This window comes from Thermocrispum municipale DSM 44069 (assembly GCF_000427825.1).
Classification (GTDB): Bacteria; Actinomycetota; Actinomycetes; order Mycobacteriales; family Pseudonocardiaceae; genus Thermocrispum; species Thermocrispum municipale.
Genome location: NZ_ATYT01000016.1, coordinates 57,672 through 101,650, shown reverse-complemented (window position 1 = coordinate 101,650; position 43,979 = coordinate 57,672). Strand labels below are relative to the sequence as shown.

Here is a 43,979-nt window from a genome sequence, read left to right as displayed (position 1 = left end):
CATGGACGCCAGGCCGTCGAGGTCGCCGTCCTTCATGTAGTCCAACGCTGTGTTGGCTGCCGACTCGGGGTCGCTGGTGCCGCCACCGCCGAGCAGGACGATCAGCAGGATGACGCCGCCGATGACGACGAGGGCGCCGACACCGCCGAAGATCCACGGCAACGGGCTCTTCTTCGGCTGCTCACCGCCGGGGAAACCGCCAGTGGGCGGAAAGCCGGGCGGCGGGCCCTGCGGTGGGCCGTAACCGCCCGGCTGGCCCTGCGGCGGGCCGTAACCGCCCGGCTGGCCCTGCGGCGGGCCGAAGCCCGGCTGCTGCTGCGGGAAACCGCCGCTGGGCGGCTGGCCCTGACCGGGGTAACCGCCCCCAGGCTGTTGCGGATACGGGCCTGGGCCGGGGGGTTGCGACATGCATTACTCCTTGCGTGAAGTCTGGGAGGCGCTGCGCTGGCCAACACCTGCGGCACGGCGAGTGCCAGGAACGCGCCAGAGTCAATTGCGTGGGCGAGTCTAGGCCATCCGGATGATCGCCAACGGCCGGATCGACAAAAGTGTGTCGACCATTCCGGCGGGGTGGGCGACCGAAAGGTGCAGATCGGACAGCTCGGGCATCAAATTCCGTCACGGAGAGTCGTGCTCGCTTCGGGGCGACATGAGCGCGAGACCGCAGCCGGAGCCGGCGGACTTTCCCGCACGGTGACTGTCGCAGGTCCGTCGGTATCGCGCGTCGCCGGCGACTCGGCGAACCGAATTTGTCGGTGGCGGCTGCCATACTCCGCGCCATGGTCTCCTGGACAGAGTTCGAACAGGAAGAACCGACGTTCGCCGCGGAGGTCCACGAGCGTTTCACGGCGACCAAGCATCACGTCCTGGCGACGCTGCGCGCGGACGGGTCGCCGCGGGTCAGTGGCACCGAGGTCGATTTCAGTCACGGGCACCTGCAGTTCGGATCGATGCTCAAGGCGCGGAAAGCCGCGGATCTGCAGCGCGACGGCCGCTGCGCGCTGCACGCCAATCCCGGCGACGGGTCGATGACCAAGCCGGACGCGAAGGTCAGCGGAGTGGCGGCCGAAGTGGACGATCCCGAGGTGAAGGGCTTGCTGGAGCCGGGGGAGGCACCGCCGGATTATCACCTTTTCCGGCTCGATCTGACCGAAGCGGTGCTGACCAAGCCGGAGGGCGATGTGCTGGTGATTCGTCGCTGGACACCTGGTGCAGGAGTGCAGCGGTTCGCGCGGCAGTGACCCGCATGATCACGTGCGGCGGGCCCTAGGCGGATCGTGGCAGGCTGGTGGCCGTGTCCAGCCAGACGTGGTTCGAGTTCCCGGAGGGGAGTCGGTTCGGGGTGGCGACGCTGCCGTACGGCGTCTTCACCCGCATCGATCGGCGGGGTCCGGCAGGCAGACGGCGGATCGGCGTCGCGGTAGGGGAGAGCGTGCTCGACATCGGTGCGGTGGCGAGCGTGCTGGGCGAGGAGTTCGCGCCGCTGCTGGATGCCGAGGTGCTGAACCCGTTCATGGCGGCCGGACGGTCGGTGTGGGACCAGGTCCGCGAGCGGATCACGGCATGGCTGACCGATCCCGAGTACCGGCCCGCGGTGCTGGCCCATCTGGCGCCGATGGACGCGGTCGAGCTGCACGCGCCGTTCGAGGTCGCCGATTTCGTCGACTTCTCCGGCTCGGAGGAACATGCGCGCACCGCGGGCCGCATTTTGCGCCCGAACCAGCCGCCGTTGCCCGCCAACTGGAGACATCAGCCGATCGCCTACCACGGCCGGGCGGGCAGCGTGCGATTGTCCGGCACCCCGGTGGTGAGGCCGGCGGGCCTGTTCCTGGCCCCGGACGGCGAGACACCGATCTTCGCGCCGAGCCGCAAGCTGGATTTCGAGGCAGAGGTCGGCTTCGTCGTCGGGACCCCGAGCGAGCACGGCCGACCGGTGTCCGCGGCCGACTTCGCCGACCACGTTTTCGGCGTGTGCCTGGTCAACGACTGGTCGGCCCGCGACCTCCAACGCTATGAGTCCACGTCCCTCGACCCCGCGCCGGCCACCTCGTTCGCCACCTCGATCTCCCCGTGGATCGTCCCGCTCCAGGCGCTGGAGCACGCCAAGGTCCCGGCGCCCGACCAAGATCCCGAACCCGCGTCCTATCTGCGTGGCGGCCGCGACTGGGCGTTGGACATCCTGCTGGAAGTGCGGATCAACGGGCACGTCGTCGCCAATCCGCCGTTCGCCGCCATGTACTGGACGCCCCCGCAGCTGCTCGCCCACGTGACCGTCAACGGCGCCGCCCTCCGCACCGGTGACCTGTTCGCGTCCGGCACGGTGTCCGGGCCCGAGCCGAACCAGCGCGGGTGCTTGCTCGAACTGACCTGGGACGGTACGGACCCCGTGCTGCTCGGTGACGGCACCGAGCGTTCGTACCTCCTGGACGAGGACCTCGTCACGATCACGGCGACCGCGCCGGGCCCGGGCGGGGAGCGGATCCACCTCGGCGAGGTCACCGGCCGCATCTCGCCCGCGGCCGAGTGAGGAGGACGTCGAGCCGGGTGTCACGCCGCTCGATCAGCAAGAATCAGGAGGAATACGCCTCGAGCAGTTCGTCCACCTCGTCGTCGGTGACCTGAGTGAAGTCGTGATACCACTCGCCGACGGCACGGAAGTGCGGCGGCCGCCGAAGGCAGTACACGGCGTCCGCGGCCGCCTCCAGGCGGCGGATGGCCGCCGACGAGCCGACCGGGACGGCGAGACTGACCGAAAGCGGCCGTTGGTGAAGCACCGCGTGCACGGCGGCCAGCGCGGTCAGACCAGTGGCCAGACCGTCGTCCACGATCAGCACGTCGCGGCCGCGCACCGGAACGCGCGCCGAGGATCGGTACCGCTCCTGCTTGCGTCGCGCCTCGGCGATGGTCGCCTCCGTACGGCGCGCCAGATCCCGACGGGAGAGGCCGAGCGCTGCCAGTGTTCTGTCGTCGTAGAACACCGCGCCGTCAGCGGTGACCGCCCCGACGGCGAGCTCTGGTTGCGCGGGTGCGCCGATCTTGCGAGCCACCACGACGTCCAACGGGGCCTGCAGCTCAGCGGCCACGCCCGCGGCTACCGGCACCCCGCCTCGAGGCAGCGCCAGCACCACGGGAGCGGTCCAGCCGTACTTGGTCAGTTCCATACCCAACTGCCTGCCTGCGGACACCCGATCCCGGAAGCGCATACCCACCTCTCCATCGTCCTCGCCCCGGTGAGCGTTCGCGAGCCGCTCCACTGGTGTTGTGCCCGGGATTGGCGCACACTTGCATGCGAGGTGGCGTATGACACAGACACAACCTGCCCGTCCTGGTCTCGAGCGGCCGCCTGAACCGGTCCCGCCGGTAGGTGCTCCTGCTCGTCCGCCCCGCGGTAGCGCGTTCGTGCGCGTCCTGCGCACCACCGATCACAAGACCATCGGCGTGCTCTATCTGGTCACCTCGATGGGCTTCTTCATGATCGGTGGGCTGATGGCCCTGCTGATGCGCGGGGAGCTGGCCGTCCCGGGCCTGCAATTCCTCTCGTCCGAGCAGTACAACCAGCTGTTCACCATGCACGGCACGATCATGTTGCTGCTGTATGCGACACCGATCGTGTTCGCGTTCGCCAACCTGGTACTGCCGCTGCAGATCGGCTCGCCGGACGTCGCGTTCCCGCGGTTGAACGCCTTTTCCTACTGGCTGTTCCTGTTCGGCGGACTGATCGTGCTGTCCGGTTTCGTGACTCCCGGCGGAGCCCCGGACTTCGGCTGGACCGCCTATCCACCGCTGTCGGACGTGGCGCACGCGCCCGGCGTCGGCGGGGACCTGTGGATCTTCGGGCTGATCGTCTCGGGTCTCGGCACCATCCTCGGTTCGGTCAACATGATCACCACGGTGGTCTGCCTGCGCGCGCCGGGCATGACCATGTGGCGAGTGCCGATCTTCACCTGGAACATCCTGTTCACCGCCGTGTTGGTGCTCGGGGTGTTCCCGGTCCTGACCGCCGCGCTGTTCGGGCTCGCGGCGGATCGCCACCTCGGCACGCACGTGTTCGACCCGGCCAACGGCGGGGTGATCCTCTACCAGCACCTGTTCTGGTTCTTCGGCCATCCCGAGGTGTACATCGTCGCGTTGCCGTTCTTCGGCATCATCACCGAGGTCATCCCGGTGTTCAGCCGCAAGCCGCTGTTCGGCTACAAGCTGATGGTGTTCGCGACGATGGGCATCACCGGTCTGTCGTTCACCGTGTGGGCGCACCACATGTTCGCCACCGGCGCGGTGCTGTTGCCGTTCTTCAGCTTCATGACGTTCTTGATCGCGGTGCCGACCGGGATCAAGTTCTTCAACTGGATCGGCACCATGTGGCGGGGCAAGATCACGTTCGAGACGCCGATGCTGTGGGCGGTGGGCTTCCTCGCCACGTTCCTGCTCGGCGGCCTGACCGGGATCATCCTGGCCGCGCCGGTGCTGGACTTCCACGTGCACGACTCGTACTTCGTGGTCGCGCACTTCCACTACGTGCTGTTCGGCACGATCGTGTTCGCCACGTTCGCCGGCATCTACTTCTGGTTCCCGAAGTTCACCGGCCGGATGCTGGACGAGCCGTTGGGCAAATGGCACTTCTGGCTGACGTTCTTCGGTTTCCACACCACGTTCCTGGTGCAGCACTGGCTGGGCGCCGAGGGCATGCCCCGGCGGTATGCCGACTACTTGCAGTCGGACGGGTTCACCACGCTGAACATCATCTCGACCATCGGTTCGTTCATCCTCGGGGTGTCGATGCTGGTGTTCGTCTACAACGTGGTGCGCAGCTACCGATTCGGCGAGCGGGTCACCGTGGACGACCCGTGGGGTTACGGCAACTCGCTGGAGTGGGCCACCACGTGCCCGCCGCCGCGGCACAACTTCACCGAGCTGCCCAGGATCCGCTCCGAGCGGCCCGCGTTCGAGCTGCACTACCCGCACATGACCGAGCGAATGCACATCGAGGGCCACGTCGGATTGACCGGCAAGCCGCGCGGCGAACGGTCGATCGGCGAGGTGGGCGCCAGTGCGGTGGCCGACGGCGAAGGCGAGGGAGTCCCGGGCCCGAGCGACCCGAAGTGATCACCGGCCGAACTTACCGTCGGTCAGTTACGCTCCCGGCATGAAGTCCTTCGCCGGTAAGGTCGCCGTGATCACCGGGGCGGCATCAGGAATCGGGCGCGCCCTCGCCGAGGAGCTGGCCGCGCACCGCGCGATCCTCGCGTTGTCCGACATCGACACCGAGGGGCTTGCCGAAACGGTCAGGCGTTGTGAGCGCGCGGGTGCGCAGGTCCTCCGGACAGAGCTCGACGTGTCGGACAGGGCAGCGGTGTATCGGCATGCCGAGCAGGTCGAGGCCGAACTCGGCGGCGCCAACCTCGTGGTGAACAACGCGGGCGTCGCGTTGTCCGCGTCCGTGGCGGAGATGAGCTGGGACGACCTGGAGTGGATCGTCGGGATCAACTTCTGGGGCGTGGTGCACGGGACGAAGGCGTTCCTGCCGCAGCTGATCGCGTCCGGCGACGGTCACGTGGTGAATCTGTCGAGCGTGTTCGGCCTGATCGGGGTGCCGAACCAGAGCGCGTACAACGCCACCAAGTTCGCGGTGCGCGGGTTCACCGAGGCGTTGCGGCAGGAGATGAAACTGGCCGGACACCCGGTCGGCGTGAGCTGTGTGCACCCGGGCGGGATCAAGACCAACATCGCGCGCAACGCCCGCGCCGCGGCAGGCCTCGACCAGAAGGCGCTGGCCGAGGGGTTCGACAAGATCGCCATGACGACTCCGCGCGCTGCCGCCCGGCGCATCGTGCGGGGCATCCGCCGCAACGAGGCTCGTATCCTCATCGGGCCGGACGCCTACGGCATCGATCTGCTGCCGCGGGTGCTGGGATCCGGCTACCAGCCGGTGGTCTCGCGCGCGGTCGGTCAGCGCAGCCCGGCGGCTCGGGCCAGCTCCAGCGCCAGGTCGTCGGTGCGGAATCGACGGTCGACGTAGATCAGTGCGGTCACCGCGGCGAAGAACGGCGCGGTCAGCGACCCGGCAAGGATCGAGCCCAGCATGGGCAAGCTGAACACCCCGTGCGCCGGGGTGAGCGGCCCGGTGAGCCACGCGGCGAACGCGTTCACCCCGAGGATGATCACGAACGCCACGGCGAGGATGCCGAACACCGGCAGCCAGCTGCCGAACACCAGCTGGCGGGAACGCCGCAGTGCCGTGGTGATCGTCGTGCGTTCCAGCACCAGGGCAGGCGCAGCCAGGCTGAACACCACGGCGAGCCAGACCCCGGGCACGATGAACGCCAGCAGACCGACCGCGACCAGGACGCTGACCAGCACGGTCAGTCCGAGCAGGGGCAACGCCAACGGTTTGATCTCCCGGGCCGCCTCGCCGAGCGTGATCGGCTTGCCCAGGACAGCCCTGCCCACCGCGACCGTGGCGACGCCGGTGACCAGCACCAGCGCCACCGTGCTCAGCAGCGTGTCGATGCCGCTGATCGGCAGCAGCTGCATGATGTAGTCGTTGAACTGGGCCTGCGTCGGGCGCATCGGCAACCGGGGCAGGTCGGCCAGCATCGGCGCGGTCAGCAGGTGCACGACGGCGCGGGTCAGCGCCAGAGCGACCAATGACGTGCCGAACAGGAGCCCGGCGTGCTTGCGCAGGACGTCCATGGCGGCGACGAAGATCTCGGACATGGTCAGCGGGCCGAGCGGGATCACGCCCGGCTGCAGCGACCGCAGTTCTGGCCATGGTGGCTGGTTCGACGGACGGTTCATCACGATCGAGCCTAGCTGGCCCGGCTACGTGCGCGACGTCCACCTGCACACCTACGGTGGAAAAGTCTGTTTCCGATCGCTGACCCGCGCTGGGGGTGGCAAGAGGGGAGTGCCATGCGAGTGAGGTTGCCGTCCGTACGGTCGATGGGCGCGTTGCCCGACCCGGTCGAGATGGCGCGCCGGGCGAAGACCTCGGTCTACCGTGACGGCGCGTTCCACAACCCCGGGCGGACCCAGGTCGTTCCGCCGTCGCAGGACATGCGATCCACCGCGCGGGAGTTCTGGCGCCATCGCAAGCTGCGCAAACCTGCCGTGCCGATCCCGCTGACGGCTGCGCAGCCGCCGGCCCCCGACGGACTGCACATCACGTGGTTCGGTCACGCGTCGTCGCTGGTGGAGCTGTCCGGCACGAGGCTGCTGCTCGACCCGGTGTGGAGCCTGCGCGCATCCCCGGTGCCGGTCGGACCGCGGCGACTGCATCCGGCTCCCGTCCGGCTCGCCGAACTCGGTCGGCTGGACGCCGTGGTGCTCTCGCACGATCACTACGACCACCTGGACACCCCGACCATCGACTGGCTGCGCGACAACAGCGACGCGTGTTTCGTCGTCCCCCTGGGCGTGGCGGCTCACCTGCGGTTCTGGAACGTGCCGGAGGAGCGCATCGTCGAGCTGGACTGGGCCGAGTCGACCGAGGTGGCCGGGGTGCGGTTGACCGCGGCTCCTGCCTGGCACTTCTCCGGTCGCGGACTGCGCCGCAACCCCACACTGTGGGCGTCGTGGGTCATCGCGGGGCAACGCGGGAAGGTCTTCTACAGCGGGGACTCCGGTTACTTCGACGGCTACCGGGAGATCGGCGCGGCGCACGGGCCGTTCGACGCGAGTCTGATCCAGGTCGGCGCCTACGACGCGAGCTGGCCGGACATTCACATGACACCGGAGGAGGGTGTGCGCGCGCAGCAGGACCTGCGGGGCGGGCTGCTGATCCCGGTGCACTGGGGCACGTTCACACTGGCGCCGCATCCGTGGGCGGAACCGGCGGATCGGGTCGTCGCGGCGGCGGAGGACGCCGGTGTGCCGATCGTGGTGCCGAACCCGGGGCAGCGGATCGACGTCTCAGACCCGCCCGCGCAGACAGCGTGGTGGAAAGCTCACGTCGCGTCGGTGTAGTCGGCCAGCCTGCCTGGCGCGGGCGGTCGTGGCTCCGGCGACGGGTTCGCGCAGGCCTGGCATGGGCCGCCGAGGTACCGGCGGCGGGCTCGCGCCTGCCTGGCACGGGCGGTCGTGGCTCCGGCGACGGGTTCGCGCCTGCCTGGCACGGGGCGGCCGTAGCTCCGGCGACGGGTTCGCGCTGCCGAAGGGTCATTTGGCGTCGGCGTAGCAGTCGACGACCGCCCCGGTGAGCGGGAACCGGACCGGGCATCGCCGGCCGAACACCAGCCTGCCCGCGTCGGCCGCGCACTCGTCCAGCACCCGGCATGCCTCGGCCGCCTGCTGCTCGGGACAGTGCACGATCACCTCGTCGTGCTGGAAGAACACCAGCTGAGCGTCCGGTGCACGGTCGCGTAGTTTGCTGCGGGCCGACGCGAGCAGCACGGCGGTCCAGTCGGCGGCACTGGCCTGCACCACGAAGTTGCGGGTGAACCGCCCCCAGTCCTTGGCCGCGCGACGGGCCGCGGCCTCGTGCGAGTCGTCAGCGGAGCCGGTGAGCGATCGCCAGGACGACGACGGCGGGGGAGAGGTGCGGCCCAACCGCGACCGCACCAGTTCACCCCGCTCGCCGGCCACGGCAGCCTGCTCCACGTAGCCGACCGCGACCGGAAAACGGTGCCGCAGGACCGCCAGCAGCGCCCCGGCTTCGCCTGCGGTGCCGCCGTACATCGCGGACAACAGGGCGATCTTGGCTCGTCCGCGGTCACCGCCGAAGGCGTCGGCGGCCAGGCTCGAGTAGAGGTCTTCCGACGTCGAGACCGCCGCCAGCCGCTGGTCACCGGAGATCGCCGCGAGCACGCGCGGCTCGAGCTGCGCGGCGTCGGCCACCACCAGCTTCCAGCCTGGATCGGCTCGCACACACCGACGCAGGGTCTTCGGGATCTGCAGCGCCCCGCCGCCGCGGCTCGCCCAGCGGCCGGACACCACGCCACCGACGACGAACTGTGGACGGAAGCGGCCGTCGTGCACCCATTCGGTCAGCCAGTTCCAGCCGTGGGCGGAATGCAGCCGGGCCAACTCCTTGTATTTCAGCAACGGTTCCACCGCGGGGTGATCGACTCCGGCCAGCGCGGCCGCCCGGCTCGACGGCACCTCGATGCCTGCCCGGGCGAACGCCCGCACCACGCTGGGTGGGTGGTCCGGGTTGACCGGATGGCCGAATGCATCCGCGATGCGCTCGGCCAGCTCGGCGAGCTTGGTCGGCCTGCCACCCGCCACGCGGGCACCGAGCACGTCGGCGAGCAGCTGCCGGTGCACGTCGGCGTCCCACGGCAGGCCGTCCGCGGTCATCTCCGCCGCGACCAGCGTGGACGCGGACTCCGCCGCGACGAGCAACCGCAGCCGTTCCGCGTGGGGCAAGCGGTCCAGCCAGCGTTCCTGCTCCGCGAGCACCACTGCCGCGGCCTCGGTCGGCTCGACGCCGTCGGGAAGGGCAGGACCCGTTGGCTCGAACAACACACCTTGCGCGGACGATTCGTGGGGGTCCTCGTCGTCCGGGGGAGGCGGCGCACCACGAGCCCTCGCGTACGCGGCGGCCAGGCCCCGAGGTTCGCCATGCCGTCCTTCGTGGGCGAGCAGCAGGCCCTCGGTCACGCGGAGGTCATGACATCGCCGCACCCGGACACCAGCGGACAACAGCGTCGGGTACAGGCGATCGGTCGAGGGAAAGACCCACGTCGGCGGGGAAGCTTCGCTCGTCTCGATGGTCCGCACCAGCGCGACGAGTTCCTCGGCGGTCAGGCCTCGCTCGGCCGGGGCGGCATCGTCCAGCCTTCGGATGCCGTACCGGCGGCCGACTCCGGCGTCCGACTCCTCCGCGACGACGATCCGCACGGGATCATTCTCGCCGCCGGGACCGACAGACACGACGAAGGCCGCCCGCGCATGGCGACCCGGGCGGCCTTCGTTGAAGCGAACGTCAGCTGGGCAGCCGGTTACCGGTGACCGTGGAGAACGCGTGCGCCTCCTCCGGGCGGATACGCAGGTGCAGCGTCTCGCCCTTCTGCGGAGGAGTCCGCGCGTCGACGCGCGCGATGACGTCCACACCACCGGCGCCCCCGGCGGCGTCGTGGCCGGGCAGGGTGGTGTAGCAGAACGCGTCCGAACCGAGCTCCTCGACGACCTGCACGGTGGCCGGGAACCCGCCCGGCTGGGTGTCGGCGGAGACGACCTCCAGCGACTCGGGCCGGAATCCCAGCACGATGCTGTCCGAGCCCTCGCTCACCGCGGCATCGATGGTCGCGCGCGGCACCGGCACGGTGACCCCGGCGATCTGCACACCACCGTCGGTGATCTTGGCGGTGTGCAGGTTCATCGCGGGCGAGCCGATGAATCCGGCCACGAACGTGTTCGCGGGCTTCTCGTACAGCGCCCGCGGGGTGTCGCACTGCTGCAGCACGCCGTCCTGCAGCAGGGCCACCCGGTCACCCATCGTCATGGCCTCGACCTGGTCGTGCGTGACGTACACGGTCGTGGTGCCCAGCCTGCGCTGCAGCGCAGCGATCTGGGTACGCGTGGACACGCGCAGCTTCGCGTCCAGGTTCGACAGTGGCTCGTCCATCAGGAAGACCTGCGGCTCCCGCACGATCGCCCGGCCCATCGCCACGCGCTGCCGCTGACCACCGGAGAGCGCCTTGGGTTTGCGGTCCAGGAACTGCTCCAGGTCCAGCAGCTTGGCCGCCTCGGCGACCCGCTGCTTGATCTCCGACTTCGGCTTACCGGCGATCTTGAGCGCGAAGCCCATGTTCTCGGCCACGGTCATGTGCGGGTACAGCGCGTAGTTCTGGAACACCATCGCGATGTCCCGCTGCTTGGGGGCCAGGTTGGTCACGTCCCGGTCGCCGATGCGGATCGCGCCGTCGTCCAGCGGTTCCAGCCCAGCGAGCATGCGCAGAGACGTCGATTTGCCGCAGCCGGACGGCCCGATGAGCACGAGGAACTCGCCGTCTTCGATCTCCAAGTCGAGAGCGTCGACTGCGGCTCGCTCCGAGCCCGGGTAGCGACGGGTCGCCGCCTCGTACTGCACAGCTGCCATGTTGTGTCTCTCCCCTAACCTTTGATGCTGCCCGCGGTCAGCCCGCTGACCAGGTAGCGCTCGATGAATGCGAACAGTACGACCACCGGGACGACCGCGACAAGGGAGGCCGCGAACAGGTACTGCCACTGCACCTGGTACTCCCCGATGAAACTGGTGATGCCGACGGTCAGCGGTTGCGTGTCCGCGTCGGTCGTCAACGTCAAGGCAACGATGAACTCGTTCCACGCCGCGATGAACGTGAAGATCACCGCGGTGATCACGCCCGGCACCGCCAACGGCAGCGTGACCTTGGCCAACGCGGCGAAGCGGCCGCAGCCGTCCAGCAGTGCCGCCTCCTCCAGCTCGACCGGGATCGAGGAGAAGTAGGCGTGCAGGATCCAGATGGAGAACGCCAGGTTGAAGCCGGCGTTGGTGAGGATCAGCGCCAGGTAGGTGTCGGTCAGCCCGAGCACCTTCATTTCCCGGAAGATCCCGATCACCAGGGCCGTTGGGGCAAACATCTGCGTGACGAGCACGAGCAGCAAGAACGCCCGCCTGCCCCGGAACTTGCGTCGCGCCGTGTAGTAGGCGGCGGGCAGTGCCACCGCGACGGCCAGCAGCGTGGACAACCCGGCGATCACGAGGGTGTTGCGGAGGTAGTCGGCGAGCGGGATCCGCTCCCACACCTCGATGAAGTTGTCCCACTTCCACGTCTCGGGCAGGTAGCCCTGCTTGCCTGCGAACACCTCCGACCGCGGCTTGAGCGCGGTGACGAGCATGTACAGGTACGGCGCGAGCACGAAGAAGGCGACCAGCCAGGCCAGCGCCCCGACCAGCGCGGTCCGGATCGGGTGAGCCCGCATCAGTCGACCTCCTTCCACTTCACGGCCCGCAGGTAGAACAGCACCATCACCACGATCATCAGGAAGTTCAGCACGGCCATCGCCGCGGACGGCCCGACCTCCTTGTCCAGCCGCAACAGCTTGAACATGAACGTGGTGGTGGTGTCGGTGTCATGCCCCGGCCCGCCGCGCGTCATCGCCCAGATGATCGGGAACGAGTTGAACACGTTGATCACGTTGATCACCGTGGCGACCAGCACGGCAGGCTTGAGCAGGGGCAACGTGATGTCGCGGTACGCCCGCCACCGCGAGGCGCCGTCCACCTGCGCGGCTTCGTACACCTCGCCGGGGATGGTTTGCAGTCCGGCGAGCAGCACGTAGGTGGTGAACGGCAACGAGACGAACACCGCCACCCACATCAGCCACAGCCAGGCAAGACCCGGCTCGCCCAGCCAGTCGCGCGGTGCGTCGATCAGGCCGAGGTCCAGCATGATCGTGTTGGCCATGCCGTGGAAGAAGTCGAGGATCCAGCGCCACACGATGGCCGTCATGACCACCGATGCCGCCCACGGCACGATCAACGCCCAGCGGACCAGGCGCCTGCCGGGGAACCGGGCGTTGAGCAGCTGTGCCAACCCGAACGACAGCAACAGCGTGATCGCGACGACGCCGACCACCCAGATCACGGTGCGGATCAGGACCGGGACCAGGTCCGGTTCGTCGAACAGCTTCTCGTAATTCTCCAGCCCGGCCCAGCCGCGGATGACCCCGGAGCGAGAGACCTCCCGCACCGAGGTCAGGGCCATCTCCACCACGGGCCAGAACACGACGCCGGCGATCAGCAGCAGCGCGGGTCCGATCCACAGCAGTGGCGTGAGCGGATGCTCGGCGCCCGGCCGCTTGCCGCGGCCGGGGGCGGGGCGGCCCGCGCCCGGTTTCCCGGTGGGCGGGCCGCCTGCCTTGCCCCGCGACGCGGTCGCCGGAGCCGTACTCGATGTCGCCGTGTCGGTCACGACCGGTCTGCCCCTCAGCCTTCCGCGGTCTTCTGCAGCTGCTCAAGCACCTTCTTCGGGTCGGTGCCCCGCAAGGCCTGGCCGATGTCCTGCTTGACCGCACTGTCGACCGCGGTCCACTGCGGATCGGTCACCGGGTAGAACTTGGCCTTCGGCAGCGCCTCGATGAACGGCTCGAGCTTTTCGTCGTCGGACAGCTTGTCGCTGGCCGACTGGGTGGTGGGCAAGAAGCCCTCGGTGGTGATGAACTTGCTGTAGTTCTCCTCCTGGTAGAAGAAGGTGAGGAACTTCTTCAGCGTCTCCTGGGCACCCGTGCCGTTGTCGAAGGCCATCAGGTAGTCCTGCACACCCAGCGTGGTGGGTTCCTGGCCGTCGTTGACCGGGTTCGGCGCGACGTCGTACTTGAACTTGTTGCCCTGGTCGGCGATGTTGTTGTGGGTCTGCGGCAGGCCGCGGATCATGCCGATCTTGCCGGCGGCGAACGCCTCGATCACGTCCGCGCGGTCGGTCTTGGCCGGGTTCGGCTGGGTCAGTCCCTCGTCGACCATGCTCTTGAGGAACTGCAGCGTCTCCAGGTTCTCCGGGCTGTCGATGGTCCAGTTGCCCTTGTCGTCGACCCAGTGCCCGCCGTTGCTGTTCATCCAGATCTGGAACTCGCCCTGCGCCTCCTCGGGGCCGAGCGGCAGACCGTAGCCGATGTAGTCACCGGGCAGGTCGGAGATCTTCTTGGCCGCTTCCTTCAGCTCGTCCCAGGTCTTCGGCGGCTCCTTGACGCCCGCCTTGTCGAACAGGTCCTTGTTGTAGAACAGCAGCCGTGCGCTGGCGATGAACGGCAAGCCGTACTGGTCGCCCTCGTACTTCGAGTTCTCCGCGAAGCTCGGGATGAAGTCGTCGATGACTTCCTTGGGCAGCACGTCGCTCGCCTTGAACAGCAGCTCGTCGGCGGCGAAGTCGGCGTACTTGTTCAAGTTGAGCAAGTCGGGTGCCTTGTCGTTGAGCACCATGTTCTGCACTTGCCCGTCGATCTCGTCCCAGTTGATGACCTGCAGATTCACCTTCAGGCCCGGGTTTTCCTTCTCGAACCGGGAGATCAGGTCCTTCCAGTAGGGCTCGGTCTTGTCGCTGTACTCGGCCGCGACGAACGTGATGGTCTTGCCGTCACCTTCCGCCTCGTCGGACCCGCAGGCAGTGGCCGCGGTGAGCGCCAACGCGGCGATCGCCCCGAGCGCGGCGATTCTCCTGCCCGCTCGGGATGCTCTGCGTGAAAACCTCATCCTGACGCGCCCCTTTCTGCTGTTCCTCGGGCCTAGCGCGTATCACGAATGCGTGAATTTGTGCAGTGTTACCTACGATCGAGCATAAATCAACAGGTCTAGACCATTTGTTTATGCACGAATGACCTTCAGTCCCGCGGCGCTGAACCGATCGAGCAAATCTTTCGGGGCCGATCGATCGGTCACCAGGACGTCGACGTCGTCAATCGGGCAGATCCGACTGAACGCGTGCCGCCCGAGCTTAGACGCATCCGCCACGATGACAACCTGCCGCGCCCGGGAAGCCATCAGCGTGTTGATGCTGGCCTCGCCCTCGTGGTGGGCGGATGCGCCGTGCGAGACGTCCAGTGCGTCCACCCCGAGGAAGACGATGTCCAGGCTGAGGTTGTTCAGGATGCCCTGGGCGAGTGGGCCGATGAGCTCGTAGGACTGGGTGCGGGCGACCCCGCCGGTGACCACCACCTTGATATGCGGCCGCACGGTGAGTTCGTTGGCGATGTTCAGCGCGTTGGTGACGAACGTGACCGATTGCGGGCCGTTGCCGTCGGTGGCGCCTTCTTGCAGGTCGGCGCGGGTGGCGATGGCCCTGGCGACCTCGGTCGTGGTGGTCCCGCCGTTGCTGCCGATGATCGCGCCCGGGCTGACCAGCGCCGCCGCCGCGCGGCCGATGCGTTGCTTCTCCTCGGCCTTGCGGACCGACTTGTAGCGCAGCGGCAGGTCGTAGGCCGTGGCGTTCGGCACCGCCCCGCCGTGCGTGCGCGTGAGTAGTTGCTGTTCGGCGAGCGTGTCCAGGTCACGCCGAATGGTGGCGGGCGATACCGCCAGCTCTGCTGCCGCGTCGTCGACGTTGAGCTCGCCGCGCTCGGCGAGCAGTTCGAGCAGCGCGTTCAGCCGGGCGTACTTGCTCATGGCCGAGCCTCCTCCGGTGCCTGGGCCGGCTGTTGCGTGATCATGCTCATTTCTGCGACTATCATGCAACATTGCGCAGCGTGGCTGCGAGAGTCCAGTCGACTATGCATCCGAGAGGGGTCCGGAGATGACCACAGCGAGGCGGTATGCCCAGGTGCAGGAACGGGGGCCGGCCCAGTGAGTCACGTCGAGGTGGAGATCGCCAGCCAGCCGGACTGCTGGCGTAAGGCCGCTGAACTCGCCGCCACGCACGCCGCGGTGCTGCCGCGTCCGGGGGAGCGGGTGGCGGTCACCGGCTGTGGCACGTCGCTGTTCATGTCGCAGGCCATCGCGGCGCTGCGCGAGCGGCACGGAGGCGAGCTGGGCGGAGAGACCGACGCGGTGGCCGCATCGGAGTTCCCGGACACCCGCCGCTACGACCGGGTGCTCGCGCTGACCAGGTCCGGCACCACCACCGAGGTCGTCGACCTGCTGAAACGGCTGCGCGGGACGGTGCCGACCACGGTGATCACGGCCGATGCTGAGACGCCCGTGGCGGACCTCGCCGACGAGTCGGTGGTGCTGGACTTCGCCGACGAGCAGTCAGTGGTGCAGACGCGATTCGCCACGTCGGCCCTCGCGGTGCTGCGGGCGCACCTCGGCCAGGACCTCGAGCCGCTGATCGCCGCCGCGGAGACCGTGGTGCACGAGCCGTTGCCCGAAGGTGCAGTGGAAGCGCGGCAATTCACCTTCCTCGGCCGGGGCTGGACCGTCGGTCTGGCCAACGAGGCCGGGCTCAAGCTGCGCGAGGCCTCGCTGTCCTGGGCCGAGTCGTACCCGGCGATGGAGTACCGGCACGGCCCGATCAGCGTGACCGACGAGCGCAGCGTGGTGTGGATGCTGGGCGAGGCGCCGGAGGGGCTAGCCGACGACGTGCGGCGTACGGGTGGTCGCTGGGTCTCCTCGGACCGGGACGCGATGGTCGAGCTGATCAGGGCGCAGCGACTGGCCGTGGCGCTGGCCGAGCGGTCCGGCATCAACCCGGACGAACCGCGCAACTTGGCGTACTCGGTCATCCTGAACACGTGAGCGATTGCGTCATCGCCATCGACGTCGGCGGTACCGCGATCAAGGCGGGCCTGGTCGACCACGATGGCACGTTGCATCTTCCGCGCAGCGTGCCGACGGACCGGGCCGCCGGCGCCGATGGTGTGGTCGGGCAGCTCGTCGCGAGCATCCAGGAGCTGGACATCGCCGCGCGACGGCAAGGACACACCCCGGTCGCGGTCGGGGTGGCTGTTCTCGGACTGACCGACGACGAAGCGGGCATCGCGGTGTTGTCGGCCAACATGGGATGGCGCGACGTGCCCCTTCGGGCACTACTGCAGGAGAAAACCTCGCTTCCGGTCGCGTTCGGCCACGACGTGCGCGCGGGTGGCCTGGCCGAGGCCGTGCTCGGCGCCGGACGCGGAGCCGGTGACCACTTGTTCCTGGCCATCGGAACCGGGGTCGCGGGCGCGATCATGGTCGGCGGCGAGCCCTACCGAGGGACGGGCTTCGCGGGCGAGATCGGTCATATCGAGGTGGACTCGCCGTCCGCGGGACCGTGTGGCTGTGGAGGTCGGAACTGCCTGGAGACCGTGGTCTCGGCACGGGCACTGGCCCAGCATTACGCGGAGCGCACCGGGGAGCAGGTCACCGCCGCCGAGGTGGCCGCACGGGTGGACTCCGGCGACGACCACGCGCGCGAGCTGTGGGCGGAAATGGTCGACGCATTGGCCGGTGCGCTGTGCCTGTACTGCTCGCTGCTGGCCCCCGAACTGATCGTGATCGGCGGGGGCCTGGCGGAAGCGGGCCCGCGGCTGTTGGAACCGCTGCGTGCGCGCTTGGTCGAGCGACTGAGTTTTCAGAAGAAGCCACGGCTGGTGCAGGCCGAGCTGGGGGAGCGGGCGGGCTGCCTCGGCGCGGGCCTGTTCGCCTGGCAACGTGTTGGCCGGCCGGTGCCGGTACGGGAGCGGAGCTGATGACCATCTACCTGGCCGAACGATTGGTGACCCCGCGCGAGGTGCTGACGCCCGGGTGGGCCCGGGTGGACGGCGACCGGATCACCGAGGTCGGCTCGGGAACACCCGCTGAGCCCGCGGAGCGCTGGGACGGCTGGATGCTGCCGGGTTTCGTCGACATGCACGTTCACGGCGGCGGGGGTGCGAGCTTCACGCACGGCGACCCGGACCAGGCGCGCGTGGTTGCCGAGTTCCATCGGCGGCACGGCACGACGACGATGCTGGCCAGCCTGGTGACCGCGCCGCCTGCGGAACTGACCGTCGCGTTGGAGCAGCTGGCGCCGTTGGTCGCCGACGGGACGCTCGCCGGTGTGCACCTCGAAGGGCCGTTCCTGGCCGAAGCACGTTGCGGGGCGCACGACCCGCAACTGCTGCTCGAGCCGGACGGCGCCGTGCTCGACGAGTTGCTGCGCGCCGGTCGCGGCACCGTCCGCATGGTCACCGTCGCGCCCGAGCGGCCGGGTGGGATGGACCTGATCAAGCGGTTGACCGCGGCCGACGTGGTCGCGGCGGTCGGGCACTCGGACGCCGACTTCGCGGTGGCGAGCCAGGCGTTCGACGCGGGCGCCACGGTGGCGACCCACCTGTTCAACGGCATGCCCCCGCTGCATCACCGCAAGCCAGGTGTGGTCGGAGCCGCGCTGAACCACTCCTCGGCGGTGGTGGAGCTGATCAACGACGGCATCCACCTGCATCCGGCCGTGGTGGCCGGCGTTTTCGCACAGGTCGGCAGCTCGCGGGTGGCGCTGGTCACCGACGCGATGTCGGCCGCCGGTGCGGGTGACGGGGAGTACGAGCTCGGTGGCCAGCGTGTTCGGGTCGAGGACGGGGTCGCGCGGATCGCTGCCACCGGATCCATCGCGGGCAGCACGCTGACCATGGATGCCGCCGTGCGCAATGCCGTGGCGGCCGGAGTGTCGATCGTGGACGCGTCGCGCTCGGCGTCGGCCACCCCCGCGCGGGCGGTCGGGATCGTCGATGTCGGCCAGATCGCCGCCGGACAGCGTGCCGATCTGGTGGTTCTCGACGAAGAGTTGCAGGTGCGCGCGGTCGCCCGCGGAGGTCGGTGGGAGTGATCCTGACGGTCACGCCCAACCCCGCGCTGGACGTCACGTACTGGGTCGACGACCTGGTCAAACACGACTCCACCCGGGTGCGTTCGGTGGCTACCCGCGCCGGCGGCAAGGGCGTGAACGTCGCCAGGGTCCTGCACGCCGCCGGGCACGAGGTCCTGGCGTGCGGGTTCGTCGGTGGCGCGGCCGGGGAACGGATTCGCGAAGAGCTCCGGTCGGTCGGTGTGCCCGAGGCGATGACGCCGATCGCGGGAGAGACCCGCAGGACCGTCGCTGTGGTCGACTCGGACGCCACGTTGCTGCTGGAACCAGGGCCGTCGGTGTCCGAGGCCGAGTGGCAGGCGTTGGTCGAGGAGTACCGGCAGCGGCTCGACGACGCCGACGTGGCGGTGCTCAGCGGGTCGTTGCCGCCGGGCGCCCCTGACGATGGTTACGCCGAACTGTGCCGGCTCGCCGGCGCAGCCGATGTGCCGGTCATCCTCGATACCTCGGGGGAGTCGTTGCGGCTCGGCCTGCGTGGGCGTCCGGCGATCGTCAAGCCGAACAATGCGGAGCTGGCGTCGGTGGCGCCCGGTGACACCGAGGCGGCGGCGGCTGAGGTGCGAGCGCGCGGAGCAGGGAACGTGGTCGTCTCGTTGGGCGAGCAGGGCCTGCTGGCGGTCACGACCGAGGGCACGTGGCGAGCTCGAGCCGAGCCGGTGGAGGGTAATCCGACGGGCGCAGGCGACGCCGTGGTCGCCGCGCTCGCCGCGGGCGTGGCGATCGGACAACCGTGGCCGGAGCGGCTGGCCGAAGCGGTCGCGCTCGGCGGCGCGGCCGTGGCGGCACCGCTGGCGGGCGATGTGGACAAGGACACCTACCACCGGCTGCGCACGGAGGTGCAGGTGCGAAAGGAAGACTCATGCCGTTGACACCCACCGCCGAAGTCGTCGCCGCCGAGTCAGCAGCGGGTGCGGCGACCGGAGCGTTCAACGTCATCCAGCTCGAGCACGCGCAGGCAATCGTCGCCGGCGCCGAGCAGGCGGGCCGGCCGGTGATTCTGCAGATCAGCGAGAACTGCGTGCGCTATCACGGCGGCCTGGAACCGATCTGTGCGGCGACGCTGGCCGTCGCGCGGGCGGCGACGGTTCCGGTCGCGGTGCACGCCGACCACGTGACCAGTGAAGAACTGGCCCGCGAGGCCGTGGAGCTGGGCGTCGGTTCGGTGATGTTCGATGCGTCCGCCCTGCCGTACGAGGAGAACGTGGCGACGACCGCCGAGATCACGCGCTGGTGTCATGAGCGTGGGGTGTGGGTCGAGGCCGAGCTGGGGGAGGTCGGCGGCAAGGACGGAGTGCACGCGCCAGGGGTGCGGACCGATCCGGCGGAGGCCGCTGAATTCGTGTCCGCCACCGGCGTCGACGCGCTGGCCGTCGCGGTTGGTTCCAGCCATGCGATGACCACCCGCGACGCGAAACTCGACTTCGATCTGATCACCCGGCTGCACGAGGCCGTGCCGGTGCCCCTGGTGCTGCACGGCTCGTCCGGCGTGCCCGATGCCGACCTGACCCGTGCCGTGCGCGCAGGCATGCGGAAGATCAATATCGCGACTCATCTCAACGCGGTGTTCACCGACATCGTCCGTGCGCGCCTTGCGGAGAACCCGAAGCTGGTCGACACCCGCAAGTACCTCGGTCCCGCTCGGGACGCGGTCGCCGCCGAGGTGGCGCGACTGCTCGGCGTCCTCTCCGGCTGACCTGGCGGCTGTCGTCGGGTCGTGCCGCTCGCCGACATATGCAACATGTTGCACTGCGTTGTGTTGCATATTAACGTGCTCGCATGGCGCTCGAGCATGCGATCTTGGTGTCGTTGCAGGAGAAGTCGGGTACCGGCTACGAACTGGCCCGCCGGTTCGACAAGTCGATCGGATACTTCTGGGCGGCCAGCCACCAGCAGATCTACCGCACGCTCAAGCGCATGGTCGACCTCGGCTGGGTCGACGTCCAGGCGGTGACGCAGCAGGGCAGGCCCGACAAGAAGGTGTACCGCGTCGGCGCGGCGGGCCGAGCGGAACTGCGTCGCTGGTTGGCCGAGGAGGACGAACCGGCCCCGCTGCGTAACGACCTGGCGGTCAAAGTGCGGGGCGCGTCGATGGGCGACGTCGACAAGGTCATGGAGCAAGTCGCCCGGCACCGCGACCGGCATGCCGAGCGGCTGGACGTCTACCTGGCCATCGAGAAGCGCGACTTTCCGGACCCGAGCAATCTGTCCGGCCAACGGCTCCACCAATACCTCGTGTTGCGCGCAGGCATCCGGTCCGAGCAAGGCTCCCTCGAGTGGTGTGACGAGGTGCTGGCGGCAATGCGCAAGGACTGCGAAAGGACACCCGGCGATGAGTGAGTACCCGAACCTGCTGCGGCCGCTCGACCTGGGCTTCACCACGTTGCCCAACCGCGTGGTGATGGGCTCGATGCACGTCGGACTCGAGGACCGGTTCAGCCGGTTCCCGGCGTGGGCGGAGTACTTCGCCGAGCGGGCCAGGGGCGGTGCCGCGCTCATCGTCACGGGCGGCTTCGCACCCAACAAGACGGGCTGGCTGTATCCGTTCGCGTCGAAGATGACCACGTACACCGAGGCCCGCAAGCACAAGATCGTCACCGACGCGGTGCACGACAACGGCGGCAAGATCGCTCTGCAGCTGCTGCACGCCGGGCGCTACGCCTACCACCCACTGTCGGTGTCGGCGTCGGCCGTCAAGGCCCCGATCAACCCGTTCGAGCCGCGCGCGATGAGCGACCGCACGATTCGCAAGACGATCGACGACTTCGCCCGGGCGGCGATGCTGGCGCGCGAGGCGGGCTACGACGGCGTCGAGATCATGGGCTCCGAGGGCTATCTCATCAACCAGTTCCTGGCGCCACGCACCAACAAGCGCACCGATCGCTGGGGCGGCTCCGCGGAGAACCGCAGGCGCTTCGCGGTGGAGATCGTGCGAGCCGTCCGGCAACGCGTCGGGCCGGACTTCATCATCGTCTACCGCTTGTCGATGCTGGACCTGGTGCCGGACGGCCAGACCTGGGACGAAGTCGTGGCGCTGGCCGAGGCCGTGGAACGAGCGGGCGCGACCTTGATCAACACCGGCATCGGCTGGCACGAGGCGCGGGTGCCGACCATCGTGACCTCGGTGCCGCGAGCGGCGTTCACGCAGGTCACCGCGAAGCTCAAGCCGCACGTCTCGATCCCGGTCATCACGTCGAACCGGATCAACATGCCGCAGGTCGCCGAGGAGGTGCTGGCCCGCGGTGACGCCGACCTGGTGTCGCTGGCCCGGCCGCTGCTGGCCGACCCGGACTGGGTGCGCAAGGCGCAGACCGGCCGCACCGACGAGATCAACACGTGCATCGCGTGCAACCAGGCATGCCTGGACCACACGTTCTCGATGAAGCCGGCTTCGTGTCTGGTCAATCCGCGCGCCGGCAACGAGACGACGCTGCGGCTGCTGCCCACGCGCCGGGCCAAGCGGATCGCCGTCGTCGGCGCCGGGCCCGCGGGTCTGGCCGCGGCGACCACGCTGGCCGAGCGCGGGCACGACGTCGACCTGTTCGAAGCGGCCGACGAGATCGGCGGCCAGTTCGACATCGCCAGTCGCATCCCGGGCAAGGAAGAGTTCGCCGAGACGATCCGGTACTTCAACCGGCGCATCGAGCTCACCGGCGTCAAGCTGCATCTCGGCGTCCGGGTCACGGCCGAACAACTGATGGCAGAACACTTCGACGAGGTCGTCGTGGCGACCGGGGTGGTCCCGCGGGTGCCTGACATCGAAGGCATCGACCACCCGTCGGTGTTGTCGTACGTCGACGTCGTGCGGCACGGCAAGCCGGTCGGCCGCAAAGTCGCCGTCATCGGCGCCGGCGGGATCGGTGTCGACGTGTCCGAGTTCCTCACCCATGACCGGTCACCGTCGCTGGACCTCGCGGCATGGCAACGCGAGTGGGGAGTGGCGGACCCGGCTCGGGTGCGCGGTGGGCTGACCGAGCCCGCGCCGGAGCCACCGAGCCGGAAGGTGTACCTGCTGCAGCGCAAGACGTCGAAGATCGGCAAGGGGCTCGGCAAGACGACCGGTTGGGTGCACCGCGCCGCGCTGAAGGCCAAGGGCGTCGAGGAGATCACCGGGGTGGCCTACCGGCGCATCGACGACGAGGGCCTGCACATCGCGTACGGCAAAGACCATCGCCTCACCCGGGTACTCGACGTGGACAACGTGGTGATTTGCGCGGGTCAGGAGTCGCAACGGGACGTGGCCGACGAGCTCATCGAGCGAGGCGTCGTCACGTATGTCATCGGTGGCGCGGACGTCGCCGCTGAGCTGGACGCGAAGCGGGCCATCGACCAGGGCACACGGCTGGCCGCAACGATCTGAAGGAGAAGCCCATGGACTCAGTGCAGCGCTTCCGGGACGCGATCGAATCCGGTGACTTCGAACGGGCGCTGCGGGAGTTCGCCCCCGACATCACGTTCCACAGCCCGGTGAAGTTCACCCCGTTCGAAGGCATCGAGCAGGTGTCGGCCCTGTTCCGGGTGCTGGCCAGGACCTTCGAGGACTTCCGCTACGTCGGCTCCTACTTGGGTACCGACCAGCTCGGCCTGGACGGGGAGCAGGCCGAGTCGCACATCCTGCGGTTCCGGACCACCGTCGACGGCAAGCTCGTCGACGGCATCGATCTGATCCAGCTGGACGACCAGGGGCGCATCGGGACGTTCACGGTGATGATCCGTCCGCTGTCGGCAGTACAAACCGTCGGGGCGGCGGTCATGCGGGGGCTGGTCGAGGACGGCGTCGTGCCCGCGCCTGCCTCGCCCTGACGGTTCCGGTTTGTCCAAGACACGGCTCGGCGACCGGCGCACGATGAGCCCATGAGCACTATCACCGCTGTCTATCCACGACTGGTCGTCGGCGACGCGAAGGCCGCGATCGAGCTGTACGGCAAGGCATTCGGCGCCGAGGAACTCGAGCGGCATACCGACACCGGTCGGCCGGACGGCAAGATCGTCCACGCCATGCTGCGCATCGGGGAGACCCTGGTCGCGGTCAAGGACGAGGACGACCACGACCCGTCGCCGGCAACGCTGGGCGGAAGCCCGGTGGTGATGGCCGTCGAAGTCACCGACGCCGACAGCGCCGGTGCGCGGCTGACCGAAGCAGGCGGCACGGTCGTTTTCCCGATCCAGGACTGGGACTACGGCCAGCGCGCCGGACGGTTCGCCGACCCATGGGGTCACTTGTGGATGGTCGCCCAGAACCTCTGAGGCGGGCGCGCAGCTAGCTGGTGAACGCTTGCAGGAGGGTGGCCGTTCGCTCCGGGGCTTCGATGATCGGCGAGTGTCCGACGCCCGGGAGCATCTCGATCACCGCGCCCGGCACGGCCCGGTAGTCCTCAGCCGATTCCGGGCGCCATCGCTGATCCTCCGCGCCGAAGATCACCAGCACCGGTGTCTGCAGCGAGGCCAGCCGGTCGGGAAGAGCGCGTTCGTCGAGATACGCCTGGATTGCGTGGGAGGTCGCGGCGAACACCTCGAAGTCGACGTTTCGTGCCTCGTCGATCACCGCTTGCGGGACGGCGAAACCCGGACCGAACGCCGAGCTGAGAAACAAGCGCAGCTGGTCGTCGCTGAGGCCTTCCGGAGTCACCGGCCCGATGTTGCTGTCGGGTCCGACGAACGCTCCCATGTGCGGTCCGGTGTTGATCAGAGCCACCGAGTGCACGAGGTCGCGGCGCTGTTCGAGCAGGGCAGTGGCCACCGCGCCGCCGCTGGAATGCCCGACGACCGTGGCGTTCGTGACGCCGATCTGATCCAGTGTCGCCGCCAGCCGGCGAGCTTGCTCAGCGAGTGCGTACGAGGTCGCGATTGATTTCGGTGACTGTCCGCAGCCGGGGAGATCGACGCGCACGACGTGGTGGGACGTCGACAGGTGGGGCACCAGCGCGTCCCACGTTCGCGACGACGCTGCTGTGCCGTGAATCAGCACCATCGTCGGGGCGCTGTCAGGGCCATCGTGGAGCACGTGGAGTCCGGGATGTTGAGCGGTCATGCCGCCCAGCGTGCCGGGTGCAGCGCGGAGTTGGCTTGGACAAATGTTCCGTAGCATGGGGCCTGTGTCCGGCCGCCAGTCATCCCTGCTGTGGGACGTGGCAGCGCCGACGCGTCCGAGCGAACTTCCCGGTGCGGCGATGGCCGGATTCACCGATACCGGCGTCGCGCGCTATGACCTGCGGTTGATCCCGCACCCCGCGGTGACGTTGATCGTGATCTTCGACGGTGACATCGCGGTGGACGACGCGGCCGGGCGATGTCATCGCGGCAGCTTCGTCACCGGCATGGGATTCGGCGAAGTGATGCGTGCGCGCCGCGCGATGGCGTTCCGGTGTTTGCAGGTTCGGTTGGTTCCGGTTGTCGCGCATGCGCTCCTCGGTCCGGCAGTTGCCGAACTGTCCGGGGTGGTCGACGCAGATGATGTGCTGGGTTCGGAAGCTGCGCTCGTCAGCGGCCGCCTGGCCGACCTGGACGACTGGCAGGACCGCTTCGCGTGGATGGAGCACTGGCTGGCGAGCAAGCTGACCGGCCGAGTCGACCCCGAGGTCGCCTGGGTGTGGCGGCGCATCCGCGCAAGCCGCGGCCGAACTCGCGTCGAGCCCCTGGCCGCCGAAGTGGGCTGGAGCCGCAAACGGTTGTGGGCGCGCTTCCAGTCCCAGCTCGGAATTCCGCCGAAGCGCGCGGCCACCCTCGTTCGGTTCGATCACGCCGTGCACCAGTTGGTGGCCGGCCGCTCGCCAGCCACGGTGGCGGCCGAGTGCGGTTACGTGGACCAGTCCCACCTGCACCGGGAGGTCGTTGCATTCACCGGACGCACACCCGCCGCGGTGGTGGACGAACCGTTCCTCGCGGTCGACGACATAGCGTGGGGCCGGCCGGGTTAGCAGCGGGTGGCCGGGTAGGCCACTCAGCAAGTGGCAGTCTCCGCGGCGTCGTGTCGCGTGGCCGGGGTTGCGATCCCAGCGGCTACCTGCTCACGAAGCGCGAAACCGCGCACCCCCCGGTACGGGAAGTGCGCGGTTTGTGCTGGTACGAGCCCAGGTCGGTCGTGATCGACAAGAGTGCCCCCGGTGAGACTCGAACTCACACTGGACGGGTTTTGAATCCGTTGCCTCTGCCAATTGGGCTACGGGGGCGGACACGCACGATCTTAAGGGATGGCCCGCCGTCGCGGTCGTGCGGCCCGGAATGCCTTCCTCGTGTGCCTGCGCGCGCGTTCGATCCACCCGGCTTGCGGCTCGCCGGTGCCCGATCGGGTCGGTTCCCGTGACGCTTGTCCCGGTTCGCGGGCATTTGCTGCGGCCCGGTCTCGCCCCTCGCTAGTCTGGTGCCGCTACCAGCGAGATCAAGCGAGCACCCAGGAGGTCTCGGTGACCGAGACGGCCACCGCCCAGGACAGGGCCGAGCAGAAGCGTCGCGTTCTCATCGCCGAGGACGAGGCGCTGATCAGGCTCGACCTGGCCGAGATGCTGCGCGAGGAAGGCTACGAGGTGGTGGGCGAGGCCGCGGACGGCGAGCAGGCCGTCGAGCTGGCCGCACAGCTGAAGCCGGACCTGGTCATCCTGGACGTGAAGATGCCCAAGATGGACGGCATCGAGGCCGCGTCGAAGATCACCGGCGAGCGCATCGCCCCGGTGGTCATCCTGACCGCGTTCAGCCAGCGGGAGCTGGTCGAGCGGGCCAGGGACGCGGGCACGATGGCCTACCTGGTGAAGCCGTTCGCCAAGCGGGACCTGGTGCCCGCCGTCGAACTCGCGGTCAGCCGGTTCGCCGAGCTCCAGGCGCTCGAGTCGGAGGTCGCCGACCTGACCGACCGGCTGGAGACCCGCAAGATCGTCGACCGCGCCAAAGGTCTGCTGATGACCACGCAGGGCCTGACCGAGCCGGAGGCGTTCCGCTGGATCCAGCGCACCGCGATGGACCGGCGGACCACGATGAAGTCGGTGGCGCAGGCTGTGGTGGACAGCATCAACGCGTAGCCAGCGCCTTTGTTCTTGTTACGGCGTTGGCAAATCTTGTTGCCAATGCGTGCCGTCACGCGCGACACCAACTAAGGTGCTGCCGCGATGGCCAATGTCGGCCGACGGTTGCACTAGAGATCAACAGCGGCCAAATGGGCTAGTGGAGCGCCCGAAGCGACCTTTTTGCGCAGATTGTCGTCGCTCTGAGTCATGGTTGTTGTTGAATGTTGGCCGCGCGGAGTACGAGTGGCTATAACGTTCTCTGCAAACCGTCACGATGTGGATACAGGCACGCTCCGTGCCTGGGCAAGCAGCGGGGACGGCAGTTAGGTTCACCCACCGGGTCCGATTCCCAGGGGGTGGGTCGCGCGTTGGCGACGACCCCATACGACATGGAGGAAGAAGTGGCAAGAGCACGGATTACCGCAGCTCTGGTGCTGGCGGCGGCCGCGTCACTGGCTCTCAGTGCTTGTGAGGCGCGAACCGACCAAGGTGGAAGCGCGGGGAACGAGCCACAAGCCGACGCGCCCGCCGAGCCGGCGAACGCTCACAAGCCTGAAGGAGACGGTAACGCCAAGTGCAGCAACGTCGCCATCGCTTACGCGGGCACCATCAACGGTGAGAACGCCGCGCTGGGTCAGAACATCCTGAACGGCGTCAAGCTGGCGGTGAAGAAGCACAACGACGCCAACAAGGACTGTCAGGTCGAGCTCAAGGAGTTCGAGACCGAGGGTGTTCCGGAGAAGGCGCCCGGCATCGTCACCCAGATGGTCAACACCAAGGAGATCGTGGGTGTCGTCGGCCTGCCGTTCTCCGGTGAGTCGAAGGCCGCGGGCAACATCTTCGACAAGGCGGGCCTGCCGCAGATCTCCCCGTCGGCGACCAACCCGGCGCTGGCCGAGAACGGCTGGAAGACGTTCTTCCGCGGCCTGGGCAACGACAACGCGCAGGGCCCGGCGGCGGCCAAGTTCCTGACCGAGAACCTCGGCGCGGAGAAGGTCTGCGTGGTTCAGGACGACTCCGAGTACGGCATCGGCCTGGCCGAGGCGGTCAAGGAGGCGCTGGGCGACAAGGTCGTCTGCAACGAGAAGGTCAAGACCAAGCAGAAGGAGTTCAGCGCGGTCGTGCAGAGCATCAAGGCTGCACAGCCGGACGCTGTCTACTACTCCGGTTACTACCAGGAGGGCGCTCCGTTCGCCCAGCAGCTGTTCGACGCCGGTGTCGAGGCTCAGCTGGTGGGTCCGGACGGTGTGAAGGACGTCGAGTACGTCAAGGGTGCGGGTGACGCCGCGGCCGAGACGTTCTTCACCTGCCCGTGCGTGCCTGGTGAGGGCTTCACCAAGTTCGCCGGTGAGTACCGCGACATGTTCGACAAGGACCCCGGCACCTACTCGGTCGAGGGTTACGACGCAGCCACCGTGCTGCTGTCCGGTATCGACGCGGGCAACACCGACCGCAAGAAGATGCTGGAGTGGATCAAGAACTACGACGCCCAGGGCCTGAGCAACAAGCTGGGTTGGGACGACAAGGGCGAGCTTGCCGAGACGCCCACCGTGTGGACCTACAAGGTGGAGAACGGCAAGATCGTCCGGAACGTCGAGATCAAGTAGGACGATGACGAGGGGGAGATGGAGCCGGTGAGCCTGTCTCCCCCTCGTTGCCTATCCACTCACTCTTTCTGGTAGGAAGTCCCCGGCAATGACCACACCCGGTCAGTAAGCCCGGCTCGAGAGAAAATGAGTACTTGAGTGCACCACGTAGTTAGTTCTGCGCACATCCTCGCGCAAGAGTCAGATTCGTGGATCAATACCGACACGTTCATCGACCTGTTCTGGGCGAACACGATCGGTGGCCTTGAGTACGGCAGCATCTACGCGCTCATCGCACTGGGCTACACCCTGGTGTACGGCGTGCTGAAGCTGCTGAACTTCGCGCACTCCGAGGTCTTCATCTACGGGGCATACGCCACCTGGTTCACGTTCTTCCTGCTGGGCTTTCGGCCCGGCCCGACGCCCGAACTGGCGACCGGCGAACTGATCGCCTTCCTGTTGCTCGCAGTGGTGGTGGCGATGCTGGTCTCCGGCACCACGGCACTGGTGCTGGAACGCGTCGCCTACCGGCCGCTGCGGAACCGGGGCGCCCCTCGACTGGCGTTTCTGATCACCGCCATCGGCGCCTCACTGGTGCTGCAGCAGATCCTGTTCCTCTGGCGGGGCGGCAATGCCGAACAGGCGATCCGGCTTCTTCGGCCGGAGACGCTGTTCACCGTCGGCAGCGCCTCGATTCAGAACCTGACCATCATCATCGTGGTCGCGTCGATCCTGATGTGGCTGGTCGCGGACACCTTCGTCAACCGGACCCGGTTCGGTCGCGGTATCCGCGCGGTCGCCCAGGATCCGGAGACGGCCACGCTGATGGGTGTCAACAAGGAGCGCATCATCATGCTGACGTTCGTGGTCGGCGGCCTGTTGGCCGGCGCGGCCGCGCTGTTCTACATGATGAAGATCCCGCAGGGGGCCCAGTACAACGGCGGATTCCTGCTCGGCATCAAGGCATTCGCCGCGGCCGTGCTCGGCGGCATCGGCAATCTGCGCGGTGCGCTGCTCGGTGGCTTGCTGCTCGGCGTCATCGAGAACCACGGCCAGGCGCTGTTCGGTGGGGAATGGCGCGACGTGGTGGCGTTCGTGCTGCTGGTGCTGGTGCTGATGTTCCGGCCGACAGGCATCCTCGGTGAATCGCTCGGGAAGGCACGGGTATGACCACGACCAAGACTCCGTCGACGGCCAAGCCCCCGACAGCACCCTGGCGGACGAGTATCTCCGAGCGCTGGAACAACCTGAGCCGTTTCCAGCAGTGGGTGATCTTGATCCCGGTTGTGGTGCTGATCTTCGCACTGCCGTGGCTGAACCCACCGATCCTGACCACCGAACCCGGTTACGACTTCTCCATCGCGATGTTCGACGTCGCGCGGTACTGCCTGATCGCGATCGGGTTGAACGTGGTGGTCGGCCAGGCCGGCCTGCTCGACCTCGGCTATGTCGGGTTCTTCGCCATCGGCGCGTATGTCGCGGCGCTGTTCACCAGTCCGGACTCCACGCTGTGGAAGATCCCGTACCTAGCGGCCGTTCCGCTGGCGATGGCGATCACCATGGTGTTCGGCATCATCCTCGGGTCTCCGACGCTACGGCTGCGCGGTGACTATCTGGCCATCGTGACGCTGGGCTTCGGCGAGATGGTGCGACTGTTTGCCGACAACGTGGACGCGCTGCGCGGCAACCGCGGGTTCTCCAACATCGGCGCCCCGCCCGGGACGCGGGAGAACGGTGAGCCGTTGTTCGTCAACTTCGACGGCAAGCCGTGGTACGTGCTGTGCGTCGCGGTGATCATCATCGTGTTGATCCTGGCAGGAAACCTGGAGCGGTCGCGGGTCGGTCGCGCTTGGGTGGCCATCCGCGACGACGAGGACGCCGCCGAGCTGATGGGCGTGCCCACGTTCAAGTTCAAGATCTGGGCGTTCGTCATCGGCGCGGCGATCGGTGGCCTCTCCGGTGCGCTGTACGCCGGTCAGCAGGGCTTCATGAACAACCAGAAGTTCGACGTGCTGACCTCGGTGCTGTTCCTGGCCGCGGTGATCCTCGGCGGCTCCGGCAACAAGGTCGGTGTGCTGCTCGGGGCGTTCGTGGTGGCCTACGTGCCGCTGCGCTTCCTGAGCATCGCCGAGTGGAAGTTCATGATCTTCGGGGTGGCGCTGACCATCCTGATGATCTTCCGTCCGCAGGGCCTGCTGGGTGCCCGCCAGCGCTTGCTGGCCTACGGCAGGCAGGCCTATCAGCGATTGGTCGGCCGCGGTGAGATGGTCAGCAGCGACACCGCGATGTCTGCCGAGAAGGGCGGCTTGATGAACGGCGGAAGCGGGGCACCGAAGTGACGGAGAAGAACAAGAACGAGCCGGCGCCCGGCGGCATCGTCGCCGAGGTCGCCCAGATGACCGAGGTGGAACTGCGCGAGCACGAAGCCGAGGTCGCCGACGTGGTGGCGACCGACCGCGAGTTCGCGGTCGGCCAGGGAGAGACCCTCCTGGAGATGGACAACGTCACCATGAGGTTCGGTGGCCTGGTCGCGCTCGACGGGGTCTCGTTCGACATCAAGCGCGGCGAGATCCTCGGCCTGATCGGGCCGAACGGTGCGGGCAAGACCACCTGCTTCAACGCGATGACCGGTGTGTACCGGCCGACGTCCGGTCAGGTGCTGCTGGAGGGCAAGCCGCTCGGGAAGACGACCAAGCACAAGATCACCCGCAAGGGCATCGCCAGGACGTTCCAGAACATCCGGCTGTTCGACGAGATGACCGCGCTGGAGAACGTGGTCGTCGGCACCGACGCCCGGCACAAGACGTCGGTGGTCGGCGCCCTGCTGCGGCTTCCCCGGCACTTCGCCGAGGAGAAGGCGGCGGTCGAGAAGGCCATGGCGTTGCTGGAGTTCGTCGGCATCGCCGACCGGGCGGGTGACAAGGCGAAGAACCTGCCGTACGGCTATCAGCGACGGCTGGAGATCGCGCGTGCGTTGGCCACCGAGCCGAAGCTGTTGTGCCTGGACGAGCCCGCCGCGGGCTTCAACCCGGCGGAGAAGGACGAGCTCATGGAGCTCATCCGCAAGATCAGGGACGACGGCTTCACGGTGCTGCTCATCGAGCACGACATGCGTCTGGTCATGGGTGTGACGGACCGGATCGTGGTGTTGGAGTTCGGCAAGAAGATCGCCGAGGGCACGCCCGAGGAGATCCGGAACGACAAGGCGGTCATCGCCGCGTACTTGGGGGTGCCTGACGATGACGTTGCTTGAGCTGGACTCCGTCTCCGTCCACTACGGCCGGATCCGCGCGGTGCACAACTTGTCCCTCACCGTCGGCGAAGGCGAGATCGTCGCGTTGATCGGCGCCAACGGTGCGGGCAAGACCACCACGATGCGGGCCATCTCGGGCATCCGCCCGGTGTCCGGCGGGAAGATCATCTTCAACGGCGAGGACATCACGCGCATGCGTGGTGAGAAGCGGGTCGAACGAGGCATCGCGCAGTCGCCGGAAGGTCGCCGGATCTTCCCGGGCATGACCGTGCTGGAGAACCTGGACATGGGCGCCTACGCGCGCAAGGACAAGGACGGGATCGCCGAGGACCTGGAACGGGTCTTCGAGCTGTTCCCGCGCCTGGCCGAGCGCAAGGACCAGGCGGGCGGCACCATGTCCGGCGGTGAGCAACAGATGCTGGCCATCGGACGCGCGCTGATGGCGCGGCCGAAGCTGCTGCTGCTCGACGAACCGTCGATGGGGCTTGCGCCGCAGTACATCCAGCAGATCTTCCGGATCATCACCGAGATCAACGAGCAGGGCACGACCGTGCTGCTGGTGGAGCAGAATGCGCAGCAGGCGCTGGCGCGGTCGCACCGTGCTTACGTGCTGGAGACCGGCGAGATCGTCAAGGCAGGCACCGGTAAGGAACTGCTGGCCGACCCGTCGGTCAAGGAGGCCTACCTCGGCGTCGGCTAGGTCCGACCCGACGGCCGAGTGAGCCGCCGGTTGCCTGCAGGCCCCCGGCGGCTCACTGCTTGCGCTGGGGGTTGTCCCGCAGCACGCAGGTCAGCCGCGCCGTACAGGTACGCCGCCCCTGTTCGTCGGTCAGCTCGATGGCCACGGTCACCGTGCTCCGACCGACGTGCACCGGGGTGGCGACACCGGTGACGACTCCCTCCCGGACCGCCCGGTGGTGGGTGCAGGACAACTCGAGCCCCAGCGAAACCCGCCCTTCCGTCGCGTTCAGCGCCGCACACATCGAGCCGAGCGACTCCGCCAGTGCCGCGTTCGCGCCGCCGTGCAGCAGGCCGTAGGGCTGCAGATTCCCCTTCACCGGCATGGTCGCGACCACGCGCTCCGGTGACACTTCGACGTAGCTGATGCCGAGCTTGTCGTCGAGCTGTTGCTCGGCGTACTCGGGCGCGATCGTGTCGCGGAAAAGGGCTGCAATCTTCGCTGGATCGTTCAACACCTGACTCCCACTCGGCTCGCCGAGACACTTCGGAACGTTGTCGGTACTGCACCCTAGACTCGCTGAGGTGAGTCCTCGCGCAGAAGCCACCGCAACCAGTGACACGTCCGTGCCCAAGTTACTGCTGATCGACGGCCATTCCATGGCCTATCGAGCGTTCTACGCGCTGCCGAAGGAGAATTTCGCCACACAGACCGGTCAGCACACCAACGCGGTGTTCGGGTTCACCTCGATGCTGATCAACCTGTTGCGCGACGAGCAGCCGACTCACCTCGCGGTGGCCTTCGACGTATCCCGCAAGACGTTCCGCAGCGAGCAGTACAGCGAGTACAAGGCCAACCGCAGCGCGTCCCCGGACGAGTTCAAGGGGCAGATCAGCCTGATCGAGGACGTGCTCACCGCGCTGTGCGTGCCGTTTCTGTCCAAGGAGGGCTACGAGGCCGACGACGTGATCGCCACGCTCACCACGCAGGCGGCCGGCGAGGGCTTCCAGGTGCTGATCTGTTCCGGTGACCGGGACACCATCCAGCTGGTCAACGACCAGGTCACGCTGCTCTACCCGAGCCGGGGCGTGTCGGAGATGTGGCGGCTGGACCCGGCGAAGGTGAAGGAGAAGTACGGCGTCACCCCGACGCAGTACCCGGACTTCGCGGCGTTGCGCGGCGACCCGTCGGACAACCTGCCGAAGATTCCCGGCGTGGGGGAGAAGACGATCTCCAAGTGGCTGCAGGAGTTCGGCTCGCTGTCCGAGCTGGTCGACCGGGTCGACGAGGTCAAGGGCAAGGCCGGGCAGGCGCTGCGTGACCACTTGTCGTCGGTGTTGTTGAACCGCCAGCTCACCGAGCTGGTGCGGGACGTGCCGCTCGAGGTCGGGCCGAAGGACCTCGCGGTGCGACCGTGGAACCGGGACGCGGTGCACCAGCTGTTCGACGAGCTCGAGTTCCGCGTGCTGCGGGACCGCTTGTTCGAGTCGCTCAGCTCGGCCGAGCCGGAGGCGGAGGCGGGTTTCGAGGTCAGCGGCAGCAAGGCCGAGCCCGGTTCGGTCGCCGGCTGGCTGGGCGCGCACGCCGGCAAGGGCCCGGTGGCGCTCGCGGTGCGCACGACGGGCTCGTCGATCAACGCGGACCTGGTGTCGCTGACGCTGGCCACCCCGGACGGCGAAGGGCTGTACATCGACCCGGCCGAGCTGACCGAGTCCGACGAGCAGGCGCTGGCGTCCTGGCTGGCCGACGGGGCGGTGACCAAGATCAGTCACGCGGCCAAGACGGCGTTGCACGCGATCCGGTCCCGGGGCTGGGTGTTGCGTGGCCTGGACATGGACACCGAGCTGGCGGCCTACCTGGTCCGGCCCGGCCAGCGGTCGTTCGCGCTGGACGATCTGGTGCTGCGCTATCTCAAGCGCGAGCTGCGCACCGAAACCGCCGAAGAGGGCCAGCTGTCCCTGCTGGACGGTGACGACGAAGGCCCCGGTGGCGATCACGAGCTGGTGCAGGCGGAGCTGGTGCGCGCGCGGGCCATCGGTGAGCTGGCGCAGGCGCTGGAGTCCGAGCTGGCCTCGCTCGGCGGCAGCAAACTGCTGCGGGACATCGAGATGCCGCTGTTCGAGGTCATCGACGAGCTGGAGCGCGCAGGCATCGCGGTCGACGTCGAACAGCTGACCGCGCTGGAGGCGCACTACGGCGAGCGGGTGAAGAACGCCGCCGAGGCCGCCTACCAGGTGATCGGCAAGCAGATCAACCTCGGCTCGCCGAAGCAGCTGCAGGTGGTGCTGTTCGACGAACTGGGCATGCCCAAGACCAAGCGCACCAAGACCGGCTACACCACGGACGCGGATTCGCTGCAGACGCTCTACGAGAAGACCGAGCACCCGTTCCTGCAACACCTGCTGGAGCACCGGGACGCCACCAGGCTGAAGGTCACCGTGGAGGGGCTGCTGCGGTCGGTCGCCGACGACGGCCGCATCCACACCACGCTGCAGCAGACCATCGCGGCGACCGGACGGCTGTCGTCCACCGAGCCGAACCTGCAGAACATCCCGGTCCGCACCGAGGAGGGCAGGCGCATCCGGGAGACGTTCATCGTCGGTGAGGGCTACGCCGAGCTGATGACCGCCGACTACAGCCAGATCGAGATGCGGATCATGGCGCACCTGTCCGGCGATGCGAAGCTGATCGAGGCGTTCCAGTCCGGCTTCGACTTTCACGCGGCGACCGCGGCGCGCGTGTTCGACGTGGCGCCGGAAGCGGTCACCCCCGAGCAGCGGGCCAAGATCAAGGCGATGAACTACGGCCTGGCGTACGGCCTGTCCGCGTACGGCTTGTCGCAGCAGCTGCGCATCTCCACCGAGGAGGCGCGGGGGCTGATGGACGAGTACTTCGAAAGCTTCGGCGGCGTGCGGGACTACCTGCAGTCGGTGGTGCAGGCGGCGAGCAAGGCCGGGTACACGGAGACGATCTTCGGTCGCCGCCGCTACTTGCCGGACCTGAACAGCGACAACCGGCAGCGCCGCGAAATGGCGCAGCGGATGGCGCTCAACGCGCCGATCCAGGGCAGCGCGGCCGACATCATCAAGGTGGCCATGCTGAACGTGCACCGCGGCCTCGCCGAGTCGGGACTGCGCAGCCGGATGCTGTTGCAGGTGCACGACGAGCTGGTGCTGGAAGTCGCGCCGGGCGAGCACGAGCAGGTCGAGGCGCTGGTGCGCGAGCAGATGGGTGCGGCCTACCAGCTGGCCGTGCCGCTCGAGGTGTCGGTCGGGTTCGGCCGGTCCTGGAACGACGCCGCGCACTGAGGACGGCGGACCGTGGCTCGCGCCGACCGCGACGCGAGCCACGGTGGTGCGCCGGTCAGCCGGCGAGGAAGTACGCCAGCGCGCTCGCGGCCAACGCCAGGTAGAGCAGCGGGAACGCGATGTTGTAGTAGACGGACGCCCGGACGTGGGCGTCGACCGCGCAGAGGTAGAACAACACCAGCCCCACCGCCGCGGCGACGCCCAGCGGTGTGATGCCTGCCAGCCCGATGGCCAAGCCCGCTATGCCGGCTGCTTTCAGCAAGCCCAGATACGGAATCAGCTCGGGCTTGACACCGACCTCGGCCGAGTTGGCCAGCACGAACTTGGCGCGGGCCAGGTCCGCCACCATGACGAACGCGTTGGCCACCATGCACACGATCGTCAGTGGGAGTAGCACCGCGGTCATCAGTGCCTCCCGACCTGCCGTGGGCCAACCCCGGGCCTGCTGATCTGTACGCTCAAGGAATCCTCCGTTCTGCCGAGACCGTCATTGCGTGTTGGTCGCCCGTCATGACGTCTGGCAGGACCGAAAGGTGACCGCTCCCGTGAACTTGACCGACACTTTCCAGGCGGAGCGCCCTCGGCTGCTGTCGCTGGCGCACCGGATACTCGGCTCGCTCGAGGACGCCGAGGACGCGGTACAGAACACCTGGCTGCGCGCGCACACCGTGCAGGACGAGATCGAGAACCCCGCAGGCTGGCTCACCACGGTGACCGCGCGACTCTGTCTCGACCTGCTGCGGGCCTCCCGACGGCGCGGCGAGCTGCCCCTGCTGGCTGACGCGCTCGCCGATCAGCAGCTCGCCGCGGACGAGGAGTTCCTGCGGCGTGAGCAGGTGTCGCGGGCCCTGATGGTGCTGCTCGACCAGCTGACTCCGACGCAGCGCGTCGCCTACGTCCTGCACGATCTGTTCCGGGTGCCGTTCGACGAAATCGCCGGCGTGCTGGACACGACACCGACGAACGCGAAGAAGCTGGCCAGTCGTGCCCGGCAGAGGATCGCCGGGGCATCGGTCGTCGAGACCGCACAAACATCGGACTGGCGCGTCGTGGAGGCCTTTCTCGCGGCCGCGCGCGACGGCGACATCGACGCGCTCGTCGGCGTGCTGGCTCCGGACGTGGTCCGGACGGCCGCGCCGGAGCTGTTGCCGGACGGCGAAGCCGTGACGGTTCACGGGCATCGCGCGGTGGCCGGCGAGGCGCGACTGTTCGCCGACCGCGTCGACGTCACCATCCCGATGGTGGTCAACGGCGTTCCGGCCGCCGTTCTCGCCCCGGGGGGCCGCCCGCTCGCCAGGATCATGTTCGACATCGTCGACGGACTCATCACCAGGTTGGACATCGCTCCGCTCGTGCCGACCGATCAGCTGGGCGCCCCTGCTCAGTGATCGGCCCGGCCGCCGGCCGGGCCGGGATCTCATCGACTGGACCGGCCGCCGGCCGGGCCGGGAGCTCATCGACCGACCGGCCGTCCGCCGGGCCGGGATCGTGCTGCGTACCACCGACCGGTTCCGCCGATCGGATGCCCGCCGACCCGACGGGTGGTGCGGATCTGCGTGGGTGATGGAACCATGGCGAGGGAAACGCGCAGATCGGACATATGGTCGGACGTCCGACGGGCACCGCCAGGTTTGGCGACCAGAGGGGCGGTAACTCTGCAAGCGACCTCGCGCTGCAACGCCCGGCGAGCGCCAGGCGGTGTCGCCGCAACGACCACGGAGGTGTTCGGATGAGCCTGCCCGCGCCCGCTGACGACATCGACGTCGTCGTGACCGGAGCTTCCAGCGGCATCGGTGCCGAGCTGGCCCGCCAACTGGCACAGCGAGGACACAACCTGGTGCTCGTGGCCCGCCGCGAGGAGCGCATGCGCAAGCTTGCCGACGAGCTCCACTCGGCGCACGGAGTCGACGTCGAGGTGATGGTGCACGACCTGGCCGTGCCCGAGGAGCGCACGAAATTGATCGACCGGATCCGCTCCCGGTCACGGGTCGTCGGCGGGGTGTGCAACTCCGCCGGGTTCGGCACGTCCGGTCAGTTCGCCCGGCTACCGCTGGAACGTGAGCGGGAAGAGGTCGACGTCAACGTGACGGCCTTGCTCGAACTGACCCACGCCTTCCTGCACGACATGGTGGCCAGGGGCAGCGGTGCGATCCTCAACCTGGCGTCGCTCGCCGCGTTCCAACCCATGCCGGGCATGGCCACGTACGCGGCGACCAAGGCGTTCGTGTTGACCCTGTCCGAAGCGATCCACGAGGAACTGCGGGGGAGTGGCGTCTCGTGCACGGCGGTGTGCCCGGGCCCGGTGGACACCGAATGGGCGCGGATCGCCGGGGCCGAAGCGGTCGCGATTCCAGGGGGAAAAGTCAGCGTGGAGCGGGTGGCCGAGGAATCGATCGCGGCGATGGAACAAGGCAAGCGGGTCGTGGTGCCCGGCATGGTGCCCAAGACGCTGGCGGGCGCCAGTCGCGTGACGCCCCATTCCGTTCTGCTGCCGATGATGTCGTTCGCGCGCCGGATGCGGGGGTAGGCCATGCCGAAACGTGCACTGGTGCTGGGTGGCACCGGGATGTTGGCGGGCGTGGCAGGCCACTTGGTGAACGAGGGCTGGCTGGTGGTGCTCCCGAGCAGGCGCTACAGCCCGCTGCCGGACTACGCCGAGCCCGGCCGAGGTCGGGCCCTGTGGGTACAGGCGCGCTGGGAACGACCGGAGCGCCTCGTACGGGATACCGCCGACGCGCTGGACGGCCCGGCGGACCTGCTGGTGGCGTGGGTGCACAACGAGTACCGGCGCTCGGTGCTCAACGCCGTCGAGCCGCTGCTGGTTCCGGACGCCCCCGTGGTGGAGGTGTTCGACGCACCACCGGACGACCGGTTCGGGGCGGGCCCGGAACCGACGCTGCCGGAGCATCCGACCCAGCAGGTTCTGCTGGGGTATGTGCGGGACGGTGACCGGATGCGCTGGCTGACGCACACCGAGATCGTCGACGGGGTGCTCGACGCGGTGAAGCGAGCGATCCGGGGTGCTCCGACCACCGAGCACTACGTGGGCCAGGCGCGGGCCTGGACGCACTGAAGGCGGGTCAACGCAGGTTCGCGGCCGGGCGGCAGATCCAGCGCGTCTGCACCGGCCGGTAACCGCGGCGCGGCCAGAACACGGACGAGAGCGGGTTGGCCACGTCGTAGAACAGGAACGTGCCCTGCTCCAGACCCGGCTCGAGCAGCCGAAGGGAGCCTTCGGCCAGCGCGGCCCCGACCCCCTGCCCACGGAGGTTCGGCTGCACCGCGACCTGGCCCAGATACCCCCACGTGCCCGCGGGCAGGAAGCGGCTCAGCGTCGGGCTGTCGGCCGGGTCGGTCACGCCGCACACCGCCACGCCCACCGCGACGCCGTCGAGCTCCGCCAGATACACCCGCCCGCCGAAGTACACCGCGCGCTCGGCGTTGATCCGGATCAACTCGTCGGCGTTGTCGCGTGGTGTCGCCCCCACGACCTGGGCGGAGAACCGCATCTCCTCCGCGGCCAGCTTGGCCACGTCGTCGAGGTCGCTCATGGTCGCTTTCCGCACCCGCACATCGGTGCTGCGATGCAGCGTCGACAGCCCGAGCGGGCGGGTCGCCAGCACCGTGGTGGGCACCAGCCCGTGCGCCAGCAAGACCGGGAAGACAGCGACGTCGTGGCTCGGCCAGGTGACCTGAACGGCCGTGTCGCCCGACAGCTCGGTGGTGGGGACCTCACGTCGGAGCCAGCCCGCGAGCGCGCTGAGCGCCGCGTCCATGCCCGCCGCGCCCGCGTCGCCGATCGCCGGGGCGAAGTCCCACACCACGCGAGCGTTCCACACGCTGAGCAGGTCCTGCGGTCCGTGCACCAGGCGATACACCCGCCCACCCACGACCCGTCCGTCGGCCAGCGTGGCCGTGATCTCCGCGCTGTGCGGACCGCTCATGTGGCCAGCTCGCAACGGAAGATCGCGGTGCCGGGGAACAACTCGCCACGCTCCGGGCCCCACTGGCCCCACACCAGCTCGTGACCCTCCGGCCATTCCGGTTCGACCAGATCGTCCAGGACGAACCCGGCACCGCGCAGTGCACGGATGTAGTCGCCGAGCGTGCGGTGATACTCCACGTACGTCGCCTGGCCCTGCGCGTCGATCTCCACATACGGGGTGCGGTCGAAATACGAATTGATGACGCGCAGACCAGCCGGGCCCGGGTCGTCCGGGAAGATCCAGCGCATCGGATGCGTCACCGCGAACACCCAGCGTCCCGCCGGTCGCAGCACGCGGGCCACCTCGGTGAAGACCGCGTCCAGGTCGGGGGTGAACGGCACCGCGCCGAAAGCGGAACAGGCGATGTCGAACGTGCCGGACGCGAACGGCAGACGTGCCGCGTCCGCCTGCACCAGCGGGGGCTTCAGGCCGGTCCGCCGGTTGGCTTCGTCGGCGTGCCGCAGCATGCCGCCCGACAGGTCCATCGCCACCGCGTCGGCGCCGACCGAGGTCAGCCACCGTGCACACATAGCGGCCCCGCAGCCGACCTCGAGTACCCGTTTCCCGGCGACATCGCCCAGCAGGTGTGCGTCCTGTTCGCGCAAGCCTTCCGGGCACCACACGAAATCGGCATCGCCGAGAAAGTCGCCGTGCTCGGCGAGGTAATCGTCGGCGTCGGCGTCCCACCACGCCCGGCTGGCCACCACCGCTTCGGCATGGCCGACGGGACGGCGCGCCACACCCGCCGTACCGAGGAGACGTTCGGCGCTCTCGTGGCCGCCGGCGGCCTGGTCGGGATCGCTCACGCGGTGATCGTATCCGTGACCCACCCTGTTTGTGCCGGGGTAGCGGGGACAAGTACGATGGGCCAGGCGCAGTGGGTTCGCGCTGCCTCGCCACCCGGTGTCCGCCGGGTTCCAGGTCCGCGTACCGAATTGCGGTGGTCCGTCGGCCGTCATTTGTGAGGGCGTTGGATATCTACCGCGTCGGCCGCTGCGCAGCAAGACTTGTCCAACAGAAACAACGACTACTCAATCCATACCGGAGCAACCCACCTAATGGCCACCGACACCACCGCCGCCCCGACTGACCAAGAGCAGACCTCCCAGGTCGCCGTGAACGATATCGGGTCGGAGGAAGACTTTCTCGCCGCTATCGACAAGACGATCAAGTACTTCAACGACGGCGACATCGTCGAAGGCACCATCGTCAAGGTCGACCGCGACGAGGTCCTACTCGACATCGGCTACAAGACCGAGGGCGTGATCCCCTCCCGCGAGCTGTCCATCAAGCACGATGTCGACCCGGCTGAAGTGGTCAAGGTCGGCGACCAGGTCGAGGCCCTCGTTCTCCAGAAGGAGGACAAGGAGGGTCGGCTGATCCTGTCCAAGAAGCGTGCTCAGTACGAGCGTGCCTGGGGCACCATCGAGGAGCTCAAGGAGCGCGACGAGGCCGTCTCCGGCACCGTCATCGAGGTCGTCAAGGGCGGCCTGATCCTGGACATCGGCCTGCGGGGCTTCCTGCCCGCGTCGCTGGTCGAGATGCGCCGGGTGCGCGACCTGCAGCCGTACGTCGGCCGCGAGCTCGAGGCGAAGATCATCGAGCTGGACAAGAACCGCAACAACGTGGTGCTGTCCCGCCGCGCCTACCTGGAGCAGACCCAGTCCGAGGTGCGCAGCGAGTTCCTCAACGCGCTGGCCAAGGGCCAGGTCCGCAAGGGCGTGGTGTCCTCCATCGTCAACTTCGGTGCGTTCGTCGACCTGGGCGGCGTGGACGGCCTGGTGCACGTCTCCGAGCTGTCCTGGAAGCACATCGACCACCCGAGCGAGGTCGTGCAGGTCGGTGACGAGGTCACCGTCGAGGTCCTGGACGTCGACATGGACCGCGAGCGGGTCTCGCTGTCGCTGAAGGCGACGCAGGAGGACCCGTGGCGCCAGTTCGCCCGTACCCACGCGATCGGCCAGATCGTGCCGGGCAAGGTCACCAAGCTGGTGCCGTTCGGCGCGTTCGTCCGCGTCGAGGACGGTATCGAGGGCCTGGTGCACATCTCCGAGCTGGCCGAGCGCCACGTCGAGCTGCCCGAGCAGGTCGTCCAGGTCAACAGCGAGGTCATGGTCAAGGTCATCGACATCGACCTGGAGCGTCGTCGCATCTCGCTGTCGCTGAAGCAGGCCAACGAGGGCTTCAGCCCGGACGCCGAGTTCGACCCGACGCAGTACGGCATGGTCGCCGAGTACGACGAGCACGGCAACTACATCTACCCCGAGGGTTTCGACCCGGACACCCAGGAGTGGCAGCCGGGTTACGAGGCCCAGCGCGAGGAGTGGGAGAAGCAGTACGCCGAGGCGCACGCTCGCTACGAGGCGCACATGCGGCAGGTCGCCGAGGCGGCCAGGGCCAACGCGGAGGCCGCGGCGGCCGGTGCAGGCGACGCGGAGGCCGGCGAGAGCAGCTACAGCAGCAGCTCCGACGAGGGCAGCGGCACCTTGGCGTCCGACGCCCAGCTGGCCGCGCTGCGGGAGAAGCTGTCCGGCGGCAACTGATCACGGCATGACGAAAGGGCCGGCCCGGTGTGGGCCGGCCCTTTCGTCTACCCCGCTCGTGCTTGATGGCTCGCCGTCGTTACGCGGCCTGGGCCTCTACGCTTTCGCGGCCACGGGTGCCAGCCGTCCGGCCTTGGCGCGGCGACGCAGTCCGGCCAGGCTGTGGCGGGCAGGAACCAACAGGGCGGCCAACCAGCCGCGCCGGTATTCCGCGAGAGCATCGGCCACAGATCGAATCTCGACGCAGTGCACCAACCCCGGCGTGCCCAGCCGGTGTTTCCCGACGTAGTGCGTGCGCATGGGTCCTCCATCTGGGCGACACTTCGTGCCGGACAGTACATACAGACGCCGGTATAAGCAGGTAAGCGCACGGCGTGTCACTCACTTCAGTCCCAATAGTCACAGCATCTTGATCTAATCCCGGCTGGAAAGGGTCCGAATCCGTCCGTTGCGGGTATTCGACGAACAAACGGTGCACGTGATTGGATGATCACCATGCTGCGAGTGGGCTTGACCGGAGGCATCGGTGCCGGCAAATCGACGGTGGCGGCCCGCCTGGCCGAGCACGGAGCGGTGTTGATCGACTCGGATCGCTTGGCGCGTGAGGTCGTCGAGCCGGGCACGCCCGGGCTCGCCGCGGTGGTCAAGGAGTTCGGGGACCAGGTGCTGGCCGACGACGGCTCGTTGGATCGTCCCGCGTTGGCGGCGGTCGCGTTCGCCGACCCGGACGCCCGCAACCGGCTCAACGGCATCCTGCACCCGCTGATCGGTCAGCGCACCACCGAGCTGATCAAGGCAGCGCCGCCGGAAGCGATCATCGTGCACGACGTGCCGCTGCTGGTGGAGAACTCGATGGCGCCGATGTACCACCTGGTCGTCGTGGTGCACGCGGACGTTCAGACGCGCGTCGAGCGCATCATGGCCAACCGGGGGATGACGGAAGAAGACGCCCGGGCGCGGATCGCGGCGCAGGCTACGGACGAAGAACGCCGCGAAGTGGCCGACGTCTGGCTGGACAACAGCGGGTCGGAGGACGAGGTGCTGGCCGCCGTGGACGCGTTGTGGGCGGACCGCCTGGTGCCGTACGAGGCCAACGTGCGGCTACGCAGGCCGGCAGACCCGCCGCCGGCACACAAGCCGAATCCGACGGTGCGGTACCAGATGCGCAGGCTCGTCGAACGGCTTCGCTTCGTCGCCGGCGATCGGGCGGAGCGGGTCGAGCCGGTGATGTCCGAGTCTCCCGAGGACCCGCAGCCCGCGGTGATCGACATGCGGCTGACGGTGCGAACGCCGGAGGATGTCGACGCGCTGATGGATCCGCTCGCCGAAGCGGGCTTCCCACGCGCCAACGACCACCACGCGAGCGCTGACCCCGGGCGGCCGGTCCGGGTGTGGTTGAAGTCCGCGGCCTGATCAGTCCGCCTGCAACAAGCCGCGTTGGAAGGCCACGGCCACGGCGGCCGCGCGGTCGTTGACGCCCAGCTTCGAGTACACGTGCAGCAGGTGCGTCTTCACGGTCGCCTCACTGATGAACAGCTTCGCCGCCGCCTGCTTGTTGGTGGCTCCGCGCGCGACCAGCCGCAACACCTCGATCTCCCGCTGCGACAGCGGCTCGGTCTCCGGCTGCCGCATCTGCCCGATGAGCCTGCTGGCCACCGCCGGGGAAAGCACGGTTTCCCCGCGCGCGGCCGCCCGCACGCCGCGGTACAGCTCCTCGCGTGGAGCGTCCTTGAGCAAGTAGCCGGTGGCGCCCGCTTCGATCGCCGGCAGCACGTCGGAGTCGGTGTCGTAGGTGGTCAGCACGAGGATGCGGGCGGGATTGCCGAGCCGGGCCAGCTCCTTGATCGCCCACACCCCGTCCGACGACGGCATGCGCAGGTCCATCAGCACCACATCCGGCCTCAGCCGCTCCGCAGCGGCCACCGCCTCTGCGCCGTTCGCGGCTTCGCCGACCACGTGGAAGCCTTCCTCCGGGGTGAACATCCCGCGCAATCCGTCTCGGACGATCGGGTGGTCATCGGCGATCAGCAGCGAGATGGTCACTCGGCCTTCTCCTTGGTCTCCGACGGAACGGCCAGCACCCCGTCCGGTGCGCGCAGCTCGCCCGATGGCGCGGTCAACTCCAGCGCGGGAAGGCTGGCCGAGATGGCGGTGCCCGCGCCGGGCTCGGACTCGATGCTCACCGTGCCGGCCAGCCGCTGCACGCGGCGCCGCATGCCTGCCAGTCCGAATCCGCCGTCGCTGTCCTTGTTGCCGACGGCGTCGGGGGAGAAGCCGATCCCGTCGTCCCGGACGTCGAGCGTGATCTGATCTTCCATGTACGACAACGTCACGCCGACCCGGCCCGCTTGCGCGTGCTTGTCCACATTGGACAGAGCCTCCTGGGTGATGCGGAGCAGGGTCGCTTCGATCTCC

43 protein-coding genes, 1 tRNA gene and 1 pseudogene (1 of these 45 only partly in view) are annotated in these 43,979 nt (G+C 68.4%); 27 read left to right on the top strand and 18 right to left on the bottom strand.

Annotated features, from left to right (window positions below; all coding sequences use genetic code 11):
• Nucleotides 1-408, bottom strand: a pseudogene (locus YWM_RS26640) (hypothetical protein); the annotation flags it as partial.
• Between the two features lie 371 nt (nucleotides 409-779).
• Here YWM_RS26640 and YWM_RS0114360 point away from each other — a divergent pair.
• Together YWM_RS0114360 and YWM_RS0114355 are read left to right on the top strand one after the other, a co-directional pair.
• Nucleotides 780-1,241, top strand: coding sequence for a pyridoxamine 5'-phosphate oxidase family protein (locus tag YWM_RS0114360; protein ID WP_028851313.1), 462 nt, complete (start codon nucleotides 780-782; stop codon nucleotides 1,239-1,241).
• 53 nt (nucleotides 1,242-1,294) lie between these two features.
• Nucleotides 1,295-2,527: a fumarylacetoacetate hydrolase family protein gene (locus YWM_RS0114355; protein WP_052344912.1), complete on the top strand. Its 1,233-nt coding sequence runs from the start codon at nucleotides 1,295-1,297 to the stop codon at nucleotides 2,525-2,527.
• Between the two features lie 43 nt (nucleotides 2,528-2,570).
• Here the strand turns inward: YWM_RS0114355 and YWM_RS0114350 are convergent, their stop codons facing one another.
• Nucleotides 2,571-3,203: a phosphoribosyltransferase gene (locus YWM_RS0114350; RefSeq protein ID WP_028851311.1), complete on the bottom strand. Its 633-nt coding sequence runs from the start codon at nucleotides 3,201-3,203 to the stop codon at nucleotides 2,571-2,573.
• 97 nt (nucleotides 3,204-3,300) lie between these two features.
• On the opposite strand from YWM_RS0114350, the gene ctaD reads away from it, so the two are divergent.
• Together ctaD and YWM_RS23745 are read left to right on the top strand one after the other, a co-directional pair.
• On the top strand, nucleotides 3,301-5,103 hold the full coding sequence (ctaD, locus tag YWM_RS0114345; protein ID WP_028851310.1) for an aa3-type cytochrome oxidase subunit I: 1,803 nt from the start codon (nucleotides 3,301-3,303) through the stop codon (nucleotides 5,101-5,103).
• 40 nt (nucleotides 5,104-5,143) lie between these two features.
• Nucleotides 5,144-6,016, top strand: coding sequence for an SDR family NAD(P)-dependent oxidoreductase (locus YWM_RS23745; RefSeq protein WP_052344908.1), 873 nt, complete (start codon nucleotides 5,144-5,146; stop codon nucleotides 6,014-6,016).
• Here the strand turns inward: YWM_RS23745 and YWM_RS0114335 are convergent.
• Entirely contained in the window at nucleotides 5,947-6,795 is an 849-nt protein-coding gene (locus tag YWM_RS0114335; RefSeq protein WP_052344907.1) for a YciC family protein, read from the bottom strand. The two genes, YWM_RS23745 and YWM_RS0114335, sit on opposite strands and share 70 nt — an antisense overlap.
• Before the next feature lie 120 nt (nucleotides 6,796-6,915).
• Here YWM_RS0114335 and YWM_RS23740 point away from each other — a divergent pair, with 120 nt between their 5' ends.
• Entirely contained in the window at nucleotides 6,916-7,962 is a 1,047-nt protein-coding gene (locus YWM_RS23740) for an MBL fold metallo-hydrolase (RefSeq protein ID WP_245566045.1), read from the top strand.
• Between the two features lie 192 nt (nucleotides 7,963-8,154).
• On the opposite strand, the gene YWM_RS0114325 is transcribed toward YWM_RS23740, so the two are convergent.
• The 6 genes from YWM_RS0114325 to YWM_RS0114300 form a co-directional block, all read right to left on the bottom strand.
• Nucleotides 8,155-9,837: a bifunctional 3'-5' exonuclease/DNA polymerase gene (locus tag YWM_RS0114325; RefSeq protein ID WP_028851308.1), complete on the bottom strand. Its 1,683-nt coding sequence runs from the start codon at nucleotides 9,835-9,837 to the stop codon at nucleotides 8,155-8,157.
• Nucleotides 9,838-9,922: 85 nt separating this feature from the next.
• Complete coding sequence (locus YWM_RS0114320; protein ID WP_028851307.1) at nucleotides 9,923-11,038, bottom strand: ABC transporter ATP-binding protein; 1,116 nt, start codon at nucleotides 11,036-11,038, stop codon at nucleotides 9,923-9,925.
• 14 nt (nucleotides 11,039-11,052) lie between these two features.
• Nucleotides 11,053-11,883, bottom strand: a complete 831-nt coding sequence (locus YWM_RS0114315) for a carbohydrate ABC transporter permease (RefSeq protein ID WP_028851306.1) — start codon at nucleotides 11,881-11,883, stop codon at nucleotides 11,053-11,055.
• A complete protein-coding gene (locus tag YWM_RS0114310) occupies nucleotides 11,883-12,875 on the bottom strand; it encodes a carbohydrate ABC transporter permease (protein ID WP_028851305.1) in 993 nt (330 codons plus the stop codon). Before YWM_RS0114310 ends, YWM_RS0114315 begins: the two co-directional genes overlap by 1 nt.
• A gap of 14 nt (nucleotides 12,876-12,889) precedes the next feature.
• Nucleotides 12,890-14,149: an extracellular solute-binding protein gene (locus YWM_RS0114305; RefSeq protein WP_052344905.1), complete on the bottom strand. Its 1,260-nt coding sequence runs from the start codon at nucleotides 14,147-14,149 to the stop codon at nucleotides 12,890-12,892.
• A 111-nt stretch (nucleotides 14,150-14,260) separates the two neighbouring features.
• Nucleotides 14,261-15,058 carry a DeoR/GlpR family DNA-binding transcription regulator gene (locus tag YWM_RS0114300; protein WP_028851303.1) on the bottom strand — a complete coding sequence of 266 codons (798 nt, stop codon included), beginning with the start codon at nucleotides 15,056-15,058 and terminating at the stop codon, nucleotides 14,261-14,263.
• Nucleotides 15,059-15,235: 177 nt separating this feature from the next.
• Between YWM_RS0114300 and YWM_RS0114295 the strand changes: the two genes are divergently transcribed.
• The 9 genes from YWM_RS0114295 (at nucleotide 15,236) to YWM_RS23730 (ending at nucleotide 23,459) form a co-directional block, all read left to right on the top strand.
• Nucleotides 15,236-16,126, top strand: coding sequence for an SIS domain-containing protein (locus YWM_RS0114295; RefSeq protein ID WP_028851302.1), 891 nt, complete (start codon nucleotides 15,236-15,238; stop codon nucleotides 16,124-16,126).
• A complete protein-coding gene (locus tag YWM_RS23735) occupies nucleotides 16,123-17,061 on the top strand; it encodes an ROK family protein (protein WP_043661125.1) in 939 nt (312 codons plus the stop codon). Before YWM_RS0114295 ends, YWM_RS23735 begins: the two co-directional genes overlap by 4 nt.
• Nucleotides 17,061-18,176 (top strand): N-acetylglucosamine-6-phosphate deacetylase, encoded by a 1,116-nt coding sequence (gene nagA / locus YWM_RS0114285; RefSeq protein ID WP_028851301.1) that lies wholly within the window; start codon nucleotides 17,061-17,063, stop codon nucleotides 18,174-18,176. The genes YWM_RS23735 and nagA overlap by 1 nt, the downstream gene beginning before the upstream one ends.
• Complete coding sequence (locus tag YWM_RS0114280) at nucleotides 18,167-19,084, top strand: 1-phosphofructokinase family hexose kinase (protein WP_342664947.1); 918 nt, start codon at nucleotides 18,167-18,169, stop codon at nucleotides 19,082-19,084. Before nagA ends, YWM_RS0114280 begins: the two co-directional genes overlap by 10 nt.
• Nucleotides 19,075-19,908 (top strand): class II fructose-bisphosphate aldolase, encoded by an 834-nt coding sequence (locus YWM_RS0114275; protein ID WP_028851299.1) that lies wholly within the window; start codon nucleotides 19,075-19,077, stop codon nucleotides 19,906-19,908. The genes YWM_RS0114280 and YWM_RS0114275 overlap by 10 nt, the downstream gene beginning before the upstream one ends.
• 83 nt (nucleotides 19,909-19,991) lie before the next feature.
• Nucleotides 19,992-20,552, top strand: coding sequence for a PadR family transcriptional regulator (locus YWM_RS0114270; RefSeq protein ID WP_028851298.1), 561 nt, complete (start codon nucleotides 19,992-19,994; stop codon nucleotides 20,550-20,552).
• On the top strand, nucleotides 20,545-22,572 hold the full coding sequence (locus tag YWM_RS0114265; RefSeq protein ID WP_028851297.1) for an NADPH-dependent 2,4-dienoyl-CoA reductase: 2,028 nt from the start codon (nucleotides 20,545-20,547) through the stop codon (nucleotides 22,570-22,572). Before YWM_RS0114270 ends, YWM_RS0114265 begins: the two co-directional genes overlap by 8 nt.
• Nucleotides 22,573-22,583: 11 nt before the next feature.
• Nucleotides 22,584-23,015, top strand: a complete 432-nt coding sequence (locus YWM_RS0114260) for a nuclear transport factor 2 family protein (protein ID WP_028851296.1) — start codon at nucleotides 22,584-22,586, stop codon at nucleotides 23,013-23,015.
• Nucleotides 23,016-23,066: 51 nt separating this feature from the next.
• Nucleotides 23,067-23,459 (top strand): VOC family protein, encoded by a 393-nt coding sequence (locus YWM_RS23730; protein WP_043661141.1) that lies wholly within the window; start codon nucleotides 23,067-23,069, stop codon nucleotides 23,457-23,459.
• A gap of 13 nt (nucleotides 23,460-23,472) precedes the next feature.
• On the opposite strand, the gene YWM_RS0114250 is transcribed toward YWM_RS23730, so the two are convergent.
• The gene (locus tag YWM_RS0114250; protein WP_043661124.1) at nucleotides 23,473-24,243 is read right to left on the bottom strand and encodes an alpha/beta fold hydrolase; all 771 of its coding nucleotides are present in this window, start codon (nucleotides 24,241-24,243) and stop codon (nucleotides 23,473-23,475) included.
• 64 nt (nucleotides 24,244-24,307) lie between these two features.
• Here YWM_RS0114250 and YWM_RS0114245 point away from each other — a divergent pair, with 64 nt between their 5' ends.
• Nucleotides 24,308-25,129: an AraC family transcriptional regulator gene (locus YWM_RS0114245; protein WP_245566044.1), complete on the top strand. Its 822-nt coding sequence runs from the start codon at nucleotides 24,308-24,310 to the stop codon at nucleotides 25,127-25,129.
• 178 nt (nucleotides 25,130-25,307) lie between these two features.
• On the opposite strand, the gene YWM_RS0114240 is transcribed toward YWM_RS0114245, so the two are convergent.
• Nucleotides 25,308-25,381 (bottom strand) — tRNA-Leu (locus tag YWM_RS0114240).
• 234 nt (nucleotides 25,382-25,615) lie between these two features.
• Between YWM_RS0114240 and YWM_RS0114235 the strand changes: the two genes are divergently transcribed.
• The 6 genes from YWM_RS0114235 to YWM_RS0114210 all read left to right on the top strand — a co-directional run bounded on the left by YWM_RS0114235 (nucleotide 25,616) and on the right by YWM_RS0114210 (nucleotide 31,748).
• Complete coding sequence (locus YWM_RS0114235) at nucleotides 25,616-26,224, top strand: ANTAR domain-containing response regulator (RefSeq protein ID WP_028851293.1); 609 nt, start codon at nucleotides 25,616-25,618, stop codon at nucleotides 26,222-26,224.
• Nucleotides 26,225-26,640: 416 nt separating this feature from the next.
• On the top strand, nucleotides 26,641-27,816 hold the full coding sequence (locus tag YWM_RS0114230) for a branched-chain amino acid ABC transporter substrate-binding protein (protein WP_052344904.1): 1,176 nt from the start codon (nucleotides 26,641-26,643) through the stop codon (nucleotides 27,814-27,816).
• Between the two features lie 138 nt (nucleotides 27,817-27,954).
• Nucleotides 27,955-28,965: a branched-chain amino acid ABC transporter permease gene (locus tag YWM_RS0114225; RefSeq protein WP_043661122.1), complete on the top strand. Its 1,011-nt coding sequence runs from the start codon at nucleotides 27,955-27,957 to the stop codon at nucleotides 28,963-28,965.
• On the top strand, nucleotides 28,962-30,134 hold the full coding sequence (locus YWM_RS0114220) for a branched-chain amino acid ABC transporter permease (protein ID WP_028851290.1): 1,173 nt from the start codon (nucleotides 28,962-28,964) through the stop codon (nucleotides 30,132-30,134). The genes YWM_RS0114225 and YWM_RS0114220 overlap by 4 nt, the downstream gene beginning before the upstream one ends.
• A gap of 56 nt (nucleotides 30,135-30,190) precedes the next feature.
• Complete coding sequence (locus tag YWM_RS0114215; RefSeq protein ID WP_084612416.1) at nucleotides 30,191-31,048, top strand: ABC transporter ATP-binding protein; 858 nt, start codon at nucleotides 30,191-30,193, stop codon at nucleotides 31,046-31,048.
• On the top strand, nucleotides 31,035-31,748 hold the full coding sequence (locus tag YWM_RS0114210; RefSeq protein ID WP_028851288.1) for an ABC transporter ATP-binding protein: 714 nt from the start codon (nucleotides 31,035-31,037) through the stop codon (nucleotides 31,746-31,748). Before YWM_RS0114215 ends, YWM_RS0114210 begins: the two co-directional genes overlap by 14 nt.
• 52 nt (nucleotides 31,749-31,800) lie before the next feature.
• Here the strand turns inward: YWM_RS0114210 and YWM_RS0114205 are convergent, their stop codons facing one another.
• The gene (locus tag YWM_RS0114205; protein WP_425426557.1) at nucleotides 31,801-32,241 is read right to left on the bottom strand and encodes a PaaI family thioesterase; all 441 of its coding nucleotides are present in this window, start codon (nucleotides 32,239-32,241) and stop codon (nucleotides 31,801-31,803) included.
• A gap of 70 nt (nucleotides 32,242-32,311) precedes the next feature.
• Between YWM_RS0114205 and polA the strand changes: the two genes are divergently transcribed.
• Nucleotides 32,312-35,035, top strand: coding sequence for a DNA polymerase I (polA, locus tag YWM_RS0114200; protein WP_028851286.1), 2,724 nt, complete (start codon nucleotides 32,312-32,314; stop codon nucleotides 35,033-35,035).
• 55 nt (nucleotides 35,036-35,090) lie between these two features.
• Here the strand turns inward: polA and YWM_RS0114195 are convergent, their stop codons facing one another.
• The gene (locus YWM_RS0114195; protein ID WP_028851285.1) at nucleotides 35,091-35,441 is read right to left on the bottom strand and encodes a DoxX family protein; all 351 of its coding nucleotides are present in this window, start codon (nucleotides 35,439-35,441) and stop codon (nucleotides 35,091-35,093) included.
• A gap of 139 nt (nucleotides 35,442-35,580) precedes the next feature.
• Here YWM_RS0114195 and YWM_RS0114190 point away from each other — a divergent pair, with 139 nt between their 5' ends.
• From YWM_RS0114190 to YWM_RS23725, 3 genes are all read left to right on the top strand, one after another.
• Nucleotides 35,581-36,423: a sigma-70 family RNA polymerase sigma factor gene (locus tag YWM_RS0114190; protein ID WP_028851284.1), complete on the top strand. Its 843-nt coding sequence runs from the start codon at nucleotides 35,581-35,583 to the stop codon at nucleotides 36,421-36,423.
• 341 nt (nucleotides 36,424-36,764) lie between these two features.
• The gene (locus tag YWM_RS0114185; protein ID WP_028851283.1) at nucleotides 36,765-37,562 is read left to right on the top strand and encodes an SDR family NAD(P)-dependent oxidoreductase; all 798 of its coding nucleotides are present in this window, start codon (nucleotides 36,765-36,767) and stop codon (nucleotides 37,560-37,562) included.
• 3 nt (nucleotides 37,563-37,565) lie between these two features.
• Nucleotides 37,566-38,108 (top strand): Rossmann-fold NAD(P)-binding domain-containing protein, encoded by a 543-nt coding sequence (locus YWM_RS23725; protein WP_052344902.1) that lies wholly within the window; start codon nucleotides 37,566-37,568, stop codon nucleotides 38,106-38,108.
• 7 nt (nucleotides 38,109-38,115) lie between these two features.
• Here YWM_RS23725 and YWM_RS23720 read toward each other — a convergent pair whose 3' ends face one another.
• Both YWM_RS23720 and YWM_RS0114170 read right to left on the bottom strand, forming a co-directional pair.
• Nucleotides 38,116-38,979, bottom strand: a complete 864-nt coding sequence (locus tag YWM_RS23720) for a GNAT family N-acetyltransferase (protein ID WP_052344901.1) — start codon at nucleotides 38,977-38,979, stop codon at nucleotides 38,116-38,118.
• Nucleotides 38,976-39,827, bottom strand: coding sequence for a class I SAM-dependent methyltransferase (locus YWM_RS0114170; RefSeq protein ID WP_028851282.1), 852 nt, complete (start codon nucleotides 39,825-39,827; stop codon nucleotides 38,976-38,978). The genes YWM_RS23720 and YWM_RS0114170 overlap by 4 nt, the downstream gene beginning before the upstream one ends.
• Before the next feature lie 252 nt (nucleotides 39,828-40,079).
• On the opposite strand from YWM_RS0114170, the gene rpsA reads away from it, so the two are divergent.
• Nucleotides 40,080-41,564, top strand: a complete 1,485-nt coding sequence (rpsA, locus tag YWM_RS0114165; RefSeq protein ID WP_028851281.1) for a 30S ribosomal protein S1 — start codon at nucleotides 40,080-40,082, stop codon at nucleotides 41,562-41,564.
• Between the two features lie 96 nt (nucleotides 41,565-41,660).
• Here the strand turns inward: rpsA and YWM_RS0114160 are convergent, their stop codons facing one another.
• On the bottom strand, nucleotides 41,661-41,864 hold the full coding sequence (locus YWM_RS0114160) for a hypothetical protein (protein WP_028851280.1): 204 nt from the start codon (nucleotides 41,862-41,864) through the stop codon (nucleotides 41,661-41,663).
• 204 nt (nucleotides 41,865-42,068) lie between these two features.
• On the opposite strand from YWM_RS0114160, the gene coaE reads away from it, so the two are divergent.
• On the top strand, nucleotides 42,069-42,977 hold the full coding sequence (gene coaE / locus YWM_RS23715; RefSeq protein ID WP_425426556.1) for a dephospho-CoA kinase: 909 nt from the start codon (nucleotides 42,069-42,071) through the stop codon (nucleotides 42,975-42,977).
• Here the strand turns inward: coaE and YWM_RS0114150 are convergent, their stop codons facing one another.
• The gene (locus YWM_RS0114150) at nucleotides 42,978-43,607 is read right to left on the bottom strand and encodes a response regulator (RefSeq protein WP_028851279.1); all 630 of its coding nucleotides are present in this window, start codon (nucleotides 43,605-43,607) and stop codon (nucleotides 42,978-42,980) included. It abuts the gene before it with no gap.
• On the bottom strand, nucleotides 43,604-43,979 hold the end of the coding sequence (locus YWM_RS23710; RefSeq protein ID WP_245566043.1) for a sensor histidine kinase. Its footprint extends 986 nt past the window's final position; 376 of the gene's 1,362 nt are visible here — the last part of the coding sequence; the start codon falls outside the window, past its right edge; the stop codon is at nucleotides 43,604-43,606. Before YWM_RS23710 ends, YWM_RS0114150 begins: the two co-directional genes overlap by 4 nt.

Bases quoted from the DNA above. Each gene is read 5' to 3' on its own strand.
- YWM_RS0114220 (WP_028851290.1), top strand. From the start codon at position 28,962: ATGACCACGACCAAGACTCCGTCGACGGCCAAGCCCCCGACAGCACCC.
- YWM_RS0114185 (WP_028851283.1), top strand. From the start codon at position 36,765: ATGAGCCTGCCCGCGCCCGCTGACGACATCGACGTCGTCGTGACCGGA.
- YWM_RS0114315 (WP_028851306.1), bottom strand. From the start codon at position 11,883: ATGCGGGCTCACCCGATCCGGACCGCGCTGGTCGGGGCGCTGGCCTGG.
- YWM_RS0114350 (WP_028851311.1), bottom strand. From the start codon at position 3,203: ATGCGCTTCCGGGATCGGGTGTCCGCAGGCAGGCAGTTGGGTATGGAA.
- YWM_RS0114250 (WP_043661124.1), bottom strand. From the start codon at position 24,243: ATGACCGCTCAACATCCCGGACTCCACGTGCTCCACGATGGCCCTGAC.
- rpsA (WP_028851281.1), top strand. From the start codon at position 40,080: ATGGCCACCGACACCACCGCCGCCCCGACTGACCAAGAGCAGACCTCC.
- YWM_RS0114260 (WP_028851296.1), top strand. From the start codon at position 22,584: ATGGACTCAGTGCAGCGCTTCCGGGACGCGATCGAATCCGGTGACTTC.
- YWM_RS0114195 (WP_028851285.1), bottom strand. From the start codon at position 35,441: ATGACCGCGGTGCTACTCCCACTGACGATCGTGTGCATGGTGGCCAAC.
- YWM_RS23745 (WP_052344908.1), top strand. From the start codon at position 5,144: ATGAAGTCCTTCGCCGGTAAGGTCGCCGTGATCACCGGGGCGGCATCA.
- ctaD (WP_028851310.1), top strand. From the start codon at position 3,301: ATGACACAGACACAACCTGCCCGTCCTGGTCTCGAGCGGCCGCCTGAA.
- YWM_RS0114160 (WP_028851280.1), bottom strand. From the start codon at position 41,864: ATGCGCACGCACTACGTCGGGAAACACCGGCTGGGCACGCCGGGGTTG.
- YWM_RS0114360 (WP_028851313.1), top strand. From the start codon at position 780: ATGGTCTCCTGGACAGAGTTCGAACAGGAAGAACCGACGTTCGCCGCG.
- YWM_RS0114320 (WP_028851307.1), bottom strand. From the start codon at position 11,038: ATGGCAGCTGTGCAGTACGAGGCGGCGACCCGTCGCTACCCGGGCTCG.
- YWM_RS0114300 (WP_028851303.1), bottom strand. From the start codon at position 15,058: ATGAGCAAGTACGCCCGGCTGAACGCGCTGCTCGAACTGCTCGCCGAG.
- YWM_RS0114215 (WP_084612416.1), top strand. From the start codon at position 30,191: ATGACCGAGGTGGAACTGCGCGAGCACGAAGCCGAGGTCGCCGACGTG.
- YWM_RS0114210 (WP_028851288.1), top strand. From the start codon at position 31,035: ATGACGTTGCTTGAGCTGGACTCCGTCTCCGTCCACTACGGCCGGATC.
- YWM_RS0114335 (WP_052344907.1), bottom strand. From the start codon at position 6,795: ATGAACCGTCCGTCGAACCAGCCACCATGGCCAGAACTGCGGTCGCTG.
- YWM_RS23730 (WP_043661141.1), top strand. From the start codon at position 23,067: ATGAGCACTATCACCGCTGTCTATCCACGACTGGTCGTCGGCGACGCG.
- YWM_RS0114305 (WP_052344905.1), bottom strand. From the start codon at position 14,149: ATGAGGTTTTCACGCAGAGCATCCCGAGCGGGCAGGAGAATCGCCGCG.
- YWM_RS0114265 (WP_028851297.1), top strand. From the start codon at position 20,545: ATGAGTGAGTACCCGAACCTGCTGCGGCCGCTCGACCTGGGCTTCACC.
- nagA (WP_028851301.1), top strand. From the start codon at position 17,061: ATGACCATCTACCTGGCCGAACGATTGGTGACCCCGCGCGAGGTGCTG.
- YWM_RS23720 (WP_052344901.1), bottom strand. From the start codon at position 38,979: ATGAGCGGTCCGCACAGCGCGGAGATCACGGCCACGCTGGCCGACGGA.
- YWM_RS0114275 (WP_028851299.1), top strand. From the start codon at position 19,075: ATGCCGTTGACACCCACCGCCGAAGTCGTCGCCGCCGAGTCAGCAGCG.
- YWM_RS0114270 (WP_028851298.1), top strand. From the start codon at position 19,992: ATGGCGCTCGAGCATGCGATCTTGGTGTCGTTGCAGGAGAAGTCGGGT.
- YWM_RS23725 (WP_052344902.1), top strand. From the start codon at position 37,566: ATGCCGAAACGTGCACTGGTGCTGGGTGGCACCGGGATGTTGGCGGGC.